The 56,692-nt window shown below is 67.8% G+C and carries 53 protein-coding genes and 1 pseudogene (1 of these 54 cut by a window edge); 32 read left to right on the forward strand and 22 right to left on the reverse strand.

The window, feature by feature from the left end; all coding sequences use genetic code 11:
- Positions 1–31: 31 nt before the first annotated feature.
- The 9 genes from AC5Y3P_RS14115 to AC5Y3P_RS14155 all read left to right on the forward strand — a co-directional run bounded on the left by AC5Y3P_RS14115 (position 32) and on the right by AC5Y3P_RS14155 (position 11,583).
- Positions 32–1,885, forward strand: a complete 1,854-nt coding sequence (locus AC5Y3P_RS14115) for a flavin-containing monooxygenase (protein WP_500046533.1) — start codon at positions 32–34, stop codon at positions 1,883–1,885.
- On the forward strand, positions 1,878–2,816 hold the full coding sequence (locus AC5Y3P_RS14120) for an SDR family NAD(P)-dependent oxidoreductase (protein ID WP_500046534.1): 939 nt from the start codon (positions 1,878–1,880) through the stop codon (positions 2,814–2,816). The genes AC5Y3P_RS14115 and AC5Y3P_RS14120 overlap by 8 nt, the downstream gene beginning before the upstream one ends.
- Positions 2,809–3,999, forward strand: coding sequence for a CaiB/BaiF CoA transferase family protein (locus AC5Y3P_RS14125; RefSeq protein WP_500046535.1), 1,191 nt, complete (start codon positions 2,809–2,811; stop codon positions 3,997–3,999). Before AC5Y3P_RS14120 ends, AC5Y3P_RS14125 begins: the two co-directional genes overlap by 8 nt.
- An 8-nt stretch (positions 4,000–4,007) precedes the next feature.
- Positions 4,008–5,186 carry an acyl-CoA dehydrogenase family protein gene (locus tag AC5Y3P_RS14130; RefSeq protein ID WP_500046536.1) on the forward strand — a complete coding sequence of 393 codons (1,179 nt, stop codon included), beginning with the start codon at positions 4,008–4,010 and terminating at the stop codon, positions 5,184–5,186.
- Between the two features lie 5 nt (positions 5,187–5,191).
- A complete protein-coding gene (locus AC5Y3P_RS14135) occupies positions 5,192–6,124 on the forward strand; it encodes an acyl-CoA dehydrogenase family protein (protein ID WP_500046649.1) in 933 nt (310 codons plus the stop codon).
- Positions 6,121–7,299: an acyl-CoA dehydrogenase family protein gene (locus AC5Y3P_RS14140; protein ID WP_500046537.1), complete on the forward strand. Its 1,179-nt coding sequence runs from the start codon at positions 6,121–6,123 to the stop codon at positions 7,297–7,299. Before AC5Y3P_RS14135 ends, AC5Y3P_RS14140 begins: the two co-directional genes overlap by 4 nt.
- Positions 7,296–8,330 (forward strand): acyl-CoA dehydrogenase family protein, encoded by a 1,035-nt coding sequence (locus AC5Y3P_RS14145; RefSeq protein WP_500046538.1) that lies wholly within the window; start codon positions 7,296–7,298, stop codon positions 8,328–8,330. Before AC5Y3P_RS14140 ends, AC5Y3P_RS14145 begins: the two co-directional genes overlap by 4 nt.
- Before the next feature lie 74 nt (positions 8,331–8,404).
- A complete protein-coding gene (locus tag AC5Y3P_RS14150; RefSeq protein ID WP_500046539.1) occupies positions 8,405–10,120 on the forward strand; it encodes a thiamine pyrophosphate-binding protein in 1,716 nt (571 codons plus the stop codon).
- Between the two features lie 38 nt (positions 10,121–10,158).
- Entirely contained in the window at positions 10,159–11,583 is a 1,425-nt protein-coding gene (locus AC5Y3P_RS14155; RefSeq protein WP_500046540.1) for an aldehyde dehydrogenase family protein, read from the forward strand.
- Between the two features lie 100 nt (positions 11,584–11,683).
- Here the strand turns inward: AC5Y3P_RS14155 and AC5Y3P_RS14160 are convergent, their stop codons facing one another.
- Positions 11,684–12,430 (reverse strand): glucose 1-dehydrogenase, encoded by a 747-nt coding sequence (locus AC5Y3P_RS14160; protein WP_500046541.1) that lies wholly within the window; start codon positions 12,428–12,430, stop codon positions 11,684–11,686.
- Between the two features lie 103 nt (positions 12,431–12,533).
- Between AC5Y3P_RS14160 and AC5Y3P_RS14165 the strand changes: the two genes are divergently transcribed.
- The 3 genes from AC5Y3P_RS14165 to AC5Y3P_RS14175 all read left to right on the forward strand — a co-directional run bounded on the left by AC5Y3P_RS14165 (position 12,534) and on the right by AC5Y3P_RS14175 (position 15,377).
- Positions 12,534–13,652: an NAD(P)H-dependent amine dehydrogenase family protein gene (locus AC5Y3P_RS14165; protein ID WP_500046542.1), complete on the forward strand. Its 1,119-nt coding sequence runs from the start codon at positions 12,534–12,536 to the stop codon at positions 13,650–13,652.
- An 11-nt stretch (positions 13,653–13,663) separates the two neighbouring features.
- Positions 13,664–14,977 carry an MFS transporter gene (locus AC5Y3P_RS14170; RefSeq protein ID WP_500046543.1) on the forward strand — a complete coding sequence of 438 codons (1,314 nt, stop codon included), beginning with the start codon at positions 13,664–13,666 and terminating at the stop codon, positions 14,975–14,977.
- Positions 14,978–15,080: 103 nt separating this feature from the next.
- Positions 15,081–15,377 (forward strand): DUF1330 domain-containing protein, encoded by a 297-nt coding sequence (locus tag AC5Y3P_RS14175; RefSeq protein ID WP_500046544.1) that lies wholly within the window; start codon positions 15,081–15,083, stop codon positions 15,375–15,377.
- Between the two features lie 67 nt (positions 15,378–15,444).
- Here AC5Y3P_RS14175 and AC5Y3P_RS14180 read toward each other — a convergent pair whose 3' ends face one another.
- Positions 15,445–16,038: a TetR/AcrR family transcriptional regulator gene (locus AC5Y3P_RS14180; protein ID WP_500046545.1), complete on the reverse strand. Its 594-nt coding sequence runs from the start codon at positions 16,036–16,038 to the stop codon at positions 15,445–15,447.
- Between the two features lie 152 nt (positions 16,039–16,190).
- Here AC5Y3P_RS14180 and AC5Y3P_RS14185 point away from each other — a divergent pair, with 152 nt between their 5' ends.
- Together AC5Y3P_RS14185 and AC5Y3P_RS14190 are read left to right on the forward strand one after the other, a co-directional pair.
- Positions 16,191–17,474: a cytochrome P450 gene (locus AC5Y3P_RS14185; protein ID WP_500046546.1), complete on the forward strand. Its 1,284-nt coding sequence runs from the start codon at positions 16,191–16,193 to the stop codon at positions 17,472–17,474.
- A complete protein-coding gene (locus tag AC5Y3P_RS14190; RefSeq protein WP_500046547.1) occupies positions 17,471–17,659 on the forward strand; it encodes a ferredoxin in 189 nt (62 codons plus the stop codon). Before AC5Y3P_RS14185 ends, AC5Y3P_RS14190 begins: the two co-directional genes overlap by 4 nt.
- Positions 17,660–17,665: 6 nt before the next feature.
- On the opposite strand, the gene AC5Y3P_RS14195 is transcribed toward AC5Y3P_RS14190, so the two are convergent.
- From AC5Y3P_RS14195 to AC5Y3P_RS14215, 5 genes are all read right to left on the reverse strand, one after another.
- Complete coding sequence (locus AC5Y3P_RS14195) at positions 17,666–19,861, reverse strand: elongation factor G-like protein EF-G2 (RefSeq protein ID WP_500046548.1); 2,196 nt, start codon at positions 19,859–19,861, stop codon at positions 17,666–17,668.
- Between the two features lie 93 nt (positions 19,862–19,954).
- The gene (locus AC5Y3P_RS14200; RefSeq protein ID WP_500046549.1) at positions 19,955–20,284 is read right to left on the reverse strand and encodes a hypothetical protein; all 330 of its coding nucleotides are present in this window, start codon (positions 20,282–20,284) and stop codon (positions 19,955–19,957) included.
- 47 nt (positions 20,285–20,331) lie between these two features.
- Complete coding sequence (locus AC5Y3P_RS14205) at positions 20,332–21,036, reverse strand: LpqN/LpqT family lipoprotein (protein WP_500046550.1); 705 nt, start codon at positions 21,034–21,036, stop codon at positions 20,332–20,334.
- Positions 21,037–21,178: 142 nt separating this feature from the next.
- Positions 21,179–21,931 carry a L,D-transpeptidase gene (locus AC5Y3P_RS14210; protein WP_500046551.1) on the reverse strand — a complete coding sequence of 251 codons (753 nt, stop codon included), beginning with the start codon at positions 21,929–21,931 and terminating at the stop codon, positions 21,179–21,181.
- A 200-nt stretch (positions 21,932–22,131) separates the two neighbouring features.
- Positions 22,132–23,163, reverse strand: a complete 1,032-nt coding sequence (locus AC5Y3P_RS14215) for a magnesium transporter CorA family protein (RefSeq protein ID WP_500046552.1) — start codon at positions 23,161–23,163, stop codon at positions 22,132–22,134.
- Positions 23,164–23,504: 341 nt separating this feature from the next.
- On the opposite strand from AC5Y3P_RS14215, the gene AC5Y3P_RS14220 reads away from it, so the two are divergent.
- The 7 genes from AC5Y3P_RS14220 to AC5Y3P_RS14250 all read left to right on the forward strand — a co-directional run bounded on the left by AC5Y3P_RS14220 (position 23,505) and on the right by AC5Y3P_RS14250 (position 30,234).
- Positions 23,505–24,482, forward strand: coding sequence for an esterase family protein (locus AC5Y3P_RS14220; RefSeq protein ID WP_500046553.1), 978 nt, complete (start codon positions 23,505–23,507; stop codon positions 24,480–24,482).
- A 118-nt stretch (positions 24,483–24,600) separates the two neighbouring features.
- Positions 24,601–25,716, forward strand: a complete 1,116-nt coding sequence (locus AC5Y3P_RS14225) for an ABC transporter substrate-binding protein (protein WP_500046554.1) — start codon at positions 24,601–24,603, stop codon at positions 25,714–25,716.
- 32 nt (positions 25,717–25,748) lie between these two features.
- Entirely contained in the window at positions 25,749–26,582 is an 834-nt protein-coding gene (locus AC5Y3P_RS14230; protein WP_500046555.1) for an ABC transporter permease, read from the forward strand.
- Entirely contained in the window at positions 26,579–27,367 is a 789-nt protein-coding gene (locus tag AC5Y3P_RS14235) for an ABC transporter permease (RefSeq protein ID WP_500046556.1), read from the forward strand. Before AC5Y3P_RS14230 ends, AC5Y3P_RS14235 begins: the two co-directional genes overlap by 4 nt.
- A complete protein-coding gene (locus AC5Y3P_RS14240) occupies positions 27,364–28,410 on the forward strand; it encodes an ABC transporter ATP-binding protein (protein WP_500046557.1) in 1,047 nt (348 codons plus the stop codon). The genes AC5Y3P_RS14235 and AC5Y3P_RS14240 overlap by 4 nt, the downstream gene beginning before the upstream one ends.
- Before the next feature lie 92 nt (positions 28,411–28,502).
- Positions 28,503–29,768 carry a maltokinase N-terminal cap-like domain-containing protein gene (locus AC5Y3P_RS14245; protein WP_500046558.1) on the forward strand — a complete coding sequence of 422 codons (1,266 nt, stop codon included), beginning with the start codon at positions 28,503–28,505 and terminating at the stop codon, positions 29,766–29,768.
- Between the two features lie 13 nt (positions 29,769–29,781).
- Positions 29,782–30,234, forward strand: a complete 453-nt coding sequence (locus tag AC5Y3P_RS14250; protein WP_500046559.1) for an SRPBCC family protein — start codon at positions 29,782–29,784, stop codon at positions 30,232–30,234.
- A 38-nt stretch (positions 30,235–30,272) separates the two neighbouring features.
- Here AC5Y3P_RS14250 and AC5Y3P_RS14255 read toward each other — a convergent pair whose 3' ends face one another.
- Positions 30,273–30,845 carry a hypothetical protein gene (locus tag AC5Y3P_RS14255; protein WP_500046560.1) on the reverse strand — a complete coding sequence of 191 codons (573 nt, stop codon included), beginning with the start codon at positions 30,843–30,845 and terminating at the stop codon, positions 30,273–30,275.
- A 108-nt stretch (positions 30,846–30,953) separates the two neighbouring features.
- Positions 30,954–32,414 carry an aldehyde dehydrogenase family protein gene (locus AC5Y3P_RS14260; protein ID WP_500046561.1) on the reverse strand — a complete coding sequence of 487 codons (1,461 nt, stop codon included), beginning with the start codon at positions 32,412–32,414 and terminating at the stop codon, positions 30,954–30,956.
- Positions 32,415–32,622: 208 nt separating this feature from the next.
- Here AC5Y3P_RS14260 and AC5Y3P_RS14265 point away from each other — a divergent pair, with 208 nt between their 5' ends.
- Complete coding sequence (locus AC5Y3P_RS14265) at positions 32,623–33,030, forward strand: TOBE domain-containing protein (protein ID WP_500046562.1); 408 nt, start codon at positions 32,623–32,625, stop codon at positions 33,028–33,030.
- Positions 33,027–33,785: a molybdate ABC transporter substrate-binding protein gene (gene modA, locus AC5Y3P_RS14270; protein ID WP_500046563.1), complete on the forward strand. Its 759-nt coding sequence runs from the start codon at positions 33,027–33,029 to the stop codon at positions 33,783–33,785. Before AC5Y3P_RS14265 ends, modA begins: the two co-directional genes overlap by 4 nt.
- A gap of 17 nt (positions 33,786–33,802) precedes the next feature.
- Here modA and AC5Y3P_RS14275 read toward each other — a convergent pair whose 3' ends face one another.
- Positions 33,803–34,954 carry an amidohydrolase family protein gene (locus AC5Y3P_RS14275; RefSeq protein WP_500046564.1) on the reverse strand — a complete coding sequence of 384 codons (1,152 nt, stop codon included), beginning with the start codon at positions 34,952–34,954 and terminating at the stop codon, positions 33,803–33,805.
- Positions 34,955–35,043: 89 nt separating this feature from the next.
- Here AC5Y3P_RS14275 and recC point away from each other — a divergent pair, with 89 nt between their 5' ends.
- From recC to recD, 3 genes are read left to right on the forward strand one after another with little or no spacing between them, the layout of a single operon-like run.
- A complete protein-coding gene (gene recC, locus AC5Y3P_RS14280; RefSeq protein WP_500046565.1) occupies positions 35,044–38,337 on the forward strand; it encodes an exodeoxyribonuclease V subunit gamma in 3,294 nt (1,097 codons plus the stop codon).
- Positions 38,330–41,719 (forward strand): UvrD-helicase domain-containing protein, encoded by a 3,390-nt coding sequence (locus AC5Y3P_RS14285; RefSeq protein ID WP_500046566.1) that lies wholly within the window; start codon positions 38,330–38,332, stop codon positions 41,717–41,719. Before recC ends, AC5Y3P_RS14285 begins: the two co-directional genes overlap by 8 nt.
- Positions 41,716–43,503 (forward strand): exodeoxyribonuclease V subunit alpha, encoded by a 1,788-nt coding sequence (gene recD, locus AC5Y3P_RS14290; protein WP_500046567.1) that lies wholly within the window; start codon positions 41,716–41,718, stop codon positions 43,501–43,503. The genes AC5Y3P_RS14285 and recD overlap by 4 nt, the downstream gene beginning before the upstream one ends.
- A 112-nt stretch (positions 43,504–43,615) precedes the next feature.
- Here the strand turns inward: recD and AC5Y3P_RS14295 are convergent, their stop codons facing one another.
- From AC5Y3P_RS14295 to AC5Y3P_RS14335, 9 genes and pseudogenes are all read right to left on the reverse strand, one after another.
- A complete protein-coding gene (locus AC5Y3P_RS14295; RefSeq protein WP_500046568.1) occupies positions 43,616–44,623 on the reverse strand; it encodes an esterase family protein in 1,008 nt (335 codons plus the stop codon).
- Positions 44,624–44,900: 277 nt separating this feature from the next.
- The gene (locus AC5Y3P_RS14300; protein ID WP_500046569.1) at positions 44,901–45,128 is read right to left on the reverse strand and encodes a hypothetical protein; all 228 of its coding nucleotides are present in this window, start codon (positions 45,126–45,128) and stop codon (positions 44,901–44,903) included.
- Between the two features lie 54 nt (positions 45,129–45,182).
- Positions 45,183–46,397, reverse strand: coding sequence for a low temperature requirement protein A (locus tag AC5Y3P_RS14305; RefSeq protein ID WP_500046650.1), 1,215 nt, complete (start codon positions 46,395–46,397; stop codon positions 45,183–45,185).
- A gap of 118 nt (positions 46,398–46,515) precedes the next feature.
- On the reverse strand, positions 46,516–47,334 hold the full coding sequence (locus AC5Y3P_RS14310) for an ABC transporter permease (RefSeq protein ID WP_500046570.1): 819 nt from the start codon (positions 47,332–47,334) through the stop codon (positions 46,516–46,518).
- Positions 47,324–48,079: pseudogene (locus AC5Y3P_RS14315) on the reverse strand (ATP-binding cassette domain-containing protein); the annotation flags it as partial. The gene AC5Y3P_RS14310 and the pseudogene AC5Y3P_RS14315, both read right to left, overlap by 11 nt.
- 68 nt (positions 48,080–48,147) lie before the next feature.
- Positions 48,148–48,600, reverse strand: a complete 453-nt coding sequence (locus AC5Y3P_RS14320) for a MarR family winged helix-turn-helix transcriptional regulator (RefSeq protein ID WP_500046571.1) — start codon at positions 48,598–48,600, stop codon at positions 48,148–48,150.
- A 288-nt stretch (positions 48,601–48,888) separates the two neighbouring features.
- Positions 48,889–49,380, reverse strand: coding sequence for a metallophosphoesterase family protein (locus AC5Y3P_RS14325; protein WP_500046572.1), 492 nt, complete (start codon positions 49,378–49,380; stop codon positions 48,889–48,891).
- Between the two features lie 4 nt (positions 49,381–49,384).
- Positions 49,385–50,194, reverse strand: a complete 810-nt coding sequence (locus AC5Y3P_RS14330; protein ID WP_500046573.1) for an SDR family NAD(P)-dependent oxidoreductase — start codon at positions 50,192–50,194, stop codon at positions 49,385–49,387.
- Entirely contained in the window at positions 50,194–50,796 is a 603-nt protein-coding gene (locus tag AC5Y3P_RS14335) for a TetR/AcrR family transcriptional regulator (protein WP_500046574.1), read from the reverse strand. Before AC5Y3P_RS14335 ends, AC5Y3P_RS14330 begins: the two co-directional genes overlap by 1 nt.
- Positions 50,797–50,900: 104 nt before the next feature.
- On the opposite strand from AC5Y3P_RS14335, the gene AC5Y3P_RS14340 reads away from it, so the two are divergent.
- From AC5Y3P_RS14340 to AC5Y3P_RS14365, 6 genes are all read left to right on the forward strand, one after another.
- The gene (locus AC5Y3P_RS14340) at positions 50,901–52,142 is read left to right on the forward strand and encodes a CoA transferase (protein WP_500046575.1); all 1,242 of its coding nucleotides are present in this window, start codon (positions 50,901–50,903) and stop codon (positions 52,140–52,142) included.
- Positions 52,139–52,939, forward strand: a complete 801-nt coding sequence (locus tag AC5Y3P_RS14345; RefSeq protein WP_500046576.1) for an acyl-CoA thioesterase — start codon at positions 52,139–52,141, stop codon at positions 52,937–52,939. The genes AC5Y3P_RS14340 and AC5Y3P_RS14345 overlap by 4 nt, the downstream gene beginning before the upstream one ends.
- 54 nt (positions 52,940–52,993) lie before the next feature.
- Entirely contained in the window at positions 52,994–53,449 is a 456-nt protein-coding gene (locus tag AC5Y3P_RS14350) for a MaoC family dehydratase (RefSeq protein WP_500046577.1), read from the forward strand.
- A 49-nt stretch (positions 53,450–53,498) separates the two neighbouring features.
- Positions 53,499–53,765 carry a DivIVA domain-containing protein gene (locus tag AC5Y3P_RS14355; RefSeq protein ID WP_500046578.1) on the forward strand — a complete coding sequence of 89 codons (267 nt, stop codon included), beginning with the start codon at positions 53,499–53,501 and terminating at the stop codon, positions 53,763–53,765.
- A gap of 91 nt (positions 53,766–53,856) precedes the next feature.
- Positions 53,857–54,003 (forward strand): DUF1059 domain-containing protein, encoded by a 147-nt coding sequence (locus AC5Y3P_RS14360; RefSeq protein WP_500046579.1) that lies wholly within the window; start codon positions 53,857–53,859, stop codon positions 54,001–54,003.
- Positions 54,004–54,079: 76 nt separating this feature from the next.
- Positions 54,080–54,373, forward strand: coding sequence for a hypothetical protein (locus tag AC5Y3P_RS14365; protein WP_500046580.1), 294 nt, complete (start codon positions 54,080–54,082; stop codon positions 54,371–54,373).
- A gap of 6 nt (positions 54,374–54,379) precedes the next feature.
- On the opposite strand, the gene AC5Y3P_RS14370 is transcribed toward AC5Y3P_RS14365, so the two are convergent.
- The 3 genes from AC5Y3P_RS14370 to glgX form a co-directional block, all read right to left on the reverse strand.
- Positions 54,380–55,459: a glycoside hydrolase family 183 protein gene (locus tag AC5Y3P_RS14370; RefSeq protein ID WP_500046651.1), complete on the reverse strand. Its 1,080-nt coding sequence runs from the start codon at positions 55,457–55,459 to the stop codon at positions 54,380–54,382.
- Positions 55,460–55,523: 64 nt separating this feature from the next.
- Positions 55,524–55,952 carry a DUF2834 domain-containing protein gene (locus AC5Y3P_RS14375; RefSeq protein WP_500046581.1) on the reverse strand — a complete coding sequence of 143 codons (429 nt, stop codon included), beginning with the start codon at positions 55,950–55,952 and terminating at the stop codon, positions 55,524–55,526.
- A protein-coding gene (gene glgX / locus AC5Y3P_RS14380) for a glycogen debranching protein GlgX (protein WP_500046582.1) crosses the window boundary here: on the reverse strand, positions 55,952–56,692 show its end. It continues 1,425 nt past the right edge of the window; the window shows 741 of its 2,166 coding nt (coding positions 1,426–2,166); the start codon falls outside the window, past its right edge; the stop codon is at positions 55,952–55,954. Before glgX ends, AC5Y3P_RS14375 begins: the two co-directional genes overlap by 1 nt.

Here is a 56,692-nt window from a genome sequence, read left to right on the forward strand (position 1 = left end):
AACGCACCGAAATCACCGAAGAAGGAGACGCATGACCGCCGAGACCACCGCCTGCGGGCCCACCGAGGTACCGCAGGACATCGACATCGCCGCGCTGCGCGAGAAGTACGCCCACGAGCGGACCAAGCGCCTGCGCGTGGAGGGCTCCAAGCAGTACATCGAAACCTCGAACCAGTTCGCCGGTTTCGCCGAGGAGGATCCGCACACGCCGTTCGTCGAACGCGATGTCATCGACATAGACACCGACGTGGCGGTGCTCGGCGGTGGGTTCGCCGGCCTGCTGGCCGGCGCGCATCTCAAGCGCGCAGGTGTCGACGACGTCCGGATCATCGAGCAGGGCGGCGACTTCGGCGGCGTATGGTACTGGAACCGCTACCCGGGCATCCAGTGCGACAACGAGTCCTACTGCTACATCCCGCTGTTGGAAGAGCTGGACTTCATGCCCAGCAAGAAGTTCGCCGACGGCGCCGAGATCTACCAGCACTGCCGCAACATCGGCAAGCACTACGGGCTGTACGACGGCGCCATCTTCTCCACCCAGGTCCGCGACCTGAAGTGGGACGAGTCCATCAAGCGGTGGCGGGTCAGCACCAATCGCGGCGACGACATCCGGGCCCGGTTCGTGGTCCTGGGCTCCGGTCCGTTCAACCGGCCCAAGCTGCCGGGCATCCCGGGCATCGGCGACTTCAAGGGACACATGTTCCATTCGTCGCGCTGGGACTACGACTACACCGGCGGTGACTCGACCGGCGGCATGGACAAGCTGGCCGACAAGAAGGTCGCGCTGATCGGGACCGGGGCCACCGGGGTGCAGTTGGTGCCGCACCTGGGCCGAGACGCCGGGCACCTGTTCGTCGTCCAGCGCACGCCGTCGACCGTCGACGAGCGCAACAACCAGCCCACCGACCCGGAATGGGTCAAGTCGCTGCAGCCCGGCTGGCAAAAGGAGCGGCAGCGCAACTTCCACGCCTGGACCTTCGAAGGCATGGCGCTGGGCCAACCGGACCTGGTGTGCGACTTCTGGACCGAGCTGGGACGCAACACCGCCGCGCGGGTGTTGGCCCTGCCGGACCCGGCCTCGATGACCCCCGAGCAGTTCGTCGGGATCCGCGAGGAAGAGGACTACAAGATCATGGAGCGGCTGCGCCGCCGCATCGAAGAGCTGGTCGACGATCCCGAGACCGCCGAGAAGCTCAAGCCGTACTACCGATTCCTGTGCAAGCGGCCGTGTTCCAACGACGACTACCTGGACACCTTCAACCGGGACAACGTCACGCTGGTCGACGTATCGGAGTCCAAGGGTGTAGAGCGGATCACCGAGAAGGGCTTCGTCGCCGGCGGCAAGGAATACCAGGTCGACTGCATCATCTTCGCCAGCGGCTTCGAGATCACCACCGAGATCAGCCGCCGCTACGCCATCGAGGCGATCACCGGCCGCGACGGGGTGTCGCTCTATGACCACTGGGCCGACGGCTACAAGACGTTGCACGGTATGACCAGCGTGGGCTTCCCGAACCAGTTCTTCACCGGCTTCACCCAGGTGGGTATCTCGGCGAACATCTCGAGCAACTACGACCTGCAGGGTGAGCACATCGCCTACATCATCGCCGAGGCCCTCAACCGGGGTGCCACCACCGTCGAGCCCACCGAAGAGGCTCAGGCACAGTGGATTCAGACGATCAAGGACAACATGATCGACAACTCGGCGTTCGACGCCGAGTGCACCCCGGGCTACTACAACAACGAAGGCGGCGGCGGGGGCGAGGGCATCCGCTCGCACCTCGGCGAACCTTACGGCCCGGGCTTCTACGCGTTCGGGGATCTGCTCGCGGCCTGGCGGGCGGCCGGCGACCTGGACGGTTTGGTGTTGAGCACAGATGACTGAGCTTCGGTTCGACGGCCGGGTGGCCGTCGTCACCGGGGCCGGACGCGGCCTGGGCCGTGAGTACGCGCTGCTGCTGGCCGCCCGCGGCGCGCGCGTCGTCGTCAACGACGTCGGCGGCGCGCTGAGCGGGGACGGCGCCGACGGCGGCCCGGCCGCCGACGTGGTCGCCGAAATCACCGCCGCCGGTGGACAAGCGGTGGTCAGCACCGACAGCGTGGCCACCGCGGCCGGCGGCCGCGCGATCATCGACACCGCGGTCGAGCACTTCGGCCGGATCGACGTGCTGGTGCACAACGCCGGCAACGTGCGGCGCGCACCGTTGGCCCAGATGAGCGCGGCGGACTTCGACGCCGTGCTCGACGTGCACCTGCGCGGCGGATTCCACGTGCTGCAGCCGGCGTTCGCGCGGATGGTCGAGGCCGGTTACGGCCGGATCGTGCTGACCTCCTCGATCGGCGGGCTCTACGGCAACCACGAGGTGGCCAACTACGCCGCGGCCAAGTCCGGCATCCTGGGGTTGTCCAACGTCGCAGCGCTGGAGGGCGCGGCGGCAAACGTCCGCTCCAACGTGATCGTGCCGGCCGCGGTGACCCGGATGGCCGAGGGCATCGACACCTCGGCCTACCCGCCGATGGGTGCCGAACTGGTGGCACCCGCAGTCGGCTGGCTGTGCCATGAAAGCTGTTCGGTCACCGGCGAAGTCCTGATCGCGCTGGCCGGCCGGGTGGCGCGGGCCTACCTCGCCGAAACCGCCGGGGTGTACCAGCCGGCGTGGACCATCGACGACGTCGGCGCGCGGATCGAGCAGATACGCGCGGCCGAACCGCCGGTGGTGTTCCCGGTGGTCCCGGACGGGCATGCCGAGCACATCAAGTACAGCTTCGGTATGGCCGCGCGCGCCCGGAGCGAACAAGGAGCGACCCATGGGTAAGGAAGGGCCACTGCACGATATCCGGGTCGTCGACCTGACCGCGATGGTGATGGGCCCGTACTGCACGCAGATCATGGCGGACATGGGCGCCGACGTGATCAAGATCGAACCGCCCGCCGGTGACAACACTCGCTTCATCTCGGTCGGCCCGGCCCCCGGGATGAGCGGGGTGTTCGTCAACGTCAACCGCGGAAAGCGCAGCGCGGTACTGGATCTGCGCTCAGACGAAGGCAAGTCCGCGCTGCGGTCGCTGATCGAGAGCGCCGACGTATTCATCCACTCGATGCGTTCCAAGGCGATCGCCAAACTCGGTTTCGGCTACGACGACGTCGCCGCCGTCAAACCCGACATCGTCTACACCAACTGCTACGGCTACAGCCGCCGCGGCCCGGAAGCCGACCGGCCGGCCTACGACGACACCATCCAGGCCGAGTGCGGATTACCGGCGGTGCAGCAGCAACTCACCGGTGAGAGCAGCTACGTCGGCACCATCATGGCCGACAAGGTGGCCGGTCTGACCGCGCTGTACGCCACCATGATGGCGCTGTTCCACCGGGCCAGAACCGGTGAGGGACAAGAGGTCGAGGTGTCGATGTTCGAGACCATGGCCTCGTTCATGTTGGTCGAACACGCCAACGGCGCGATGTTCGATCCGCCGCTGGGACCCGCGGTGTATCCGCGCACGGTCGCCCCGAACCGGCGGCCGTACGCCACCAAGGACGGTCAGATCGCGGCGCTGATCTACAACGACAAGCACTGGAACGCCTTCGTCGACGCGGTCAAACCGGCGTGGAACAGTGAGCTGTACGCCACGCTGGAACGGCGCGCCCGCCAGATCGACACCGTGTACGGATTGCTGGCCGAGACGCTGCGCGAGCGCACCACCGACGAATGGCTGACCCTGTTCCGGGAACTCGAGATCCCGGCGGCACCGATCCACACCCCGGACGCATTGTTCGACGACCCACACCTGAACGCCGTCGGGTTGTTCGAGACCGTGCAGTCCCCGCACGGCCCGGTGCGCTTTCCCGGTGTGCCGACCTGGTTCTCCCGGACACCAGGCCAGGTGCGCGGCTACGCGCCCGAGCTCGGCGCCGACACCGCCGACGTGTTGGCCGAGGTCGGCCTGACCGAGCCGGGACGAGACCAAACCGGAGCCGAACCCGCACTGGGATCGGGATAGGGGAGAGCGTGCAATTCGAGATGGGCCAGCGCGCCGACGAGCTGCGCAACGACTTGCGGACACTGGTGAAAGAGCAAGTGCCCGAGCATTATCTGGGCGCTTTCACCGACGATCCGGCTGACCTGGAGATCGCCCAGAGCTTCTGCCGGACGCTGGCCGAGCGCAACCTGCTGTGCCTGGCCTGGCCCGCCGAGTTCGGTGGTGGCGACGCGTCGGTGTGGGAGCAGACCGTGGTCCGCGAGGAAATGTGGGCGCACCACGAACCGCGCGGCGCCCAGTACATGGGCGTGAACTGGGTCGGGCCGATCATCATGCGGCACGGCACCGAAGCCCAACAGCGCGAGCACCTGCCGCCGATCGCGAACGGTGAAGTCATCTGGTGCCAAGGTTTTTCCGAACCGGAGGCCGGTTCGGACCTGGCGTCGCTGCGCACCTTCGCGCGTCCGGACGGTGACGGCTGGCTGGTCAGTGGACAGAAGATCTGGACCTCCTACGCCACCATGGCGCAGTGGTGTTTCCTGCTGGCTCGCACCACCAAGGTGGGCGAAGGCGGGGTGGCCAAGAAGCAGCAGGGTCTGACCATCTTTCTGGTTCCGATGGACGATCCGGCGATCACCGTGCGGCCGATCCGCACCATGATGGGTCCGCACCACCTCAATGAGGTGTTCTTCGACAACCTGCGGGTGACCCGCGCCGACGTGCTGGGCAATGTCGACGACGGTTGGTCGATCGTGCAGGACGTGATGTCCTTCGAGCGGGTCGGCATCGCCCGATACGCCCGCTGCGAACGGCTTTTGGCGGCCGCACCCGAAGTCCTCGGAGACCGCTGGGAGCAACTGCCCGACGAGTTGCGTGCCCGTTGGATCCGGATGCTCACGCACTGCCGGCGGGCCCGACTGTTGGCCTACCGGGTGGTGGAACTGCAAAACAGCGGACAGATCAAACCTGGAGACGCCGCCGCATACCGGATCGCGGTGACCAAGCTGGACCAGGACAGCGCCGAAGTGCTGACCGACATCGCGGCCGAGGTGCGCCCGGATGATCCGCGCGCGGCCTGGTTCCTCGGTGAGGTCGAGGACCACTGGCGCTACTCGCAGGCCTCCACCGTCTCGTCGGGCAGTGTCGAGATGCAGCGCATCCTGCTGTCCCGTGCCCTGTTGGCCCAAGCTGGATCGGGGACCAAGTGAGCGACATGATTCTCGACCTCGGTGCGGACGCCAAAGAGTATGGCCGCCAGGCACTTCGCGCGTTCGAATCGGCCGGCGGTGACCAGCTGGTGCAGCAGGCTGAGGCCAAACCGGAACTGCGCGAGACGCTGGCCGGACCGGTGCTGGCCGAACTGGGCGCCTGGGAGCTCGATCCGCGCAACGACGCCGACGGACTGGAAGCCGCGGCGGCGCTGAGCCGCAGCGCCGGCTATTGGGCGCTGCCCTACCCGGTGGCCGAACGGTTGGCCGCACCGACCGACCTGGACGTCGACGGTCTGGTGGTGGTCGCCGACAACCGGCCGACAGCGGCCCTGGCCGGGCTGGAAACCCGCTGGGCTGCAGTCACACTGGACGGCAACCGCAGTACGGTGACCGGCCGCGGTGCGACCGGTACCGCGTTCGCCACCGAACTGGAGTTGAGCGCCCTCGACGCCGACGGACAGGGCGACCTGGCGCTGGCGCTGGTGCTGCCGATCTGGACGCTGCTCGGCATGCTGGACCGCGCCCTCGAGCTCACCATTGCGCACGTCAGCCTGCGCAAGCAGTTCGGGCAGACGCTGTCCTCATTCCAGGGCGTGCAGTTCCAGCTCACCGACGCCGAGGTGGAACGCAGCGGGGTGGACATCCTGGCCAAGTACGCGCTGTGGAGCATCGCCACCAACCGCCCAGAGGTCATCGACGACGCGCTTTCGTTGCGGCTGGCCGCACTGGAAGCCGCCGAGGTGGTATTCCGGGTCTGCCACCAGTTGCACGGCGCGGTCGGGTTCTGCGACGAGACGACCTTGTCCTGGCTGTCGCGGTTCAGCCTGCCGTTGCGCCGACTGCCGTTCGGGCTGTCCGCCACCCGGGATCGGTTGACCCGCACCGTCGGTCGGCGCGGCCTGACCGGACCGTTCAGTCAGGCCGATACCGCATGACCGACAACCTCGAGGAGTTCCGCGCCGAGGTGCGCGGCTGGTGTCGTGAACACATCCCGTCGGATTGGCGTGCCCGCCAAACCGGGGTCAGTGAAGCCGATTTCGTGGCATTCCAGAAATGGTGGTTCGCCGAGCTGCACAGCGCGGGTTACGCGGTTCCGCACTGGCCGGCCGAGTGGGGTGGCGGGATGTCGGTCCCCGAGCAGGTGGTGCTCTATCAAGAGCTGGCCGCGCACGACGCGCCCCGACTGGTGTTGGCCTTCGTCGGGATCCACCACGCCGCGTCCACCCTGCTGGTGGCCGGCACCGAGGAACAGCGGCGCCGCCACCTGCCGGCCATCCTGGACGGCGAGATCTGGGTGCAGGGCTTCTCCGAACCGGAAGCCGGCTCCGATCTGGCCGGTCTGCGCACCACGGCCCGCAAGGTCGGCGACGGTGATCAGGCGCACTTCGTGGTCAACGGGCAGAAGCTCTGGGCCAGCGGCGGTGCGCACGCCGACTGGTGCCTGCTGTTGGCCCGCACCGACCCGGATGCGCCCAAACGCAAGGGCATTTCCTATTTCCTGCTGGACATGACGACGCCGGGGATCGACGTGCGACCGATCCGCAACGCGATCGGTGACTCGCACTTCTGCGAGATCTTCCTCAACGACGTGCAGATCCCGGCGGCAAACCTGGTGGGTGCCCAGAACGCCGGTTGGCAGGTGGCGCAAGCCACGCTGGGCGCCGAACGCGGTATGACCATGCTGGAGCTGGCCGAACGGTTGGGTAATGCCGGCTTCTCCTGGCTGGTGCAGTCGGCCCCGTTGCAGGACTCGATCGTCGCAGATCGGCTGGCGGGTTTCGAGATCGAACTCACCGCGCTGCGCGGGATGTGCCGAGATCTGGTGCAAGCCAATGAAGTCGGCACGGCGGGCCCGGCTGATGCGTCGATCGTCAAGCTGTACTACAGCGAACTGCTGCAGCGGATGACCGACTTCGCCACCGAGATCGGTGGTCTGGCCGTGCACACCGAACTGGCCAAACCGATGTCCAGCGGCTGGGAGTCCGGTGCCTGGATGCTGGACTTCATCGGCTCCTGGGAGTGGACCATTCCCGGTGGCGCGAGCGAGATTCAGCGCACCATCATCGGCGAACGCGGCCTGGGGCTGCCCCGAGAACCGAGCAACGCATGACCGGCAAGAGCTCGGAATTCGCCGAGTTTCACGAAGAGCTGCGTTCGGTGGCCGGCGACGTGCTGGCCAAGGACGGCGCGGTGGAGTGGTCGGTGCTCGCCGACGCCGGCTGGACCGGCTTGGAGATCGGCGAGGAACACGGCGGTGCCGGTGCCACCTTCGCCGAGACCGCGATCGTGTGCCAGGAGATCGGCAAGGCCGCCGCCAGTACCGGCTACCTGGGCGCGGTGCTGGCCACCGGCGCGCTCGAAGCGTTGGCGCCCAACCCGATTCGGGATCAGCTGCTCAGTGCGCTGGCCGCCGGAGAGCAGCGTGCGGCGCTGGTGCTGGATGGCTTCCGGATCGAAGACGGCCACCTGACCGGTAGCGCCCAGTTCGTGCCCGACGCGGTAGGCGCCGACCGGTTGTTGATCGTCGCCGAGGGCGTCGAGCACACCCCGGTGCTGGTCGACACTGCCGGTCTGAGTGTCACGACCCAACCGGTACTCGACGAGTCCCGGCAGGTGGCCACCGTGCTGGCAGATGCTGTGCCGGTACCGGATTCGGCGATCCTGGCGTTCCTCGGCGATCCGCGGGCAGCCGCGGCCACCCTGGCCGACCGAGCTGCGGTGGCGATCGCCTGCGACAGCCTCGGTGTGGCCGAGGCGATGTTGGCCGCGACGGTGTCGTATGTGAAAGTCCGCGAACAGTTCGGCCGCCCGATCGGTTCCTTCCAGGCGGTCAAACACGCCTGCGCCGACATGTCGGTGGCGATCGCGGTGTCGCGCCAACTGGTCGACACCGCGGTGGCGGCGCTCGTCGAGCCGGCGCCCGCCGAGCAGATCAGCGTCGCGGCGTCGATGGCCAAGGCGCACGTCACCGCCGCGGCTGTCGAGATCGCTGGCAAGGCAATGCAATTGCACGGCGGTATCGGCTACACCTGGGAAAGCGGAATCCACGTCTACCTGAAACGCGCGGCGTTCAACCGTTCCTGGTTCGGTTCGCCGACCGCACACCGACAACGCCTCGCGGCCCGCTACCGAACCACCTGACCCGACCACCACGCCAGACCAACCAACAACTCGAGCCGACCAACGACCAGCCAGAAATCAAGGAGTCATCAGACATGGGCGTACCCGTATACAAGCGCATCCTCGACCTGTTCGAGGCCGAGGGCATCAACACGCTGTTCGGCATCCCGGACCCGAACTTCGTGCACATGTTCCAGGAGGCCGAGGCCCGCGGCTGGTCGGTGGTCGCGCCGCACCACGAGCTGTCCGCCGGGTTCATGGCCGAAGCCGCCTCCCGGATGACCGGCAAGCCCGGGCTGTGCATCGGCACGCTGGGCCCGGGCGTGGCCAACATCGCCGGCGCGATGATGTGCGCGCTGGTGGAGAACTCACCGGTGATCTTCCTGGGTGGTCAGCGCGCGCGGATCACCGAGCGCCGGGTGCGGCGCGGCCGGATCCAGTTCGTGCAGCAGGAGGGTCTGTTCGCGCCGTCGGTGAAGTACAGCTCGTCGATCGAGTACGCCGACCAGACCGACGAGATCGTGCACGAGGCGCTGCGCAAGGCGATGTCGGGCACGCCGGGCCCGGCCTACATCGAGTTCCCGTCGCACGTGATCCTCGAAGAGCTCGACGTCGACGCCGCGCCGCCGCCGTCGGCCTACCGGCTGGTGAACCAGGGCGCCGGCGGCCGTGAGGTGACCGAGGCCGTCGAGCTGATCCGCAACGCCAAGAGCCCGATCCTGCTGGTCGGTCACGGCGTGCACACCTCCCGGACCCAGCAGCAGGTCAAGGAGCTGGCCGAGCTGATGGCCTGCCCGGTGATCCAGACCTCCGGCGGCACGTCGTACATCCCGGGCCTTCAGGACCGCACCTTCCCGTACCTGTTCTCGCCGGCCGCCAACGAGGCCGTCGAGGGCTCCGATCTGTGCGTGGCGTTGGGCACCGAGCTCGGTGAGCCCATGCACTACGGCCGCACCCAGCACTGGGCTGACGGTAACGCCACCCGCAAGTGGATCTACGTCGAGCAGGATCCGACCGCGATCGGGGTGAACCGGCCGATGGACGTGGCTCTGGTCGGTGATCTGCGCGGGGTGGTGCCCCAGCTGGTCGACGCGCTGCGTGACACCCCGCGCCAGCCCGCCCCGAACCTGGATGCCCTGATCAAGGCCGACGCGGCCGAGCTGGCCCGGGTCGCCGAGGAGGCCCCGAGCGGACGCACGCCGGTGCACCCGGCCCGCTACGTGGTGGAGTCCACCAAGGCGTTCAACGAGTACGCCAAGGACGGCATCCTGGTGCGCGACGGCGGCGCCACCGTGATCTTCCAGTGGACCTACTCGCAGGCCAAGCCGCGCGACGTGATCTGGAACCAGAACTTCGGACACCTGGGCACCGGCCTGCCGTACGCGGTGGGCGCCTCGGTGGCCGAGGGCCGTAAGCGTCCGGTGATGCTACTGACCAGTGACTCGGCGTTCCTGTTCCACATCGCCGAGCTCGAGACCGCGGCGCGCGAGGGACTGCCGCTGGTGTGCGTGGTGGGCGTGGACCACCAGTGGGGTCTGGAAGTGGGCGTGTACAAGCGCACGTTCGAGCAGCCCTCGCCGCAGCCCGGCGTGCACTGGAGCAAGGACGTCCGGATGGACAAGATCGCCGAGGGCTTCGGCTGCCACGGCGAATACGTCGAGAAGGAAGACGAGATCGGGCCGGCGATCGGGCGGGCCTTCGCCAGCGGAAAGACCGCGGTCGTGCACGTCTGCATCGACCCGACGGCCAACTCCGAGGAGATGCCCAAGTACGACCGGTTCCGCACCTGGTATGCAGAAGGTACCCAGTAGGACAGGTCACCGGATCGGTCAACAGAAAAGGCAAGCGCATGCGTGAATATTTGAAGTTCTACATCGACGGCCAGTGGGTCGACCCGGTCGAGCTGAAGACCCTGGACGTCGACAACCCGACCACCGAGCAGGTCGCCGGCCGGATCGCGCTGGGGTCGGCCGCCGACGTCGACAAGGCCGTGCAGGCTGCCCGCAAGGCGTTCGCCACCTGGTCGCAGACCAGCCGCGAGGAACGCCTGGACGTGCTGCAGGCCATCCTCGCCGAGTACCAGAAGCGCTCGGCCGATCTCGGTGACGCGGTGCACGAAGAGATGGGTGCCCCGCCGGCGCTGGCCGGCGGCACCCAGGTGTTCCTCGGGCTGGGCCACCTGAACACCGCGATCGACACGCTGAAGAACTTCTCCTTCGAGGAGCAGCACGGCGAGACCCGGGTGGTCAAGGAGCCGATCGGGGTGTGCGGTCTGATCACGCCGTGGAACTGGCCGATCAACCAGATCGCCTGCAAGGTGTTCCCGGCGCTGGCCACCGGTTGCACCATGGTTCTCAAGCCCTCGGAGGTGGCGCCGTATTCGGGACAGGTGTTCACCGAAATCATCGACGCCGCAGGGGTTCCGCACGGCGTGTACAACATGGTGTTCGGTGACGGGCCGGGAGTGGGCAGCGCGCTGTCCGGCCATCCCGACATCGACATGGTGTCGTTCACCGGTTCCACCCGGGCCGGCATCGAGGTGGCCCGCACCGCCGCACCGACGGTCAAGCGGGTTACCCAGGAACTCGGCGGCAAGAGCCCGAACATCGTGCTCGACGACGACAAGTTCGCCGAGAGCGTGACCGCGGGGGTGGCGGTGATGATGTCCAACAGCGGGCAGAGCTGCAACGCGCCGTCGCGCATGCTGGTGCCCAGCTCACGGATGGCTGAAGCCGCCGCGGTGGCCAAGGCGGTGATCGACGGCGTGACGGTCGGCGACCTGGAAGACAAGAAGGCCATCGGTCCGGTGGCCTCGGGGGTGCAGTTCGAGAAGATCCAGGGTCTGATCCAGTCCGGCATCGACGAGGGCGCAACCGTCGTCGCCGGTGGCACTGGGCGTCCGGACGGTCTGGACACCGGCTACTACGTCAAGCCCACGGTGTTCGCCGATGTCCGCAACGAGATGAAGATCGCCCGCGAGGAGATCTTCGGGCCGGTGCTGTGCATCCTCGGTTACGACGACCTGGATCAGGCCATCGAGATCGCCAACGACACCGAATATGGTCTGGCCGGCTATGTTTCAGGTGCCGATCAGGAACAGGCGCGTGCGCTGGCCCGCCGGATCCGGGCCGGTTCGGTGGCGATCAACCACGGCTTCGACCTGAACGCACCGTTCGGCGGCTACAAGCGCAGCGGTAACGGCCGGGAGTGGGGCTTCCTCGGGTTCGAGGACTTCCTGGAGACCAAGGCCGTGCTGGGACACGGCGCCGCCTAGGGTTCCCAGCCGCTCGTTCAGTCCCATCATCGAGATAGCGCCCAGGTAGCGGTTGTGCGAGTGCAGCCCTACCTCGGCTCTATCTGAATGCCGGGGTGGGCTAAAAGATGTTGTCCTTGTGGTTGACGTCGGTGACCAGGCCGCCGTCCACCACGAACTCCGCGCCGGTGCTGAACGACGACTCGTCGCTGATCAGGAACACCACGAACGACGCCACCTCCTCGGGCTGGCCGGGCCGGCCCAGCGGTGCGGTCACCATGTCGTCCGGAAAGTGCTCGGTCATCGGTGTCTTGATGAACCCGGGATGTATTGAGTTCACCCGAATGTTGTGGTGTCCCAACTCGAGTGCCGCGGACTTGGCCAGCCCGCGGACCGCCCACTTCGAGGCCACGTACGGGTGCACCATGGGCGCGCCGCGCAGGCCTTCGATGGACGAGATGTTGATGATCGACCCGCTCTTGGCGGCCTTCATCTGACCCACCACGGCCTGCATGCCCAGGAAGGTGCCGGTCAGGTTGACGTCGATCACCTGCTGCCACTGGGTCATGTCGAAGCTACCGATCTTGCCCAGCGCCACGATTCCGGCGTTGTTCACCAGACCGGTCAAGCCGCCGAAGGATTCGACTGCGGTGGCCACTGCGGCCTCCCACTGATCGGGTTGGGTGACATCGAGGTGCACATAGCGGGCCGCCTCACCGAGCTCGGTGGCCAGCGCGTGGCCGGCGTCGTCGAGGATGTCGCCGATCACCACCTGGGCGCCCTCGGCCACCAGTGCGCGGGCAAAGCCGGCGCCCATACCCCGTGCGCCGCCGCTGATCACAACCACCTTGCCGGTCACTCGTCCCATGGGGCGTGACGCTAACCGGATCGGAACGAAAGAACAAGAACCTGTTCCCATTTCGTCCTGCACCGCGCATACTTCTGCAGACCACGACGCCAGGGAGGCAAGTATGACCATTCGTGTCGCGCTCTTCGGGACCGGCAACTGCGGCAGTTTGGCGCTGGTTCAACTGATCGAAGATCCGCGGTTCGAGTTGGTCGCCGTCGGCACCTCGACCGACGAAAAGGTCGGTACCGACGCGGCGGTGTTCGCCGGGTTGGCCGCCGAAACCGGCGTCACCGCCACCAAGGGCCTGGACGCGATCCTGGCCGCCAAACCCGACTGCCTGGTGTACTGCGCGATGGGCGACACCCGGCCGGTGCAGGCCACCGCAGACGTCAGCGCTGCGCTGGCGGCCGGCATCAACGTGGTCGGGTCCGCGCCCGGTGGTCTGCAGTTCCCCTGGGGTGTGCTGCCGGACAAGGCCATCCAGCGCGTCGAAGACGCTGCTCGGCAGGGTAATTCGAGCGTCTTCATCACCGGGGTGGACCCGGGGTTCAGCACTGATCTGGTGCCGTTCGCACTCGCCGGCACCTGTCAGCGCATCGAGCAGATCCGCACCATGGAGATCGCCGACTACGCCAGTTACGACGGCACCGAGGTGATGTCGGTGGTGATGGGTTTCGGCAACCCGGTGGACCAACCCGGTCTGTTGTTCCTGCCCGGCGTGCTCACCGCGGCCTGGGGCACCGCGATCCGCATGCTCGCCGCGGGGTTGGGCATCGAGATCGACGAGATCACCGAGCACTACGAACTGGAACCGGCACCGGAAGACATCGAGGTCGCCACCGGTGTGATCGCCAAGGGCACGGTGGCGGCCATGCGGTTCCAGATCACCGGCGTGGTGGACGGCAGAGCGGCCGTGGTGGTCGAGCATGTCACCCGGGTGCGCCCGGATCTGCGGCCGGACTGGGCTCAGCCCGCGCAGCCGGGTGGGTCCTACCGCGTCGAGATCACCGGAGAGCCTTCCTATGCCGTCGACATCTGCCCCACCAGCAGTCGCGGTGACCACAACTACGCCGCGATCCTGATCGGGGCCGGCCGCATCGTGAACGCCATCCCCGATGTCGTCGCCGCGCCGCCGGGGATTCGCACCCCCTTGGACCTGCCGTTGGTCACCGGCAACGGTGTCTACCGGCCCAGCGCCGGGCAACTTCTCGACAGTTCGGGGTCACCAGCCGCGTTGTAAACTGCGTTCTCATGACGCGAGAAGGTCACTTCCTGGAGGCTGTGCCGGAACCGGCCGCGCCGCCGTTGCGTCGGGTGATCACCGGTGCGTCGATCGGCAATGCGGTCGAGTGGTTCGACTTCGCGATCTACGGCTTCCTGGCCACCTACATCGCGTCGGCGTTCTTCCCGGCCGGCAACGACACTGCCGCGCTGCTGAACACCTTCGCGATCTTCGCGGCGGCCTTCTTCACCCGACCATTGGGCGGCTTCTTCTTCGGCCCACTCGGTGACCGGATCGGCCGGCACCGGGTGTTGGCCCTGGTGATCCTGGTGATGTCGGCGGCCACCTTCGGGATCGGTCTGCTGCCCAGCTATGACGCCATCGGGCTGGCGGCGCCGATCGCGCTGCTGGTGCTGCGCTGTCTGCAGGGCTTCTCGGCCGGCGGCGAATATGGCGGCGGCGCAGTCTATCTCGCCGAGTATGCCGAGGACCGGACCCGCGGTCGGACCATCTCGTTCATGGTGTGGTCGGGCATCGTGGGATTCCTGCTGGGCTCGTTCACGGTGATGGCGCTGCAGACCGGGTTGCCGGACGGGGCCATGGAGAGTTACGGCTGGCGCATCCCGTTCCTGATCGCCGGCCCGCTGGGCCTGGTCGGCCTGTACATCCGGCTGCGCCTGGACGACACCCCGGAGTTCAAGGAACTCAGCGCGACCGACAATGTCGCCGAGTCCCCGCTACGGGAGGCGGTGGTGGGATCCTGGCGTCAAATCCTCACGGTCATCGGGCTATTCGTGGTGTTCAACGTCGGCTACTACGTGGTGTTTGCCTACCTGCCGACCTACTTCATCAAGACGCTGAACTTCGGGGCCGATGCTGCGTTCCAGTCCAGCACCATCGCGTGTCTGGTGGCGATCATCGTGGTGCTGCCGCTGGCCGCGCTGTCCGACCGGGTGGGTCGGCGCCCGTTGCTGATCGCCGGCTCGGTGGGTTTCGTGATCTTCGGTTATCCGCTGTTCCTACTGCTCAATTCGGGATCGTTGACCGCGGCGATCATCGCGCATGTCGGCCTGGCGCTGATCGAATGCGTCTACATCTCGGTGGCGGTGTCGGCCGGCGTCGAGTTGTTCGCCACCCGGGTGCGCTACAGCGGATTCGCGGTGGGCTACAACCTGTGCGTCGCGGTGTTCGGCGGCACCACGCCGTACATGGTGACCTGGCTGACCGCGACTACCGGTGACCCGATTTCGCCCGCCTATTACTTGGTTGTGGCGGCGATCATTTCGTTCGTCACCGTGCTGACGGTCCGGGAGACGGCGAGGCGGCCGCTGGTGACCAGCTGACCGCCCCGTGCGCCCTGGCTTGCGCGAATGAGCCGTCGTCTGCGAATGTCTATCTCTGAAACGGAGAGCGGGGTTCTCACCCCGCGGATCGAGGAGAACGAGCATGGCCGAGCCCAAGGGCTACGTGATCATCACCGAGCACATCAACGACCCGGAAGGCATGAAGGCCTACGCCCAAGAGGCCGGCAAGGCGATGAGCAGCGCCAAGATCCTGGCCGTGGACACCAAGGCCGAGGTGGTCGAGGGCACCTGGCACGGCCACCAGACCGTGGTGCTCGAGTTCGAGACCGTGCAGGCCGCGCGCGACTGGTACAACTCCGAGCAGTACCAGAAGGCCGCCAAGCTGCGCCAGGCTGCCGCCGACTGCAACGGCGTGATCCTCACCGGCTTCCCGCAGTAGCGGCCGGACGCATTCAGTTGGACAACAGGTAGCCGCTCACTCGCAGTTCGGCTACCTGATGTCCAACTCAACGTGGGGTGCGTAATCCCAGTGTCCGTCGCGCAGTTTCGACCAGCTGGCGGTGTAACTCGGCGCGGTCCGCTGCCGGGTAGCTAGCGCCGGACGCACCGGCCAGCCCGGCCAGCACGAACGCGGCCTTGACCTGTCCGCCCGGTCCGGGCGAGACATCGGCCAGCAGCGCCAACTGACGCTCGACCAGCGCGCCCCACTCGCTACGTGAGCGCACCATTTCGCCGACGGCCGGGTCGCTGGCAAGCACGGCAACCACCCGGTTGTCCACCGCCAGTGTGGTGAAACCGTTGAGCATGTGATCGGCGCGGGCATGCGCACCGCGCAGCGCCTCGGCCTCCGTGATCACGGCGCCGAGTTGCTCGAGAAACGGTGCGACGACGGCGTCGAGCAACTGCTCGCGGGTCCGGAAGTGGTGGTAGATCGCGGCTTTGGTGAAGCCGAGTTCATCGGCGATCATCTGCAGCGAGGTGCCCGCGAAGCTGTACCGGGTGAACAGCTTGATCGCCACGTCGATCAGTCGCTGCCGGGTGTCCGGGCGGGCGGCGTTGAGTCCGGCCGATGCCCCGATCGCGTCGGTGCCGGTGCTCATCTGCCCGCCTCTCGCCGAATCCGGGTTTCCTGCAGGCGTGTATTGCCCCAGTCCCTTTACGATCGTATAGTAGCGACCTAGTCGATCGTAAAGGAAACGATGCGTTCGACGACCCGGACCAGCCCCCCGGACGAAACGGATTTCGATAACCCATGACCGAGCTCGACAAACTCGACTTCTTCACCGATCAAACCCTGGTCGCCGACCCGTACCCGTACATGCACGCCATGCGCGAAGGCTGCCCGGTGCGCCGCGAACCGCACCAGAACGTGCTGGTGGTCACCGGCTACGACGAAGCCGTGGCGGTGTTCTCCGACTCCGACACGTTCTCGTCGTGCACCGCGGTCACCGGGCCGTTCCCGGGTTTCCCGGTGCCGATCGAAGGGCAGGCCGACGACGTCAGCGACCTGATCGAGCAGTACCGCGAGGACCTGCCGTTCAGCGACCAGGTGACCGTGATGGATCCGCCCAAGCACACCGAACACCGCGCCTTGCTGATGGGCCTGATCACCCCGAAGCGGCTCAAGGAGAACGAAGAGTTCATGTGGCGGCACGCCGACGCCTACCTGGAGCCGCTGCTTTCGGCCGGCGGCGGTGACTACATCCAGGAGTTTGCGGTCCCGTTCACGCTGGCGATCATCGCCGATCTGCTCGGTGTGCCCGAGGCCGACCGTCCCGAGTTCTCCCGGCACATGAACCACCGGGCCGGCGGCATCGGCGGCACCGACAACTCCACCATGTCGCACAGCCCGCTGGAGTACCTGTACGAGAAGTTCTCCGAATACATCAGCGACCGCCGGGCTAACCCGCAGGACGACGCCCTGACCGAGATGGCCGCCGCGAAGTTCCCGGACGGGTCCACTCCTGAGGTGATGGACGTGGTGCGGATCGCGGCCAATCTCTACACCGCCGGCCAGGAGACCACGGTCCGGTTGATCAGCACCGCACTCAAGCTGATCGCCGAGGATCCGGAGCTGCAGCAACGACTGCGCACCGAACCCGACCGTGTCCCGAACTTCATCGAGGAATGTCTGCGTTTCGAAAGCCCGGTCAAGGGTGACTTCCGACTTGCCAAGCGGGCCACCGAGGTCGGCGGCGTCGAGGTGCCGGCCGGGGCCACCGTGATGGTGATGAACGGGGCCGCCAACCGCGATCCCAAGCAGTTCGAGGATCCCGACGTGCTCGACATCGCGCGGGCCAACGCGCGCCGGCACATCGCCTTCGGCCGCGGTGTGCACAGCTGCCCGGGCGCACCCTTGGCCCGCGCCGAGGCCAGGGTCAGTATCGAGCGGATCCTGGAGCGCACCAAGGACATTCGACTCTCGGAACAGCACCACGGCCCCGAAGGCGCGCGCCGGTTCAACTACGTGCCGACCTTCATCCTGCGCGGCCTGACCGAGCTGCAGCTCGAGGTCACTCCGGCGGAGTCGCGATGAAGGTCAGCGTCAACGACGGTCTGTGTCGCGGTCACGGTGTGTGCGTGGCCGTGTGCCCCGAGGTGTTCACCCTGACCGACTGGGGCTACGCCGAGGCAATCGAGGACGACGTGCCCGCGGAGTTCGAACCGGCTGTGGCAGAAGCCATCGAGTCCTGTCCGGAGCACGCCATCACCGAGGTGTAGGCGCGTTCACTCCCGCCGCAGCCGGGCTGCCGCGGTTTCGGGCATTGCCTCGTAGCGCGCAAAATTGCGGCTGAACGTGGCCGCGCCGTGCGACAGGGACCGCAGGTCGATCGCGTACCGGATGAGTTCGACCTGCGGCACCTCGGCGCGCACCTCGGTGTAGCCGTCCTCGCCGGTATCGGTGCCGAGCACCCGGCCCCGCCGACTGGACAGATCGCTCATCACCGGGCCCACCAACTCGTCGGGGATCTGGATCTGGACGCTGTCGACGGGTTCGAGCAAGCTGACCTGACTGGTCGCGGCGGCATCCCGCAGTGCCAGTGCGCCGGCCATCTGGAACGCGAAATCCGACGAATCCACGCTGTGCGCCTTGCCGTCGAGCAACGTCACCTTGATGTCGACCACGGGATAGCCGGCCAGCACGCCCTTGTCCATTTGCGCCCGGACCCCCTTGGCGACGCTCGGAATGAACTGGCGCGGCACCGCGCCACCGACCACCTTGTCGACGAACTCGAATCCGGCACCCTCGGGTAGCGGTTCCACCTCGATGTCACAGACCGCGTACTGGCCGTGTCCGCCGGATTGTTTGACGTGCCGGCCGTGTCCCTTGGCTGCCCGGGCATACGTTTCGCGCAGCGGAACCTTCAGCTCCACCGTGTCGACGCTGACCCCGTACCGGTTGGTCAGCGCGCCGAGTGCGACGCCGGCATGCGCCTCACCCATGCACCACAGCACGATCTGATGGGTTTCCGGGTTCTGTTCGATCCGCAGGGTGGGATCTTCGGCGGCCAACCGGGCCAGCGCGGTCCCCAGCTTGTCCTCGTCGGTCTTTGCGTGTGCTGCGATCGCTATGGGCAGCAACGGATCCGGCAGTTTCCACGGCCGCAACACCAGCGGATCGTCCTTGTCCGACAAGGTGTCCCCGGTCTCGGCGCGGCTGAGCCGGCCGATCGCGCACAGATCACCGGCCGGCACACTCGAGGCCGGCCGGTGCTGCTTGCCCAGCGGGAAGGACAGCGATCCGATGCGTTCGTCCTCGTCGTGGTCCGGGTGCGCGGTGTGCGGGTGCGCGGGATCGGCGGGGGTGTGGGTGAACGCCGAAAAATGGCCCGACACGTGCACTGTCGTGTCGGGCCTGATGGTGCCGGCGAACACCCGCACCAAACTCAACCGGCCGACGTAGGGATCCGAGGTGGTCTTGACCACCTCGGCCAGCAAGGGGGCGTCGGGACCGCGGGAAAGGCCTTGTCTGGCAACGCCGTCGGGGGTGAACACGTCGGGCAGCGGATGTTCGTCGGGGCCGGGGAACCCCCGGGCGATGCCGTCGAGCAACTCATCGCTGCCCACCCCGGTCTGCGCACAGACCGGCAGCACCGGAAAGAACGACCCGCGCGCGACTGCTTTCTCCAGGTCGGCGATCAGCACGGCCTCATCGAGCTGCTCCCCGCCGAGGTAGCGTTCCATCAAGGTCTCGTCCTCGGATTCCTCGATGATGCCCTCGAGCAGCGGGCCGCGCAGCTCATCGCAGCGTTCGGCCTCGGCCGGTGTTGGCTCCGAACTGGTCCTGGTGCCGTCGTCGGCGTAGTGCCACTTGGTCGCGGTGAGCAGGCCGATCAGGCTGTTCGGGCCTCGGACCGGCTCCGCATCGGTCGGCAGGTACAGCGGTAATACCTTGTCCCCGAATGCTTGTTGTGCGGCCGACAGGGTGGATTGGTAGTCGGCGCGGGGGTGATCGAGCTTGCTGATCAGCACGGCGCGCGGCATCCCGACCTCGGCGCATTCGCGCCACAGTGCGCGGGTCGGTGCGTCGATGTCCTCATTGGCCGCGATCACGAACAACGCGCAGTCCGCGGCGCGCAGCCCGGCCCGCAGTTCGCCGACGAAGTCGGCATAGCCCGGGGTGTCGATCAAGTTGATCTTGACCTCGGCGCCGGTGGCCGAATTCCGGTAGGGCAGCGACACCAACGCCAGGTTCACCGAACGCTGTTGCGCGATCTCGACGTCGTCGTAATCGGACACCGTGTTGCCGTCGGCCACCGAACCCGGACGGGTCAGCACACCGGCGGCCACCAACAGCGACTCGGTCAGCGTGGTCTTACCGGCACCGGACGGGCCCACCAGCACGACATTGCGAATGGCGCCGGGGCCGCCGCGCTTTCGCGCACCGACGGATTCTGCGGATGTGGTCGCCTTGTCAGCCATCAGCGTGTCCTCCTGGCACCGATTGTGCTCGGGCGCAGGACGGCACGCGGCGCTTTGGCCGCAGTCAGGCGACGCCTACCACCAGGACGTCGACTACCGGCCGGTGCTGGGCCAGGTGTTGCGCGGTGCGGGACCGGCCGGCGGGTAGGTCCGCAGGTTGGCGCCTGGCGTTTGAGCGTTCTGCGCGGCGCCGAGGCACTGACCGAGCCGGCCCGGGCTGCACATCACGGTGCCGCCCTGGCCCTGCGAGGTGCCGCGGTTGTTCATGTCGTCACGGTTCCAGCAGATTCCGGTGACCGGGTCGGGGTATTCGTTCGACTTGCACGGGATGGCGCCCGCCGGCACCGACATGGTGGCCGGTGCCGCGACGAACAGCCCCGCGGCGATCGCCGCGGCGGTAAGACAAGCGCGAAACCGGATCATGGTCGCTGGTTCTCCGTAACTGCCAGGCCGGGGACGGCTCGAGGTGGTCATGGCACGCTGATCTCGGCGTTGTTGTCGAGCCAATCGACCGCGTCGACGACCACCTGGCGTTCGCTTTCCAGCGCGGTGGCCTGCAACTGGAACACGAACACCGCGTCGTCCGCACCGGGCACCACGATGGTCTGCTCGCCGACCACCATGTCCTTGCCGTCGTGCTTGTAAGTGCCCTTGGCGATGATGTACTCGAAGCCCGAGACCGTGCCGCGTTCGGGCTCGGCCAGCGGCTCGAACTCGTTCAGGTCCCACAGCAGGCCCGGGGCGTACCGGAAGATCTGCTCGACGTCGACGTCGCCGACCAGCTTGCTGGCAATCGCCAACACGGTGGGCGGGTTGGCCGGATCGCTGGGCTTGTCGTAGACGATGCCGCCGTAGGCCCAATCCGGTACGTCTTCTGCCACGATCTCGCTCCAGCCCGGCGGCAGACCGAAATCGACGTCCGGGGCGGCCGGGTCATCGGGTTCGATCGGGAACTCGGCGATCTCGTTCTCGATGATGTAGTCGTGCAGCGTGGCCGCGGTGCCGTCCGGCCCCATCGGACGCTGGGTCGTCGTGGTCTCCGAGGTCGTCTCCGAAGTGGTCACCGCCGACTCGGTGGTCGCCTCGTTGCTCGCATCCTGCCCACAGCCGACCAGGGCGAAGCCCAGGGCCAGCGCCGTCACACCGGCCGCGGCCGGCACCAACACGTTCCTCATGGAATTGCGTTCTCCTCGCCATTCGGCCGGCAGGTTCGTCCCCGAGCATTCCACATCGCAGTGAACAGACCGCGGCTTCGGTGCGAAACTTCCGCACGCGTCAACGCCGCCGGTCGATCAGGCGGCTTCAGGTTTGACGACCTCAGGCCTTGACGACGACGGGGTCACCGATGCCGACCTGGTTGTAGTACCAGGCCGCGTTGTCCGGTGAGAGGTTGATGCAGCCGTGGCTGACGTTGGCGTAGCCCTGTGAGCCCACCGACCACGGCGCGGAGTGGATGTAGACGCCACCCCAGGTGATCCGCACCGCGTAGTTCACGGTCAGCTTGTAACCCTCGGGGTCACTGAGCGGAATGCCGATGGTGCGGGAATCCATCACCACCGGGTTCTCCTTACCCAGCACCGTGAAACTGCCCTGCGGGGTGGGGAACCTGGCCTTGCCCATCGATGCCGGCATGGTGCGTTGCACCACGCCGTCGATGCTCACCGTGAAGGTGTAGGACGAGATGCTGGCGACGCCGACGACGGCGGCACCGGTGTTGAAGTTCAACGGGGTGTTGCCCACCTTGTACTCGATCTGGCTGTGCGCCGGCCAGAACTCATCCGGGACGAACTGCACGGTGTCGTCGGCCAGCCACTCGTACTGCCCGGTGACTTCGGCCGGTGCGGTGATTCGGATGGACCGCTGGGCAGCCACCCGATCGGTGACCGCGCTGTCGAAGGTGACGATGACCGGATGTCCGACCCCGACGGTGCTGCCAGGTTTGGGCGCCACCTCGGCGATGGCCGGGGCGGTCGGCTGCGGGCCGGCCGCCTGGCTGACCGCTGCCGGGGTCAACAAGCTGACCGCTGCAATGCTCACGGTGACGAAGAAGTTCCGAACCACTCGCCGCACGCTGTGACCGCCCTTCTGGAAGGTGTTTGACGCCGATCGTAACGATCGGCTGACGTCATGCGGAAAGTCGCTGCTCACCGCATGTTTGTTACACGCAGGTCGGTTTTCGAGAGGTTTGCCATGCAGGGACGATAGCGCCGGGTGCCGACTCCGGCGCGCCGAATTGCGCCAGTGAGACCCGAACGTGTCCGGGTCGTCGCTCAGAGCCAGTCGCGGCGCTTGAAGACGACGTAGAGCAGCAGCGCCCCGACCACCATCAGGACGCTGCTGAACAGGAATCCGGACCACTGGCCTTCGCCCGGGTACGGCACGTTCTGCCCGTAGAAACCGGTGATCGCGGTCGGGACCGCGATGATGGCGGCCCAGCCGGTGAGCTTCTTCATGATCGTGTTGAGTCGTGCGTCCTGCAGCGACAGGTTGGTTTCGAAGATCGTGGTGATCATGTCGCGCAGTGATTCGGTCCACTCCGATACCCGCAGCACGTGGTCGGACAGGTCGATGAACAGCGGGTCGAGTTCGTGCGCGTGCGGTGCGTACTCGCTGTGATGGTGCTGGATGGCGTTGACCACTTCACGCATCGGCAGCACCACGCGGCGTAACCGCACCAGGTCTTTGCGCAGCTGGTAGGTGCGGCGCTGGATCGGCGCCATTCGCGCCGGCGGATCGAACAGGATGTCCTCGACGTCCTCGATGCAGTCGTCGAGAACCTGGACGGCCTCGAAGTGCCCGTCCACGACGACGTCGAGCAGGCCGTGCACCAGCGCGGCCACGCCGTACTCCTGCCCACCCAGCTCGTCCCAGCGCCGGGTGACCTCGCCGATGTCGAACGGCGGCGCCAGCCGAATCGTCACCAGGGCATTGGGCAGTACGAACGCCGAGATCCGATGCCTGGTCAGGATCGCCGACGCGACATCGGACTGGGTTTCGCGGACATCATCGGGTGTGGCGGCCTCTACGGCGTAGACGGTGAAGAAGGTGTGCGTGCGGTAGACGGTGGCCTTGACCCGCTCCGACGGAGCCACCGCATCCTCGACCGCCCATAGGTTGAGGCCGAGTTCGTGGGCCAATTCCTGCAGTGCCTCGTGGTCGGGGTCGTACATGTCGACCCACACCAAACAATCCGGTTCTGCGATGTACTGCGAAACCGACTCGAAATCGAAATCATCCTGCAGCACTCCGGAACGCCACGCGCGGCCGATGATCGCGCACTCGGAGCCGGTCATGAGGTCCATGAGAGCACTGAAACAGCCGGTCATCGGGCACCGACACCCTTCTCAGCGCACAATCAGCGACAGCGTGAATGTAGGTAAATGGCAAATGGCGCGGCGTGAAATTGTCGATGTGGACAACCCCACATTGACCTGCGGTACTGCGTGTCGTGCACGCCCTGGACTAGTGGATTCGGGTAATGGCCATGTAGGGTCACCCGGCGAGGGGTAACAACCGTGTCATGCGATGGCGTAATGAATGCGTTGTGCTCCGCGATGAACATGTCGTCCACGGTGGCGCGACGCCACTGCGGGTGAAACACGGCGACTTCTGCGTCGTACACACAGATGGGCTGGATATAGGTATGAAATTCGTTGACAAGCTGCGTGGGAAGTGGGCCCGCCGCCTCGGTGTCGCTGCCATGGCGACCGCCTTGCTGCCGGGCCTGATCGGCGTCGCAGGACAGACCGCGACCGCTTCGGCGTTCTCCCGTCCGGGTCTGCCCGTCGAGTACCTCGACGTGCCGTCGGCCTCGATGGGCCGTGACATCCGGATCCAGTTCCAGAGTGGTGGCGAGGGCTCGCCGGCTCTGTACCTGCTGGACGGTCTGCGTGCCCAGGACGACTACAACGGCTGGGACATCAACACCGCGGCCTTCGAGTGGTACCTGGACTCCGGTATCTCGGTGGTCATGCCGGTCGGTGGCCAGTCCAGCTTCTACTCCGACTGGTACGCCCCGGCCTGCGGCAACAACGGTTGCCAGACCTACAAGTGGGAAACCTTCCTGACCTCGGAGCTGCCGTCCTGGCTGTCGGCCAACCGTGGCGTGAGTGCGACCAACAATGCCGCGGTGGGTCTGTCGATGGCCGGCTCGGCCGCGCTGATCCTGTCGGTGTACCACCCGAACCAGTTCACCTACGCCGGGTCGATGTCGGGCTTCCTGAACCCCTCCGAGGGCTGGTGGCCGTTCCTGATCAACATCTCGATGGGTGACGCCGGCGGCTACGACGCCAACGACATGTGGGGCCGCACCGAGGACCCGAACAGCGCCTGGAAGCGCAACGACCCGATGGTTCAGATCCCCACCCTGGTGGCCAACAACACCCGGCTGTGGATCTACTGCGGCAACGGACAGCCCAACGAACTGGGCGGCGGCGACCTGCCGGCCACCTTCCTGGAGGGCCTGACCATCCGCACCAACCAGACGTTCCAGGAGAACTACCAGGCTGCGGGTGGCACCAACGGTGTCTTCAACTTCCCGAACAATGGCACGCACAACTGGGCCTACTGGGGCCGGGAGCTGCAGGCCATGCTGCCGGACCTGCAGGCTCACCTGCTCTGATCACGAGCTAGCTGCGCGGAATCCCCCAACGCTCGCGTTGGGGGATTCCGTGTTTTCACGGTTCAGTAGGGTCGTGCCCGGAACGGGCGTGCACCCACGTCACCGGAAAGGCTTGAGGATGATCACCACTCGGATGCTGACGTTGGCTGCGGCCACGTTGGCGGCGTCGCTCGGGTTGACGACGGCGTGCGCGCCGCCGGAGCGCGCCGCGGATCAGGGCGGCTGGGCCACCGCGACCGCGGCGGCCGATCTCGGTGGCATGGAGGCCCTGATCGAGGCAGCCCAAGCCGAAGGTGAGCTCAACGTCATTGCGCTGCCCCCGGATTGGGCCAACTACGGCGAGATCATCGAGACCTTCGCCGACAAGTACGGCATCGAGGTCAACTCGGCGCAACCCGATGCGGCCTCGCAGGACGAGATCAACGCCGCCGTGCAGCAGAAGGGCAACAGCACCGCGCCGGACGTGTTCGACCTCGGTCAGTCGGTGGCGCTGGCCAACACCTCGATGTTCGCGCCCTACCGGGTGAGCACCTTCGACGACATCCCGCACGTGCTCAAGGACCCCGAGGGCCGGTGGGTCAACGACTACGGCGGCCACATGTCGGTGGGCTACGACTCCACCAAGGTGCCCGAGATCAGCTCGCTCGACGACCTGCTCAAACCGGAGTTCAAGGGCATGGTCGCGCTCAACGGCGACCCGACCCAGGCCGGCGCGGGATTCTTCGGCGTCGTGATGGCGTCGTTGTCGCAGGGCGGCTCGGCCGACGACATCGCGCCGGGCGTGGAGTTCTTCGCCCGACTGAAGCAGGCCGGAAACTTCCTGCCGGTCGATCCGACCCCGGCGACCATCGCCTCCGGCCAGACCCCGGTGGTCATCGACTGGAACTACCTCAACGGCGCCCAGAGTATGAAGATGCCGACGTGGCGCATCTTCGTGCCCAACGACGCCTCGGTGGCCGGCTACTACGTGCAAGCCATCAACAAGGACGCGCCGCATCCGGCCGCCGCGCGGCTCTGGCAGGAGTTCCTGTTCAGCGATGAGGGCCAGAACTTGTTCGCGATGGCCGGTGTGCGACCGGTGCGCGCCGACGCCATGATCCATTCCGGCACCATCGACCCGGTGGCCTTCGGGCAGATCCCGGCGATCGACGGTCCGGTCACGGTGCTCAGCCCCGCGCAGACCGACAAGGCCGCGGCCTACCTGGCGGACAACTGGGCCAAGGCAATCGGCTGACGGTGCCGAACTTCGCAGCTGTCAAGCGAGGGGTGCGAGAAGGGTTGCCGCTGCTGCCCTTCCTGACCTTCATCGCGGTCTTCCTGATCGTCCCGACGCTGACCGTCGTGGTCAATGCGTTCTTTTCCGACGGTGGGTTCACCCTGCAGCGGATCGAAGCCTTGTTCTCCGACACCGCGTTGGCGGCGCTGTGGCGCAGTCTGCTGCTGTCGGCGAGCACCGCGGTGCTGGGCGCGGTCTTCGGAGCGCTGCTGTCCTGGGTGATCGCCAACCGGCCGGCCGGCTCGCCGCTTCGCCGAGCCGTGTTGGCGCTCAGCAGTGTGTTGGCCCAATTCGGTGGTGTGGCACTGGCGTTCGCGTTCCTGGCCACCCTGGGTATCAACGGCGTGCTGACCTTGTGGGTGGCTGATTGGTTCGGCTGGAACCTGGCTGCCGGCGGCTGGCTGTACAGCCTGCCCGGACTCATCTTGGTGTACACCTACTTTCAGATCCCACTGATGGTGATCGTGTTCCTGCCGGCGCTGGAAGGACTGCGCGTGCAGTGGCGCGAAGCCGCCGTCGGGCTGGGTGCCTCGAGTTGGCAGTACTGGCGCGAGGTCGGCTTCCCGCTGCTGGCGCCGGCCTTCCTGGCGTCGGCATTGTTGCTGTTCGCCAACGCATTTGCCGCCTACGCCACCGCGGCGGCACTGGTCAGTCAGGGCTCCCCGATCGTGCCGCTGTTGATTCGCACAGCGCTGACCAGTGAGGTGGTCCTCGGCCAGGCCGGTTTCGCCTACGCGCTGGCGCTGGAGATGATCGTGGTGGTCGGCGTCGTCATGGTGGGGTACACGATGCTGATGCGGCGGACCGCGAGGTGGCTGCGATGATCCGGCAGAAGCGCAGCGCGCTGCGAATCGGCCTGCTGATCGGGTTCGGGCTGTTCTTCTTGTTCCCGCTCTACGCCATGGCCGATTTCTCCACCCGGGATGTGCGCGCAGGTGGGCGCAGCTGGCAGGCCTGGCAGAACCTGGTCGCCGACCAGGCGCTGTATTCGGCCATCGTGGTTTCGCTGCTGCTGGCCGCGTTGACGGTGGCGGCGATGCTTCTGGTGCTGCTGCCCACCATGGTGTGGGTGCGGCTGCGCGCCCCGTGGGCCCGCGGGCCGCTGGAATTCCTGTGTTTGTTGCCGCTGACCATTCCGGCGCTGGTAATCGTGGTCGGCATGCGCAACGTCTACCTGTGGGTGACCTACCTGCTGGGGGAATCGGCGCTGACCCTGACCTTCATCTACGTGGTGGTGGTGTTGCCGTTCGCCTACCGCGCCCTGGATGCGGCGCTGTCGTCGATCGACCTGCACACGCTGGTCGAAGCCGCCCGCTCGCTGGGGGCGGGCTGGGGCACCACCGTCACGCGCGTGGTGGTGCCCAACATCTGGTCGGGCATCCTGTCGGCGTCGTTCATCTCGGTGGCCGTGGTGCTCGGGGAGTACACCATCGCGTCGCTGTCCGGGTTCGACACGCTGCAGGTGCAGATCGTGGCGATCGGCAAGACCGACGGGCCCACGTCGGTGGCGGCGTCGCTGGCCGTGCTGATGTTCGGGTTCGTGCTGTTGCTGGCGTTGTCGTTGCTGAGCCGGCGCCGGCGCGGCGCCGCGGTGGGAGGACCAGCGTGACCGCGCGGGCCGGAGTGGCCGTCGAGCTGACCGACCTGACCCGGGTGTACGGCACGGTCACGGCGTTGGACGGATTGACGCTGCGGCTGGACCCGGGCGAACTGGTGGCGCTGCTCGGACCGTCCGGTTGCGGCAAGACCACCGCGTTGCGGATCCTGGCGGGTCTGGACGAACCCACGTCCGGGCGCGTAGCGGTGGGCGGCACCGACATCACCGGTGTGCCGCCCAACAAACGCGACATGGGCATGGTCTTCCAGGCCTACAGCCTGTTCCCGCACCTGACCGCGGTGCAGAACGTGGCGTTCGGGCTCAAACTGCGCGGCCTCGACGCCGGCAAGCGCACGGTCCGCGCCGAGCAGATGCTCGAATTGGTGGGCCTGGCCGAGCACCGCAACAAGTACGCCGATCAGCTTTCCGGTGGGGAACAGCAACGGGTGGCGTTGGCGCGGGCCTTGGCGATCGAGCCGCAGGTGCTGCTGCTGGACGAGCCGCTGTCGGCGCTGGACGCCCAGGTGCGGGTGCAGTTGCGCGACGAGATCCACCGGGTGCACCGCGAGGTCGGCACCACCACGGTGTTCGTCACCCACGACCAGGAGGAGGCGCTGGTGCTGGCCGACCGGGTCGGCGTGATGAACGCGGGCCGGCTCGAGCAGATCGCCACGCCGGATCGGTTGTACGCCCAGCCGGCCACCCGGTTCGTGGCTGAATTCGTCGGCCTCAACAACCGGTTGCCGGCCAATACCGCGGACGGCTGGGCCCGGGTGCTGGGCGCCCGGGTGCCGGCCCTGCCGGGTTCGGTGCAGGGGCGTGGCGTCGCGTTGGTGCGCCCGGAGTCGTTGATCGTGCTGCCCGACGACGACGGCACCGCGATCGTCGTCGACGTGAGTTTCCTGGGTCCGGTGTCCCGAGTGGAGCTGGCCGGGGCCGGCGGGCTGCGGCTGGTGGCTCAGCTGTCCGGGGCGCAGGCGCAGCGGTTGCGGATCGGGGCTCGGGTCGCGGTGCGGCTGCAACCCGATCCGGTGCTGGTGGTCCCCGACGACTGAGCTACCGGCGATCGAGCGGTTAGCGTGGAAGCGGCTCGGGTACTCGCCGACCCAGACTCGATCCTCGATTGCGTGGAGGTCCGTTCGCGGATATGACGAATTTGGCTGTGGCCGACTGGTTGACCCGACAGCGGTGGTACGCCGGCCGGAACCGAACGTTGATCTGCGCGGAGCCGGCCGTGACCATCGAGTTGGGTGCCGACCTGGATTTGGTGTTGGTCGACGCTCGCTACGCCGACGGCGGCACCGATCGCTACCAACTGCAGATCCGCTGGGCCGGCACGCCGCAGCCGGACCTGCCGGCCGCTGCGCTGATCGGTGAGAGGGACGGCCGCTGGGCCTACGACGGCATGGCCGACCCGGTGGCCGCCCGGCATCTGTTGGCACTGTGTGCGGGGTCGCAGCCGGTGCCGAACCTGACCTTCAGCGCCGAACCCGGCGCCCGGCTGCCACTCGACGCGCCGGCCCGGGTGTCCGGCGCCGAGCAGAGCAACACCAGCGTCATCTTCGGAAAACAGGCCATTCTCAAGGTCTTTCGCCGACTGAGCCCGGGTGTCAACCCCGACGTCGAACTCAACCGGGTGTTGGCCCGCGCCGACAACCCGCACGTGGCGCGGCTACTGGCCGCCTTCGAGACCAGCTGGGACAACCAACCCTGTCCGCTGGGCATGGTCACCGAGTTCGCCGCGGGTTCCGCGGAGGGCTGGGCACTGGCCACCGGCCCCGACAAGTCTGAATTCACCGCGGAGTCCCACCGGTTGGGTGCCGCGGTGGCCTCGGCGCACCGCACCTTGGCCGACGAATTGGGCACCCAGACCGCAGCATTCGATGCCGACCTGATGTTGGCCCGGCTGCGCGAGACGGCCGCCGCGGTGCCGGAGTTGACGGCGCTGCAGCCCGGTCTGGAACGCCGGTTCGCGGCTGTGGCGGGTCATCCGGTGCGGCTGCAGCGGGTGCACGGGGACCTGCACCTCGGCCAGGTGTTGCGCACACCCCAGAGGTGGTTGGTGATCGACTTCGAAGGTGAGCCGGGAACCCCGGTGGCGCAGCGCCGTCGACCTGATTCGCCGCTGCGTGACGTGGCCGGGATGCTGCGGTCCTACGCCTATGCCGCCTACCAACCGCAGATGACGGCCGGCACCCGCGACGTCGAGGGTGCGCAGCACTGGATATCGGCGAACCGCGACGCGTTCTGTTCCGGATATGCGACCGTCGCAGGAACCGATCCGCGTGAGCACGCCGACGTGCTGGCCGCCTATGAACTGGACAAGGCAATCTACGAAGCCGGCTACGAGGCCCGCTTCCGTCCGGAATGGTTACCAATTCCGTTGCGCGCCATAGCTGAATTCACCGACTGACCCGAGGAGAGACATGCACGCCGAAGTGACCGTCCACATGAAGGCTCCGGCCGAGCGGATCTGGGATCTGGTGTCCGATGTGCGCCGCATCGGTGAGTTCTCGCCCGAGACCTTCGAAGCTGAATGGCTCGGCGGCGCCACCGGTCCGGCGGTCGGGGCCAAGTTCCGTGGCCATGTCCGGCGCAACGAGATCGGCCCGGTGTACTGGACCACGTGCCGGGTCACCTCGTGCGAGCCGGGCCGCGACTTCGGTTTCGAGGTGCTGATCGGTGATCGCCCGGTGAACAACTGGCGCTACCAACTGCAGCCGGCCGGCGACGGCACCGACGTCACCGAGTCGTTCCGGATGGCCGATGGAGCGTTCACCAAACTCTTCGGTCTGCTCGGCGGGCAGTTGCGGCGTCGTCGCAACATTCGGGACATGACCACGACGCTGCGCCGTGTGCAGGCCGTGGTGGAGGCGTGAGCCGGGCCGCGACGGCCGTGACGGCCGAGTAGCGGGCGTCAGCCGGTGAACAGCGTCGCGGTGCAGTAGGTGCGTGCCGGCGCGGGATAGGGCCAGGCGAACCGTCCGCGGGAGGACGGGCAGGCCTGCTGATCCCGTACGTCGATGCGGCTGATGACTTGCACCAGCAGCCCGGTTTCGGTGCCGTTCTCGGCCTGGCCGTCCCGGCCGGTGCATTCGGCGCGTTGCATCACGCCGATCGGCACCGTCAATCGGTAGCAGTGGTCGGCGACCAGGTTGGGTACCAGGCACAGGCGCGCGGTGCCCCGGTCGGCGACCGGGCCGGGGAAGTGCTGGTACTCGTCGCTCGGGCACTGGCCGGTGTCGGTGGCCAGAGCGCCCACGGTGTAGCTCGGGTCCGCGCTGCACGAGGACTCCACGGCCCGCACCTCGTGCGGGCTGGGGGCCTCCACGACGACGCATTCGCCGACCGCGAGCGCACGCGGCGATTCGGTCACCGGCGCGCTGGTGCTCGATTCGAGCGCGAGCACGGTGGCAGCGGTCACCGCCACGGCGGCGAACGTCAACGCCAGCGGGACGACCAGCCGACGGCGGGCAGCAGCAGATCTCACGGGTACGAGAGTGGCAGAAGTTGGCTCGTGTGTCTGCTCTTTCTCGCGCTTATACCGCAGGTGCGCCGCTGTGGATGGCAGCGACACACCTGCGGTAGCGGAGATTTCTCAGAGCTGGGCCCAGATCGACTTGGTCTTCAGGTAGGCGTCGATGCCCTCGTAGCCGAACTCCTTGCCCAGGCCGGACTGCTTGTAGCCGCCGAACGGCACGTTGTGGTCGAAGGTCAGCTGGCAGTTCAGCCCGACCATGCCGGCCTGCAGCCGCTTGCCCAGGTTGTGCGCGCGGGCCAGGTTGCTGGTCCAGGCCGTGGCGGCCAGGCCGTAGCTGGTGTCGTTGGCCATCGCGATGGCTTCGTCGTCGTCGTCGAACGGCAGGATGGTGACGACGGGGCCGAAGATCTCTTCCTTGTACAACCGGCTGGTGGCCGGGTCGACGCCGGTGACCACGGTCGGTTTGACGAAGTAGCCCTTGCGATCCAGCCGGTAGCCGCCGCTGACGATCTCGGCGCCGTCACTCTTGCCCTGATCGATGTAGCCGAGCACCCGGTCGAGCTGCTTCTGGCTGACCAGCGGGCTGATCATGGCGCCCTCGTCCTTGGGGCCGCCCAGCACCAGGTTGTCGCCGATCATCGCAATGCCTTGGACCACTCGCTCGTAGACGCTGCGCTGCACAAAGATCCGGGAACCGCACACGCAGCCCTGGCCGGAGTGCACGAAGATGCCCATCGAGGCCATCATGATCGCCATGTCCAGGTCGGCGTCCTCGTAGATCAGCACCGGGGACTTGCCGCCGAGTTCGAGCGTCACCTTCTTCAGGTTGTCCGCCGAGTTGCGCATGATCTGCTTGCCCACCTCGGTCGAACCGGTGAAGGCGACCTTCTCGACGTCGGGATGGGCGGTGATCGCGGCACCGGCGGTCGCGCCGTAGCCGATCACAAAGTTGGCCACGCCGTCGGGCACCCCGGCCTCGCCGATCAGGCGCTCCAGCAGCACCGCCGACAACGGGGTCTCCTCAGCCGGCTTGACCACGCTCGAGCAGCCCGCGGCCAGCGCCGGCGCGACCTTGGCGCACGCGTTGAACAGCGGGCCGTTCCACGGGTAGATCAGCCCGACGACGCCGTAGGGCTCCTTTTGGGTGTAGGCGTGCAGGTTGGAGTAGTTGCTGTTGACGCCGCCCTCCATCTGCACCTGGTAGCTGCTGCCGTTGATCTTGGTGCACCAACCGGCGTAGTAGCGGAAGAACTCGGCGCAGGTGGAGACGATCATCTCGGCCTGCATCGGCGGCATGCCCGCGTCCAGCGACTCCAGCTCGGCGAACTCCGCGGCGTGCTCGTCGATCAGGTCGCCCAGCTTCCACAGCACCTTGGCGCGCTGACGGGCGGCCAGATCGGTCCACACCCCGGATTCGTAGGCGGCCTTGGCCTTGGCGACGGCCTCGTCGACGGCCTCCGGGCCGGCGTCGCGGAACTCGGTGATCTGCTCCTCGGTGGCCGGATCGATGACCGCGATGGTCTCCCCGGTGCCGGGCCGGTTGGCCAGATCGTCCAGAACCGTCTGCAGCGTCGTCATCGGGGCCCCTTCGTGGCGATGAGCTGAGCGTGCGCTCAGCGATTGAATGCTGAGCACTTGCTTAGCATCGGCGAGACGGGCCGTCAAGGTCCGGTTGTTTCCCCGCGTCCGGCACTGACCGGCAAGATAACCGCGAACGCGGAACAAAATCTGAGTTTCATCCGCAATTGCGGTTGAAGGTCGTCGGGGTGACAACTACTCTTGCTGCGTGCCGCAGATCCGCGTTCGTGATGCCGCCGAACTGCTCGGGGTCAGTGACGACACCGTGCGGCGCTGGATCGGCGCCGGACTGGTGCCGGCTGACAGCGACGCGGCCGGCCGCAAGGTGATCGACGGGGCCGCGCTGGCTTCCTTCGTCGCCGAGCAATCCGGCAGCGCGCCCAAGGACCCGCTGGGGATCGGCAGTTCGGCCCGCAACCGGTTGCCCGGCCTGGTCACCAAAGTCATCGCCGACGAAGTCATGGCCCAGGTGGAGATGCAGTGCGGACCGTTCCGGGTGGTCTCGTTGATGAGCAGCCAATCAGTGCGTGAACTCGGGCTGGAACCCGGCAGCGTGGCCGTCGCCGTGGTCAAGGCGACCACCGTCATCGTGGAAACGCCGAAGGGACAGTCATGAGCCTTAGGATCGGCATTGGTGCCGTACTCGCGGCCTTGGGCCTGCTCACCGGATGCGGACAAGCGACCGACTCGCAGTCCGAGGACACCCTGGTGGTGTTCGCGGCCGCGTCATTGCAGTCGGCCTTCACCGAGATCGGGTCGCAGTTCGAGACCGAGCACCCGCAGACTCAGGTGGAGTTCTCGTTCGCCGGTTCGTCCGATCTGGTCACCCAGCTGACCCACGGCGCGCCGGCCGATGTGTTCGCCTCGGCCGACACCCGCAACATGGACAAGGCGGTGACTGCGGACCTGGTGGCCGGCGACCCGGTGGACTTCGCCGGCAACACCCTGACTATCGTCGTCGCACCCGGAAACCCGAAGGGCGTCAAGACCTTCCAAGACCTGGCCAACCCCGAACTGTCAGTGGTGGTGTGCGCACCGCCGGTGCCGTGCGGCGGCGCCACCGAGCGGGTCGAGCACGCCGCCGGCGTCACGCTCGTCCCGGTCAGCGAGGAATCCTCGGTCACCGACGTGCTCGGCAAAGTCACCAGCGGTCAGGCCGACGCCGGCCTGGTGTACGTCACCGATGCGGCCGGCGCCGGGGACCGGGTCACCGAGGTGCCGTTCGCCGAATCCGGCCAGGCCGTGAACACCTATCCGATCGCGGCGCTGGCCCAATCCGAGCAGCCCGAGTTGGCGCGCAGTTTCCTGGAACTGGTCACCGGGGAGTTCGGACAGAAGGTGCTGGCCCGGCACGGCTTCGTGCAACCCTGACCGACGGTGCAGCGCGGTTAGAAGACCCGGACCTGGCCCTCGAGCGCCGGCACGGTCTCGGGCAGGTGATAGGTCTCGATGCCGTTGCGGAACATCACCGCTTCGCGGGCATGCTCGGGCAGATGCTTGACCAGCCAGCGCGGGTCATCGAAGGTCCAGTGCGGGTAGTCGCTGGAGAACAGCAGGATCTTCTCGCACTCCATCCAGTTCAGCGCGCGGGTCAACTCGGTCTTGTCCTCCGGATAGTCCAGCGGTTGGGTGGTGAACTTGATGTGCTCCTTGACGTACTCGCTGGGTTTGCGCTTGATGTCCAGCCAGGACTTGCGCGCCTGGTAGATGGCGTCCATCCGCCACATCAGCGGCAGGATCCAGGTGAAGGCGTGCTCCACGAACACGATTCGCAGCGTCGGGAAGCGGTCGAAAACACCGTCGAAGATCAGGCTCATGATCTGATTAGCGGCCAGCAGCGAGTAGGTGACCATGAAGTCGTGGTTGTAGCTGGGGTAGCCGACCGGCGGCATCGGCAACTCTTCGAAATGACTGCGGGACAGATGGCAGGACACCGTGATGTCGTGCTTGGTGGCCGCGGCCCACACCGGGTCATAGCACGGATCACCCCAGGCCGGCCGGCGTTCGGCCTTGATCAGGATCTGCGCCATGTAGGGGTGCCCGGCCCACTTCTCGATCTCGGCGGCGGCCAACTGCGGTGCTTCGATCGACACGCAGATCGAACCGCGCCAGCGTTGATGCCAGTTGTTGTGCGAGTCCAGCCAGTGCGCATCCTGCCAGGAGTTCAGCGCCTGGCTCATGGCGTGGTCGGCCTCGGGTAGCCGGGCTGGATAGGCGCCGGGTTCCAGGATCGCGATGTCGGCGCCGGCCTCCATGATCAACTGACGAAACGCGAGGTCCGGGTCGCTGCAGGCGAATTCACCGTCCGGTGGGAAGGTGTCCACCCGCATGGCGTAAGAGTGTGCGTAATCCGGCGCGTCGTAGTAGATCAGGTCGCCGTAGCGGTGCGTGCCGAAGAACTTGGTGCGCCACGGTTCGGGGATGAACGGCCCCAGCTCCCCGGTGCGCGGCATCGGGTGGACATCGGAGTCGACGCAGCGCACCGCCGTGCGTTCGGTCGCCGGCTTCCGGTCGAAGGTCGGGGTCGGCTTGGCAGTCATGTGTGGAGTCGTCGTCTGAGTCATCGCAGCACCCTTCCTGCTTCCGACGCTACCAACTCATGTCGGCGACAGGCTCTAGATTGAGCGCGATGGCCCTTCACGTGCACCGCGCCGAACGCACCGATCTGCTCGCCGACGGACTGGCCGCGCTGCTGGACACCCCGCAGCCGGACCCGTTCGCCGCCGAGCTGGTCCTGGTGCCGGCCCGCGGTGTCGAACGGTGGCTGTCCCAGCGGCTGTCGCATGTGCTGGGCCGCGGCCGCGGCGCCGACGGGGTGTGCGCAGGAGTGGTGTTCCGCACGCCGCGTTCACTGATCGCCGAAATCACCGGGACCGCTGACACCGATCCATGGGCGCCGCAGGCCCTGGTGTGGCCGTTGCTCGAGGTGATCGACGGTGCGCTCGACGAACCGTGGTGTCACACCCTGGCCACCCACTTGGGCCATTTCGACGACGGCGACGAAGCCGAATTGCGGCAGGGCCGGCGCTACGCGGTGGCCCGCCGGATAGCCGGCTTGTTCGCCGGCTACGCCGCACAACGCCCGCAGTTGCTCGATGACTGGCAAGCCGGTCGACACACCGACGGCGCCGGTGACGCGCTGGATGCCGACTTGGACTGGCAACCTCAGCTGTGGCGGGCGCTGCTGGGGCGGGTCGGCGCCGAGTCACCCACCGACCGGCATCGCCGAGTGCTGGCGCAGCTGGCTGCCGGACCGCAGCCGCTGCCGGCCCGGATCTCTTCATTCGGCTACACCCGACTGTCCAGGACCGACATCGAACTGCTGGGCGCGCTGGCCACCCACCACGAACTGCATCTGTGGTTGCCGCATCCCAGCGCTGCGTTGTGGCAGGCCCTGAGCACCAGCGCCCAGGCAGCGGTGCCGCGTCGTGACGACGTCAGCCACCGCCGGGTGGGCCACCCGCTGCTGGCCACCCTGGGCCGCGACGTCCGCGAGCTGCAAGCAATGCTGGCGCACTGCGTGCCCGATATCGACTCGGACAGCGCAGCCGAGCCGACCCGACCCGAAAACCTGCTGGGCTGGCTGCAATCCGACATCGCCGCCAACCAGGTGCGTGCGGCCGGCCGCACCTTGGCCGAGCAGGACCGCTCGGTGCAGGTGCACAGCTGCCACGGTCCGGCCCGGCAGGTCGACGTGCTGCGCGAGGTGGTCCTCGGCCTGCTGGCCGACGACCCGACCCTGGAACCCCGCGACATCGTGGTGATGTGCCCCGACATCGAGTCCTACGCGCCGTTGATCGCAGCCGGCTTCGGCCTCGGCGACGTCGCCCCCAATGGCCATCCGGCGCATCGGATCCCGGTCCGGTTGGCCGACCGGGCGCCCAGCCAGACCAATGCGCTGCTCGGCGTGGCGACTCAGTTGCTCGACCTGGCCGGCGGACGTGCCACCGCCAGCGAGGTGCTCAACTTCGCGACCGCTGAACCGGTGCGCGCCAGGTTCGGGTTCACCGACGACGACCTGGACACCATCACCGACTGGGTGCGCGAATCGGGGATCCGCTGGGGATTCGATGCCGCACACCGGCGCAGTTACGGGCTGGACAGCTTCGTGCAGAACACCTGGCGGTTTGGCCTGGACCGGGTGCTCGCCGGCGTGGCGATGTCCGAGGACGCGCAAGCTTGGTTGGACACCACCCTGCCGCTCGACGACGTCGGCAGCAATCATGTCGAATTGGCCGGCCGGTTTGCCGAATTCGTCGATCGGCTGGTGGCCGGCGCCGAATCGATGTCCGGGGTGCGCACCCTGAACCAGTGGTTGACCGCGCTGCGCGACACTGTGGCCACCCTGACCGCCGTCGGCCCCGACGATGGCTGGCAGATCGGGCAACTGCACCGCGAATTCGCCCGGGTGCTGGCCGATGCCGCCAACCACGCCGAAACCGAACTGCGGTTGGCCGATGTGCGGGCACTGCTCGGTGATCACCTCGCCGGTCGACCGACTCGTGCGAACTTCCGCACCGGTGCGCTGACCGTGTGCACCATGGTGCCCATGCGCTCGGTGCCGCACCGGGTGGTCTGCCTGGTGGGTCTGGACGACGGTGTCTTCCCGCGGATCGGCCAGGTCGACGGCGACGACGTGCTGGCGCGTCGACCGCTGACCGGGGAACGCGACGTGCGGGCCGAGGATCGGCAACTGCTGCTCGACGCGGTGTGCGCGGCCACCGAGAAGCTGGTGATCACCTACACCGGCTGCAACGAACACTCCGGCGTCGTTCGCCCGCCGGCCGTACCGCTGATAGAACTGCTCGACGTACTGGAACGCACCACCAGCAGCGCCCCGGCCGCGGTGCGCCACCAGGTGGTGATCGATCAACCCTTGCAGCCCTTCGATATTCGCAACGTCACGCCGGGGGAGCTGGCGGCTGCGGGCCAGCCGTTCACGTTCGATGCCACGGTGCTGAACGCGGTCCGCGCCGCCCGTTCCGAGGGCCGGCCCGCGCCGGCCCCGTTCTATTCCGGTCCGCTGCCGGCGCTGCCGCCGTCGGACGTATCGGTAGCCGACCTGCTCGCGTTCTTCCGGGATCCGGTGCGCGGCTTCTTCCGCGCCCTCGACTACGCGCTGCCGTGGGATGTCGACGAAGTACAGGACAGCATGCCGGTCGAATTGAATGCGTTGCAGGAGTGGTCCGTCGGTGACCGGATGCTCCATGACATGCTGCGCGGGCTGCCGCCTGATGCTGCGCGGCAAGCCGAGTGGCGGCGCGGAGTGCTGCCACCCGGACGGCTGGGGTGGCGGAAAGCCAAGACGATTCGGGATCAGGCCGCCGAACTGGCTCGGGAGGCCCACCGCTACCGGCGGGGCCCGGCCACCGCCTGCGACATCGACATCGAGTTGGCCGGCGGACGGCGGCTGACCGGGACGGTGTCGGGATGCTACGCCGAATCCGTGGTGTCGGTGACATATTCGAAGCTGGGACCCAAACAACTGATCGACGGCTGGATCAGGCTCTTGGCGCTGACTGCCGCCCGGCCCGGCGATCAGTGCGGCGCGGTGTGCATCGGACGCGCCGGGCGCGGCGGTACGGTGCAGACCCGTCACCTCGGACCACCCGAGGCGCCGGCCACCGAAGTTCTGGCCGACTTGGTCGATCTCTACGACGAGGGTCGGCGGGCGCCACTGCCGTTGCCGGTCAAGACCAGCTATGCCTGGGCGGCAGCACGATTCGAACACCGCGACCCGGACCGGGCGGCGGGCTACAGCTGGAATTCCGGACAATACCCGGGGGAGTGCGAAGACCCCGCCTACGTACGGGCCTGGGGGCAGAACACCGCGCTGTCCGCGCTGCAACCCGACCTGGGTCGACTGGCCACCCGGCTGTGGGTGCCGGTGTTGCAGGCCGAAAGGGACGGTGCTGATGGATAGCTTCGATCTGACCGGACCGCTGCCGGCCGCCAACAGCACGACCGTGCTGGAAGCCAGCGCCGGCACCGGAAAGACCTTTGCGCTGGCCGGTCTGGTGACGCGCTACCTGGCCGACGGGGTCGTCGGCCTGGATCAGATGCTGCTGATCACCTTCAGCCGCGCGGCCAGCCAGGAACTCCGCGAGCGGGTACGGAGCCAAATCCGGGACACTGCAGAGGCTTTGGACCGACCCGCGGATCCAACGGACAACCAGATCATCCAACTGTTGCGGTCCGGCCCCGAGCAGCAGGTGCAGCAGCGCCGCACCCGGTTGCGCGACGCGCTGGCCGGCTTCGACGCCGCCACCATCGCCACCACGCACCAGTTCTGCCAGCTGGTGCTGAAATCGCTGGGCATCGCCGGTGATGGCGACACCGGGGTGCGTCTGGTGGAAAGCCTCGACGAGTTGGTCGACGAGGTGGTCGACGACCTGTATCTGGCCCGCTTCGGTCACCTCGACCAGGACCCGTCGCTGACCCACGCGGACGCGACCGCGCTGGCCCGCGCGGTGGTGGCCAACCCGAGCACCCAGTTGCGTCCGCTCGACCCCGAACCGGGCTCCGAACCCGCCGTGCGGCTCGAATTCGCCGAGGCTGTGCGCGCCGAGCTGGAGCGACGCAAGCGGCTGCTGGGCATCCTCGGCTTCGACGATCTGCTCACCCGGCTGGCCGCTGCGCTGCAGCCCGGGCCCGACGACGCGCCGAGTGCGGCCGCACAGCGGATGACCAACCGCTGGAACGTGGTGATGGTCGACGAGTTCCAGGACACCGACCCGGTGCAGTGGAAGGTGATCGACCGGGCCTTCTCCGGCCGGGCCACGCTGGTCTTGATCGGGGATCCCAAACAGGCCATCTACGCCTTCCGCGGCGGCGACATCGTGACCTATCTGAACGCTGCGCAGACTGCCGGCAACCGTCTGACACTGGGCGAAAACTGGCGTAGCGACGCCGCTTTGGTGAACAGCTTGCACACCGTGCTGGGCGGGGCCGCGCTGGGCCACGAGGACATCGTGGTGCATGAGGTGGTGGCACGCCAAGATCGCCGGCGCCTGGCCGGCGCACCCGTGGACGCGCCGTTCCGACTGCGGCTGGTCGGCCGGGACACCTTCGGTGTCAAGCCGGACAAGACCATTCCGATGCACGACCTACGTCGGCATATCGTCGCCGACCTGGCCGCCGACATCAGCCGGTTGCTGACCAGCGGGGCCACCTTCGATGGTCGCGCGGTGCAGGCCGCCGATCTCGCGGTCATCGTGGAAAGCCACCGCGATGCCCGCGCCTGTCATACCGCCTTGACCGAAGCCGGGATCCCGGCGGTCTACACCGGCGACACCGACGTCTTCGCCTCACCGGCTGCCGGCGCGTGGCTGGCCCTGCTGAAGGCGTTCGACCAACCGCACCGCAGCGCGGTGGTCCGGGCCGCGGCGGCCACCCTGTTCTTCGGGGAGACCGCGTACAGCCTGGCCGTCGGCGGCGATGCGCTGACCGACCGGGTGGCCGCCACCGTCCGGGAGTGGGCCGACCACGCCCGCGAGCGGGGCATCGCCGCGGTGTTCGAGGCCGCACAGTTGGCCGGGATGACCGAGCGGGTGCTGGCCTGCAACGGCGGCGAACGCGATATGACCGATCTGGCGCACCTGACCCAGTTGCTCGCCGAAACCGCGCACCGGGAACGGTACGGCCTTCCGGCACTTCGGGATTGGTTGCGCACCCAGTGTGCGGGGGGTGGCGGTATCGGTCCGGAAGGGGAACGCAATCGGCGGCTGGACAGTGATGCCGCGGCAGTGCAGATCATGACGGTGTGGGTGAGCAAGGGCCTGCAGTATCCGGTCGTGTACCTGCCGTTCGCCTTCAACCGGCACGTGCGTAAGCAGGATCTGGTGGTGTTCCACGATGGTCCGCAGCGCTGCCTGCACATCGGTGGCCCGGACAGTCGGGACTACCGGACCGTCGAAGCGGCGGGCAAGACCGAAGCCGCCAACGACGACATCCGGCTGACCTACGTGGCGCTCACCCGTGCGCAATCGCAGGTGGTCGCTTGGTGGGCGCCCAGCTGGGACGAACCCAATGGCGGACTATCCCGGCTGCTGCGCGGCCGCAGCCTGGGTGCGACCGAGGTGCCGGAGCGGTGTCCCCGGATGATCTCCGATGACGAAGCACGGCAGCTGTTCTCGGACTGGGAACAGGCCGGCGGGCCGGTGTGTGAAGCATCGGTCATCGGGCCGGCGGCACCGGTGCCCACCGAAGGGCTGCCAGATGACCTGGCGGCCCGACATTTTCATCGTCGTATCGACACCGGCTGGCGGCGCACTTCCTATTCGGCGTTGCTGCGCGGAGCCGCCGAAGTCAGCCCGGTCGGGGTGGGCAGCGAACCGGAGATCCTCGGCAAGGACGATGAGGCACCCGATCCGGCGGAGGAGGCGCCGGTGCCCAGGTCCGGGCCGGAGTCCGGAGCCGAGCCGGCCGCCGCCACCGCACCGCAGGCCGCGCCGTCCCCGATGGCCGAGCTGCCGGGCGGGGCCGGGTTCGGCTCGTTGGTGCACGCAGTGCTCGAACACGCCGACCCGCAGGCGCCGGACCTGGTGGCCGAACTGACCGCACGGGTGCGCGAGAGCCGGCAGTGGTGGCCGGTCGACACGGCGCCCGAGGACTTGGCTGCCGCGCTGCTGCCCATGCACCACACACCGCTGGGCGCGCTGGCCGCCGACCTGACGTTGGCCGCCATTCCACTATCGGACCGGTTGTGCGAGTTGGACTTCGAGATACCGCTGGCCTACGGCGACCTGCGTCCGGCCCCGGCCGCCGACCTGCGCCTGGCCGACCTGGGTGCGCTCGTGCGGACCCACCTGCCCGCCGATGACCCGCTGGCGGTCTACGCCGACCGGTTGAGCGGTCCGGAGCTGGGCGGCCAGCCGCTGCGCGGCTACCTGTCCGGATCCATCGACGCGGTGCTGCGGGTCCCGACCGGCCCCGGCGGCGCACCGCGGTACCTGATCGTGGACTACAAGACCAATCGACTGGGCAGCGCCGAGCGGCCGCTGACCGCCGAGGACTTCCACCGGCCGCAGCTGATCGAGGCCATGCTGCATTCCGACTATCCACTGCAGGCGCTGCTGTATTCGGTGGTGCTGCACAGGTTCCTGCGCTGGCGGCAGCCGGATTACCAGCCTGGCGAACATCTGGCCGGGGTGCTCTACCTGTTCGTGCGCGGTATGTGCGGGCCGGACACGCCGGTGCAGGACGGTCACCGGGCCGGGGTCTTCGACTGGGCGCCGCCGGCCGAGTTGGTGGTGGCGCTGTCGGATCTGCTGGCCGCAGCCGAACCCGGTCGGGATGCGGCATGAGCACCCCGATCAGCGTCGGCGACCACATCCTCGACCCGGCAGACCGCAGGTTGGCATTGCGCACCGGCGGACTGCTGCGCGCCTTCAACGACGCCGGCGTGCTCGACGCCGCCGACGTGCACGTCGCGACCCGGTTGACGGCGCTCGGTGCGGGCGCCGACGCCGGTGCCGAACCCGGCGCCGTCGCCTTGGCCGTCGCGCTGGCGGTGCGTGCGGTACGCGCCGGCTCGGTGTGCGTGGACCTCCGGCAGGTCGGCGCCGACGCTGCCGGCACCGGTCTGCCCTGGCCCGATCCCGACGACTGGCTGGCTGCGTTGCGGGCCAGTCCGCTGCTCGGTACGCCGCAGGGCGCGCCGCCGGTGCTGCATCTGGAACAAGGCCAGCTGCTGTATCTGGATCGGTACTGGCGGGAGGAGGAGCAGGTCTGCACCGATCTGTTGGCGCGGTTGGGCCCGGCTGCCGCAGTCGACACCGCCGCGCTGGAAGCCGGGCTGGACCGGGTGTTCGACCGGCCGAACTCCGAGGAACAACGAGATGCGGTGCGGGTTGCGGCAACCCAGCTGACCACGGTGCTCACCGGTGGACCGGGCACCGGCAAGACCACCACGGTGGCCGGTCTGCTCGCGCTGCTCACCGAGCAGGCCGAACTCGCCGGGCGCCCGCGGCTGCGGATAGCGCTGGCCGCGCCCACCGGTAAGGCCTCGGCGCGGTTGCAGGAGGCCGTGCTGCTCGAGATCGGCAACCTCGGCGACGTCGACCGGGCCCGGCTGACCGGATTGCAGGCGGTCACGCTGCACCGGCTGCTTGGGCCCCGCCCGGACACCTCGGCGCGGTTCCGGCACCACCGCGGTAATCGGTTGCCGCACGACGTGATCGTGGTCGACGAAACCTCGATGGTGTCGCTGACGCTGATGGCCCGGTTGCTCGAAGCGGTGCGCCCGGAAACCCGGCTGATCCTGGTGGGTGATCCCGATCAGCTCAGCTCGGTGGAAGCCGGTGCGGTGCTGGCGGATCTGGTCGAAGGGCTGGCCGGGCGCGGCTCGATCGCGCAGCTACAGACCTCGCATCGGTTCGGCAAGACGATCGGGGCGCTCGCCGAGGCGATCCGCCGCGGTGATGCCGACACCGCACTCGAGGTACTGGCGCGCGGTGGCGACGAAGTCGAGTTCATCGACACCGCCGATCCCGCCGCAGCGCTGCGCGAGGTGCTGGTACCGCACGCGCTGCGGGTGCGGGAAGCCGCCGCCGGGGTGACGCCGGAGTCCGCGGTGGAGGTGCTCGCCGAGCATCGGCTGCTGTGCGCGCATCGGGACGGACCCTACGGGGTGCGGCACTGGAACCGCCGGGTCGAGCACTGGCTGACCGAGGAGACCGGAGATTCGCACTGGTCGGATTGGTACCTGGGCCGCCCAATCCTGTTGACCGCCAACGACTACGGACTGGGCCTGTACAACGGTGACACCGGTGTCACCGTGCTGGTCGACGGCGAGTTGCGCGCCATGATCGACGGATCGACCGAGGTGCGCAGCTTCGCGACCAGCCGACTCGCCGACGTCGACACCATGCACGCCATGACCATCCACAAGAGCCAGGGCAGCCAGGCCGAAGAGATCACGGTGCTGCTGCCGGACGCCGATTCGCGCCTGCTGTCGCGGGAATTGCTCTACACCGCGGTGACCCGAGCCAAGTCCAAGGTGCGGCTGGTCGGCACCGAGGCGCGGGTGCGCGCCGCGCTGGAGCGTCGGGTGGTGCGGGCCACCGGGTTGCGCGCACGGCTGCAATAACCGGCCGACAAGCCATCTATCGACGCAGCGTTTCAGCAAGGGAGAACTGGCTTTTCGGCGGCACCAACGACCGTGGCCCCCGCCGAAGCGGGGGCACGAGTCGGGGGAGTGCTCAGACCGCGGGTGCGGCGCCGTTGAGCGTGCGCTGCAGATCGGGGACCATCTGCTGCAACTGCTGGCCCCAGTAGCTCCAGGTGTGCGTCCCGTTGGCGGGGAAGTTGAACACACCGTTGGTGCCGCCGTTGGCAATGTAGTTGTCCCGGAAGGTGATGTTGGTGCGCAGGGTCAGGCCCTCCAGGAACTGTGCGGCGAGCAGGTTGCCGCCATTGGCGCCGGCATCCAGCTCCGACGGGGTGCCGGTGCCGCAGTAGATCCAGATCCGGGTGTTGTTGGCCACCAGACGGTTGATGTTGACCATCGGGTCGTTGCGCTTCCAGGCCGGGTCACTCGACGGGCCCCACATGCTGGTGGCGTTGAAACCGCCCGCGTCCTGCATCGCCAGCCCGATCAGCGTCGGCCACCAGCCCTCGGACGGGTTCAGGAAGCCGGACAGCGAAGCGGCGTAAGTGAATTGCTGCGGATGCCAGATCGCATAGGTCAGCGAGGCGCTACCGGCCATCGACAGACCGACCGCGGCGTTGCCGACCGTCGAGACGCCCCGGTTGGCGGCCAGCCAGGTCGGCAGCTCGTTGGTCATGAACGTTTCCCACTTGTAGGTGTAGTCCTGACCGTTGCCCTGCGAGGGCTGGTACCAGTCGGTGTAGAAGCTGGACTGACCGCCCACCGGCATGACCACCGACAGACCCGAGCCGTGGAACCACTCGAAGGCCGGCGTGTTGATGTCCCACCCATTGAAGTCGTCCTGGGCGCGCAACCCGTCGAGCAGGTAGACCGCGTGCGGTCCGCCGCCCTGGAACTGGATGCGGATGTCACGTCCCATCGAGGCGGAGGGAACGTCGAGGTACTCGACGGGCAGCCCCGGACGTGAGAACGCCTCGGCGGGTGCCGTCTCACCGACGGTGCCGGCCAGGCCGGGTAGCACGGCGGCCGCCGCGGCGACGACCGTCAGCCGGCGCAGGGTCACCTTCGCCGAACCGCGCAACTTCTCTACGAACTTCACGACTGCACTCCTCCATCGTCGTAATTACAACCGTGTGTTACTCAAGTGACGTAAGTGAATCATGTGATTCCCCGGTCTCAGGCGTCGAAACCGCAGGTGGGAATCGCGGTTGGCTAACGATTGGGTGACGCGACAGCACCCGATTCGTCACCGCGTCGTGACCGACGGCGGGCGTGTCACGAACGCCCGGGCTGGGTTCGCGGGGCCGTGGACGCAGGTCAGATCGGTCCTAGCAGGATCGCGCGGGGCAAGCGTCACGATTGCACGCAGCGCCGGGTCAGGCCGGGGCCGCCGTGGGCCGCCAGTTGCGGCCGAACCACGGTGGGAAGTGCCAGACCTCGGCGAACGCGTCCATCAGATCAAGCGATCTGGTGGTGCGGGCTCCGGCCACCGTGCGGACCTCGACACCGGTAGGCGAGGGGAGGTGGTGCTCCTGCGTCACGATCCCGACGCACGGGCCGCCCGCGAGCGCCGCCGAGAGGAACTCTTCCACTGGATCTGCCACCGTCGCTTCACCTGATTCGTTCGAAGGTGTTGTAGGACCGGCGCGGCGCACCGATCATGCTTCGTCGGACAGTACGGCGTCGATGACCTCGGTGGCGCGACGATGGCCCACCAGTTCGTAACCGACCACCACGACGGCCGGCGCAGCGGTCAGCACCAACAGGCAGACCGGCATCGAGACCCCGGCGTGCGCCAATGCGATCGCGGCCGCGATCACCGCGGCGCTGCCGGTGAGCAGCAGCGCGTGGAAGACGTCGAACCCGCCCACCAGGTAGGCGTACATCGCAAAGACGGTCAGCAGGTAGATGCCGACCGGCACCGCGACGGTCATCAATGTGTCCGCGGCATTCAACTGCGAGTGATGTTCGAGGTGGTAGGCCGCGACGTGGAGCCCCGCGCCGGTGGCCACGATGGAGCCGAAGATCACGATGCTGCCGTAGCCGAACCCGAACGCGCGGTTGCGTTTCGCGTGCAACATCGGCGCGGCCGGAACCATGAAGTACACCCACCACAGGCCGAACGTCAGCGCGATGCCGGCGAGGGCAACCAACCCGGCGTCCAAGCTCCAGCCCTGTTCCTCCAGCACCGCCGATAACGAGGCCACCGTACCCACCACGCCTTCGCCCAGCGCGATGATCACCAGCAGGCTGTAGCGTTCGGCGAGGTGGTGGGCATGCCAGGGCGTGCGCCCGATCCGGGTCTCGGCGATCCACGGCCCCAGGAACTCGACTCCGACCAGGACCGCATAGATGGCCATCGTGGTGGGCACCGAGGTCGGCAGGAAGATCGACGCGATCCAGCCGATCTGGGCGACCGTGGTGGCGGCCGCGTAGGTCAGGCAGGTGGCGCGTCGTCGCGGATCCTGGTGCGCGGCGCGTAACCACTGCAGCACCATGGCGATTCGCATCAGCACGTAGCCGCCGACGGTCACCCGATTGTCGACGTGCTCGCCGGCCGCGATCGAGTCGTAGAGCGGTGCGATACCCAGCGCCAGCACGACGACGCCGCCCATCTGCAGCATCGTGGTCAGCCGGTAGCCCCAGTCGTCGGTGTCGTAGGCCGAGGCGAACCAGGTGAAGTTGATCCAGGCCCAGCACACTCCGAACGTCGAGAAGATGAATCCGGCGACCCCGGCGCCGACGTGGTTGTCGGCAAGCAGGTGCGCCAGCTGCGCCGCCGAGACGCCGAACGCCACCACGAAGGTCAGGTCGAACAGCAACTCCAGCGGCGTTGCCACCCGGTGTTCCTCATGTGGATCCCGGCCGGACATCCGCCGGGTCCGGTGCGTCGCGTCGGCGCGGTGTCGGGCGTCGGACGAAGGATCGGTCACTGCGACATCATCGCACCTGGGCGCGGTCTGTCAGGTCGAACAGATCGAGGGCGGAGTTTCACCGCACCAGTCGTTTGAGCAGCGCGGAGGCCGCGAAGACCCCGATGACCGCCGCCAGCACCAAGACACCGACGTCGACGAGGTAGTTCGCCGGGGTGCCCAAGAGCAGTCCGCGCAGCGCATTGACTTCATAGCTGAGCGGATTGACCGCGGACAGCCAGCGCACCCAGGTCGGCATGATGTCCACCGGGTAGAGCGCATTGGAGGCAAAGAACAGCGGCATGGTGATCGCCTGCCCGATGCCCATCAGCCGGTCCCGGTTGCGCACCAGCCCGGCCAGTGTCATCGACAGGCACGCGAAGAACGCCGCACCGAGCAGCACCACGATCAACGCGGCCAGGATCCGCAGCGGGTTCATGTTCAGCTGCACCCCGAGCAGCAGGGCGATCACCAGCACACCGATCACCTGCGCCATCGAGCGGATGCCGGCGGCAAATGCCTTGCCCGCCACCAGTGCCGACGCCGGGCTCGGTGTCACCATGAGTTTGGCCAGGATGCCCGCGTCGCGGTCCCAGACGATCTGGATGCCGTAGAAGATCGAGATGAACAGCGCGGACTGCGCGATGATGCCCGGGGCCAGGAAGGCCAGATACGACACCTCGCCGGTGTCGATGATGCGCAGATGCGCGAAGGTCTGCCCGAAGATCAGCAGCCACAACGCCGGCTGCACCATCCGGGTGAGCAGTTCGGTGCGGTCGTGCCGCAGCTTCTGAATCTCGACCAGCGCGAAAGTGCCGGTGCGACTGAGCAGTCCGGTTATCCGGCGCCAGCCGCGCGGGGCACGGGCCAACTTCGGTGTGCTGGTCTCAACTGACACGGCGAGCAACCCTTCGGGTGGAACGGATCTCCTGCAAGCGGCGTACCGAGGTGTCCTCGGTCAGATCCGAGCCTGCGTAGTGCCGGAACACGTCTTCCAAGCTGGCACCTTGACCCACCGCGGATTTGAGTTCATCGGGAGGACCGACGGTCTGCAGTCGGCCGCGGTGCAGCAGCGCCACCCGGTCGCACAGCGCGTCTGCTTCCTCCATGTAGTGCGTGGTCAGCAGCACCGACATGCCGAAGTCGTCCTGCATCTGCTGCACCTGCGACCAGACGCTGTCGCGGGCGATCGGATCCAGGCCCACGGTGGGTTCGTCCAGGATGAGCAGTGCGGGCTGGTTGACCAGTGCTTGCGCCAACTCCAGGCGGCGGACCATGCCGCCGGAGTAGGTGCGGGCCAATTCATCGGCGACGTCGAGCAGGTTCATCGCGGCCAGCGCATCGTCGACGCGGGACCGCCGTTCCCGGCGCGGGACGTCGTAGAGTCGAGCGAACCATTCCACGTTCTGCCGGCCGGTCAGTGCCGGTTCGATCGAAAGCTGTTGTGGGACATACCCGATGTTGTAGCGGACGTCCATGGTCTGGCCAGAGGCGTCCAGGCCGAAGATGAAGACCTGACCGTGCTGCACCGGCGTCAGCGTGGTCAGCACCCGCACCGCGGTGGTCTTGCCGGCGCCGTTGGGGCCCAGCAGGCCCAGGGTTTCGCCGCGGTGCACGGTCAGGCTCAGGTCGTCGACGGCGACGAAGTCGCCGTAGCGGTGGGTCAGGTTCCGGCAGTCGATCGCCAGATCCTGGCTCGTGTCGGGGGTAGTCATGTTGGCCTTTCGGAAAGGATCCGGGTCAGCTTTCGCAGCACGTGTAACCCGGCGGTGAGATCGGCAATCTCGTCGGGTTCGAGCTCACCGAGCACCTCGGCGAGTGCGGTGCGCCGGGCCGCGCGGGATGCGTCGGCGATCTGCTGAGCCGGCTCGGACAATCGCAACCGGCCCACCCGGCGGTCGGCCGGATCGGCCTCGCGCAGGATCAGGCCCTCGCCGCCGAGTTTGGTCACCAGGGTGGATGCGGTGTTGGCGGCCAACCCCAGTTCGGTGGCGGCCGCGCTGACCGAGATGCCGGGGTTGCGCCCGATCAGCCGGACCAACTCGACCTGCGACTCCGACAGCCCGGTGCCGTCGAAACTGCGTCCGGCGGTGCGGCGCAATTGCCGCCGGAACCGCCGAACCGAGTCGAAGACTTCGCCGCTCAGGTCGATGAGGGTGCCCACCGGCCAGATATTACCTCTGTTGCAGAGGTATCGCGTCGGGACTACTGTCGCTGTCGCTGTCGCTGCCGGTCTCGGGGCGACTGCCGCTGCCGCTGCCGCTGCCGGTCTCGGGACGACTGCCGCTGCCGCTGCCGCCGCTGGTCTCGGGACGACTGCGGTTTCATCCGCGACACGCCGTGGCAACCGTATGAAAACGCAGGCGCGACAGCCTGGGGCGGCGGGGGAGCGGCGCGACAGCCTGGGGCGGCGGGGGAGCGGCCCAACAGCCCGGGCCGCGGCGCGGAGTCGTCAGAGTCGGTGCAACACCACGTCCGACAACACCCCGTCGGCCAGCTGCGAGGTCATGTAGGTGCAGTGCGGTTGCCGCCGCCGGTCGGTCGGCGAACCGGGGTTCAGCAGCCGTAGCCCACTCGCAGTCGTGGTGTCCCACGGGATGTGGCTGTGGCCGAAGACCAGCACGTCGGTGTCCGGGTAGCGCCGCGACATCCGGAGGTCGCGCCCAGAGCTGGCCCCAGTCTCGTGCGTCACGGTGAACCGCACCCCGGCCAAGGTGGCGTCGGCACGCTCGGGCAGTCGCGCCCGCAGGTCGGGACCGTCGTTGTTGCCCCAGCAGGCCAGCAGTCGCGCCGAGCGGGCCGCCAGTGCATCCAGCAGCGCCACGTCCACCCAGTCGCCGGCGTGGATCACCACGTCGGCGCGCTCCACCTCGTCCCACAGCACCGCCGGCAGATCCCGCGCCCGCTTGGGCACGTGGGTGTCCGACATCAACAGCAGACGCACCGGCTCACCTCGGTGGCCCGAGCACGTAGTCGCCGGAATCCGGATGGTGATACCAACCGGCGGCGGCTTCGGTGCCGCCGTCGACGTGCAGGGTTTGTCCGGTGATGTAGGCCGACAGGTCCGAAGCCAAGAAGACCGCCGCGCCGGCCAGGTCATCGACGTGACCGGGCCGACCCAGGGGTACCACCTGCGCCAGGCGCGGATTGTCCTCGGTCATGCCCAGTGCCATCAGTCCCTCGGTCAACGTGATGTCAGGTGCCAGCGCGTTGACCCGGATCCGGTGCGGAGCCAATTCCAGTGCGGCCGTTTGGGTGTAGTTGATCACCCCGGCCTTGGCCGCGGCGTAGGCGGCATACCCGGGGGCGGCGCGCCGGCCCTCGATCGAGGTCACGTTGATGATGCTGCCCGACAGTTCGGCCGCCACCAGCGCCCGTGCCACCCGCTGGGTGCACAACAGCACATGGCGAAGGTTGCTGCGGTACAAAGCATCCCAGCCGTTCTCGGTGGTCTCCAGCAGTGGTGAGGAGAAGACGCCGCCGGCATTGTTCACCAGGATCGACGGGGTGCCGAGCTCGGCGACGGTCTGGGTCAGCGCGGCGTCCACCGCATCGGCGTCGCGCACATCGGTGACGATGCCCAGCGCGTCCATCGAATCGGCAGCTGTCGCGCAGGTTTCGGCGTCGCGTTCCCAGATCGCCACCCTCGCACCGAAGGACCGCAACCCGGCGGCGATACCGCGGCCGATACCGGCACCGGCCCCGGTGACCACGGCCACCCGGTCTGACAGCGAGATCTGCTCCGGCGCGATCGCCATCAGGTCGCCTCTGCACCGATCGCGGTCAGACAGAACGCCACCAGATGTTCGACGGTCTGCGGGTCGGGTTGGGATGCCGCGGTGGTGCTGCGCCGCAGCAACCCGGCCACGGTGGTGAACAACGCGTCGGCGTCGCGCTCGGGATCGGCCGAACCCAGCTTGGTGATCGGCTCGATCAACAGATCCCGCATCGGAGCGGTCAACTGGCCACCGGTCGAGGAGACGTACTGGTTCAACACCGCGCGACTGCGGGCCGCGCGCCGGGGTTCACCGACTTGGGCCAGCGCACCGATGATCCAGGCGCGCAGCTGCTCGGACGGTTGGTCGTGCTGGCTCATCTGCCGGGCGAGGTACGCCGTGGTGATTGCCACTCCGCGTTCCATCACCGCCAACAACAGCTCGTCCTTACCGGCGAAATAGCGGTAGAACGCGGCGTTGGAGGTGCCGGCCGCGGCGACGATGTCGCTGACCTTCGGGGCGGCCGGCGCGGACTGCTCGATCACGGTCAGCGCCGCGGCGAGGATCTTCTCCACCTCGACGACGGCCTCACGCTGCCGCGCATCCAGCGCGCGTCCGACGGCCGCATCCACCCGAGATCCCACCAGGGCAGGATAGGCGGGATGGTGGCCGCTGCGTCACCTGTCCGGGTCCGGCTGGTTGACTTAGGGCCGACCACCACGCTGATTCGATCACCTGGGAGCAGTCGATGAGCGAAGCGCCGAACCCGTCCCGACCGCTGGCCGGGGTGCGGATCGTCGAGATCTCCAGCTTCGTCGCGGTGCCGTTGGCGGGCATGACGCTGGCCCAGTTGGGCGCCGACGTGATCCGGGTCGACCCGGTCGGCGGGGCCGCCGATTACCGGCGCTGGCCGCTGACCGACGACGGTGCCAGCATCTACTGGGCCGGTTTGAACAAGGGCAAGCGCTCGGTGGCCGCCGACCCGCGCTCACCGGAAGGTCAGCAGCTGGTGCAGCGCCTGATCACCGAAAGCGGTCCGAACGGCGGCGTGCTGATCACCAATATCGCTGGGCGGGACTGGCATTCGTTCGACACCCTGGTCGGCGCACGACCGGACCTGATCCACCTCGAGGTCTCCGGCCGCTCTGATGGTGGCACCGGGGTGGACTACACCGTCAACGCCGGCGTGGGTTTCCCGCTGGTGACCGGCCCGGCGACGACGGCCGGCCCGGTCAACCACGTGTTGCCGGCCTGGGATGTGGCCTGCGGTTTGTACGCCGCGCTCGGAATCACCGCGGCGCTCCGGCACCGCGACGCCACCGGCGCCGGCGCGCGGATCCGACTGCCGCTCGAAGACGTCGCGCTGGCCACCGCCGGCAACCTCGGATTCCTGTCCGAGCCGATGCTCACCGGCGGGCAGCGGGAACGGCTGGGCAACTCGCTGTACGGCCAGTACGGCCAGGACTTCGTCAGCGCCGACGGCGTCGCGTTCATGATCGTCGCGTTGACCGGTCGGCACTTCCGCGACCTGACCGAACTGACCGGCACCGCCAAGGCAGTGAGTGCATTGGCCGAAGCACTGGACGCCGACTTCACCGACGAGGGTCAGCGGTACCGGCACCGACAGGCGCTGAGCGGCCTGTTCAGCGTGTGGTTCGCCGAGCACACCGGCACCGAGATCGCCGCCGGGTTGGCCACCACGTCGATCCTGTGGGAGCGCTACCGCACCTTCACCGAGGTGGCCGGCGACCCGAAAGTCACCGACAATCCGCTGTTCTCGGCATTGCACCAACCCGGCATCGGTGACTATCTGGCGCCGGGCCTGCCGCTGTCGGTCGACGGCGCCCACACCGCGCCGGTCCCGGCGCCCACGCTGGGCGATCACACCGCCGAGGTACTGGCCGAGCGACTCGGACTCGACGCCGACGAGATCGACAAGCTGACCGAGGCCGGGGTGGTGGCCGGACCGGCGGAGCCGTCGTCGTCGTGAGCGCACTGGGCGACCTGCTGGACTTGCAGGCCGGCGGCGACGACGTCTGGACCGCAACCGGACACGGCCCCAGCGGCAAGCGTGCGTACGGCGGCCAGTTCCTGGCGCAGACGATGGCCGCGGCGGCGCGCACCGTGCCCGAGGCGGCGCTGCCGACCAGCCTGCACGTGCAGTTCCTGCGCGGCGGGGACCCGCAGCTGCCCACCGCCTACGCCGTGGAACGCAGCTACGACGGCCGCACCGCAATGACCCGACGGGTACTGGCCCACCAAGATGCGCGGCTGCTCAGCACGGCCACTGCGTCGTTCGCCGTGCCGCTGCCCGGTCCGGCGCACGGCCGTCGGGAACTGCCTTGTGACCCAGAACGATTGGCCCGCACCGGTCCGTCCGGCCCGGCGCCCGGCCTGCCGCTGGACGAACTCGACATCCGGATCGCCGACGACGGCGAAGGCACCGGTTTTGTGCGCCGGTTGTGGTGGCGGGCCACCGTGCAGCTGCCGGCACATCCGCTGGCGCATCTGTGCGTGGCGCTGTTCGTCAGTGACATCTATCTGCTCGATCCGGCGCTGCGGGTGCACGGGCACGCCATGGTCGATCGCACCCACCGCAGCGGCACCACCGACGCCGCGGCCTGGTTTCACCGCGACATCCGCGCCGACCGCTGGAACCTGCTGGAGTCCCGCTCACCGGCGGCCGCGCGGGGCCGGGGACTGGTCACCGCCACCCTGGTGGACGACGGCGGCGAGGTTTGCGCGACCATCGTGCAGGAGGGTCTGATCGCCAACCGGGACAGTTGAGCACGGCTGGCCAGCAGCACAACGAGTTCGAAACCGATCCAAGGAGGAGATGACATGCGCAAGTTCACGTCGGCCGCGGAACTGGTGGCAGCCAAGGGCGAGCAACTCGGCACCAGCGAGTGGCTCACCGTCACCCAGGAGGCGGTCAACCAGTTCGCCGACGCCACCGGTGACCACCAGTGGATCCATGTCGACCCGGAGCGCGCAGCCCAGGGCCCGTTCGGTGCCACCATCGCGCACGGCTTCCTGACGCTGTCGCTGCTGCCGGTGTTGATGCACCAGATGTACACCGTCGAGGGCATCAAGCTGGCGATCAACTACGGCCTGAACAAGGTGCGGTTCCCGGCGCCGGTGCCGGTGGGTTCCAAGGTGCGGGCCACCAGCACCCTGACCGATGTCGAGGACCTGGGCAACGGTGCGCTGCAGCTGACCGTGTCGACCACCATCGAGGTCGAAGGTGGCGGCAAGCCGGCCTGCGTGGCCGACAGCATCCTGCGCTACATGTTCTAGCCCGATTCGTGCGCGCGGCGGTCAGTGCCGGCACCTAAGCTCAATACCCATGGGAGTCATGCTGACCGCCGCCGACGTGCAGGCCGCGCGGTTCTCCAGACCGCCGATCGGCAAGCGCGGTTACCGGGAAGAGGACGTCGACGAGTTCCTCGAGTCGGTGGCCGACGCCCTGGAAGGGCGGGCGCAGATGACCGCCGAGGACGTCGACCAGGTGGCCTTCCGCAAGCCGAAGGCATTTCACCGCGGCTACGACGAGGACCAGGTGGACGGGCTGCTCGACGACATCGCCACGACCTTGCGGGCCCGGCGCCGCTGACCGTTCGCCGGACCCCTCGCCCGAGGGGCATGAGCAGACGGGGCGGCGCCCCCTCTACCGTCGGCGCGCGCGGTCGGGTAGACACATATCCATGAAGACGCATCTGAACTGTCCGTGTGGCGAGTCGATCGTCGGGACCGACGAGGACGACTTGGTGGAGAAGACGCAAAAGCACCTCGCCGAGAACCATCCCGGCCACGAGTACAGCCGCGACGAAATCCTGTTCATCGCCTTCTGAGCCGGCCAGGCGCCTGTTGAGGCGAGGCGGCCAAAGTTTTCGTCGGACACCGCCGACGGCTCCTACACTCGACGGCGTGAGTGATTACGACGATCCCGGGCCGGACCAGACGTTGAGTCCTAGTGAGTCCTTGGATTCCGATCAGGTCCGCAACGACGACGGCGACATCGTCGTCGATCCACCCGAGCGCTGGATCGACCCCAAAGAAGACGAGTCGCTGGACCAACGGCTGGCTGCCGAGGAACCCGACGTACCGCCACGCGGTGCGGCCGGTGACCGTCCGGCGCGCCGGACCCGCGGCCAGATCGACGGCACCCCGGAGGACGGCGAATCGTTCTTTCAGGTGGTCGACGACGACGAGCCGCGCTGACCGCTGCTACAGCTCGATCGGGCTCGCCGGGTCAGCGCCGCGGCGACCCGTGGTGTCGGCCAGCGTGCTACGGAACTGCATGACCTGATACGGCCAGCCGCGGTCGGTGTTCCACTGCGACACCAGCAGCCCGACGCCGCCCGCGGTGTCCAGCCGCGCGCCGGGCAACAGGTACCCGCCGTAGAGCTGGGCCACCCGGTTGTCGACATGACTTTCTTCGCCCCACCGGCATCCGGTCACCGGCAGCTGTAGCGGCGCATCCGCCAGCGGGCTGGTGGGACTGATCAACGCGCGGTAGCCCAGCGCGTACCGCGAGGCCAGGAAACCGCCGAGCACCCAGCTGCCGCGGCCCAACCGCCGAAACGACAGCTCGCCCCAGCGTTCCTCGGGCGGGCTGATCGGGCTGGGCTCGACACCCCAGCGGTACCCGCCGCGGCCCCGGCCCCAGCCCTGGTACCGCTGCGCGTCACCGATGTGTTCGGGACGCACCCGCCGCAAGATGATGCCCTTGTCGCGCTGGAAGCCGGTGGACACCACGTACACCCAGCCGTCGTCGGGCTCGTAGTCCCAGGACCACAGCTGCGCGTGCCCGCCGTGCAGATCCGCGGCGAACTTCGCGGTCTCGCCCATGTGCTGCCAGCTGATGCCGTTGTCGGCCGACGACCAGATCTCGGTCCAAATCACGTGCGGGAAACCACGATTGACGATTACGTGCAGGTACAGCATGTCTTCGACACGCAGCAGATCGGACGGCAACACGGTGCTGAACCCGCCATTGGCCCAGTGTGGCCCGTGATCGTGCAGGTAAAACCACAGTTGCTGCGCGTAATCCGGATCCGGGCCACCCGGACGTTCCCATCGGATCGGGGTGCGCGCATCACCGTGGCCGATCAGCACCACGGGGGACCGCCAATCCCCGCTGCCCACCCGGCGCCCGGCGAAGGTGTCTCCGAACACCGCGACCAGGGTGCCGTTCGGTGCCCGCACGCACGCACCGAGGTCGGTTGCGGTGACACCCCAGTGGTCGGTGATGCCGGGACCGGTCAGATCCGCGATCTTGCCGTCGCCGGTGGCACCCGGCGGCAGCGACTGTTGCAGATAGCGGCGGCCGGTCAGCCGCTGTAGTCCGGCACTGAGCCAGTTCACCGGATCAGCCCAGGTCGATCCAGATCACCGCGACCGCCACCGCCACGGTGGCCAACGCCAGCCCGACCCGGTCGAGGATCGGCAACGGCGGCAGCCCGGATGCTGGTTCGGTTTGGGCCAGCCGCAGTTCGCGGGCGATCAGGAACAGCGGGAAGGTGACGCTGATCGCGGTCAGCATGCTGCCCAGGATATAGACCCAGACGAACCGGATCCGATGCTTGCGGGCCTCGATAACCATGAAGACGAACAGCGCCAGACCCAGCACCAGGATGTCGGCGGTGATCGAGCGGGCCGCCGGGTTGACCCGCAGATCGGTGATGAAGCTGACCACGAAATCCGATTGGTACTGCAGATTTTGGCTCCAGGTCGCGACCAGGGCCGCGGCCGCGATCACCGCGTAGACGGTGCACAACAACTTGCGTGAGGTGGACATTAGTTCTCCCGCTTTTCCGGCGCCGGCTCGTCGATGACCTGTTGCAGCACCAGCAGCGCGCGGGCCGCCACCTGCCCGCTGCTGCCGGCCGCCAGCACGCTGTCATCCACCCCGTTGTCGGGGTGCGCGGTGTCGATCACCACCCGCCAGGATTCGCCGAAATCAGCGCTCGGCAACGTGAATTCGATCGGTTCGTAGAAGGCGTTGAAGCACACCAGGAAGGAGTCGTCGATGACACGTTGTCCGCGCGGGTCCAGGCCCGGGATACCGCGGCCGTTCAGGTACACCGCTATCGACTTGCCGAAACCGGAGTCCCAGTCGGCTTCGCTCATCTCGGTGCCGTCGGGCCGGAACCAGGAGATGTCCGGTAGGCCGGTGGTGTCGGGTTGCCGGATCGGGTGACCGGTGAAGAACCGCCGTCGGCGGAACACCGGGTGCTCGGCCCGCAATGCGGACACCTTGCGGGTGAAGTCCAACAGCGCGGTGTCAGCGGATTCCCAGTTCACCCAGGTGATCTCGTTGTCCTGGCAGTAGCCGTTGTTGTTGCCGCCCTGGGTGCGGCCCAACTCGTCGCCGTGGCTGATCATCGGGACACCCTGGGACAGCAGCAAGGTGGTCAGGAAGTTGCGCTGTTGACGCTGCCGCAGTCCGGTGATCGCCGGGTCGTCGGTAGGTCCTTCGACGCCGCAGTTCCAGGACCGGTTGTGGCTTTCGCCGTCGTTGTTGTCCTCACCGTTGTC

It is taken from the genome of Mycobacterium sp. NGS45 (genome assembly GCF_059812645.1).

What these genes read in the sequence shown, in the direction of transcription:
- AC5Y3P_RS14115 (WP_500046533.1), top strand. Translation starts at nt 32, where the DNA reads ATGACCGCCGAGACCACCGCCTGCGGGCCCACCGAGGTACCGCAGGAC.
- AC5Y3P_RS14120 (WP_500046534.1), top strand. Translation starts at nt 1,878, where the DNA reads ATGACTGAGCTTCGGTTCGACGGCCGGGTGGCCGTCGTCACCGGGGCC.
- AC5Y3P_RS14125 (WP_500046535.1), top strand. Translation starts at nt 2,809, where the DNA reads ATGGGTAAGGAAGGGCCACTGCACGATATCCGGGTCGTCGACCTGACC.
- AC5Y3P_RS14135 (WP_500046649.1), top strand. Translation starts at nt 5,192, where the DNA reads ATGATTCTCGACCTCGGTGCGGACGCCAAAGAGTATGGCCGCCAGGCA.
- AC5Y3P_RS14140 (WP_500046537.1), top strand. Translation starts at nt 6,121, where the DNA reads ATGACCGACAACCTCGAGGAGTTCCGCGCCGAGGTGCGCGGCTGGTGT.
- AC5Y3P_RS14145 (WP_500046538.1), top strand. Translation starts at nt 7,296, where the DNA reads ATGACCGGCAAGAGCTCGGAATTCGCCGAGTTTCACGAAGAGCTGCGT.
- AC5Y3P_RS14150 (WP_500046539.1), top strand. Translation starts at nt 8,405, where the DNA reads ATGGGCGTACCCGTATACAAGCGCATCCTCGACCTGTTCGAGGCCGAG.
- AC5Y3P_RS14155 (WP_500046540.1), top strand. Translation starts at nt 10,159, where the DNA reads ATGCGTGAATATTTGAAGTTCTACATCGACGGCCAGTGGGTCGACCCG.
- AC5Y3P_RS14160 (WP_500046541.1), bottom strand. Translation starts at nt 12,430, where the DNA reads ATGGGACGAGTGACCGGCAAGGTGGTTGTGATCAGCGGCGGCGCACGG.
- AC5Y3P_RS14165 (WP_500046542.1), top strand. Translation starts at nt 12,534, where the DNA reads ATGACCATTCGTGTCGCGCTCTTCGGGACCGGCAACTGCGGCAGTTTG.
- AC5Y3P_RS14170 (WP_500046543.1), top strand. Translation starts at nt 13,664, where the DNA reads ATGACGCGAGAAGGTCACTTCCTGGAGGCTGTGCCGGAACCGGCCGCG.
- AC5Y3P_RS14175 (WP_500046544.1), top strand. Translation starts at nt 15,081, where the DNA reads ATGGCCGAGCCCAAGGGCTACGTGATCATCACCGAGCACATCAACGAC.
- AC5Y3P_RS14180 (WP_500046545.1), bottom strand. Translation starts at nt 16,038, where the DNA reads ATGAGCACCGGCACCGACGCGATCGGGGCATCGGCCGGACTCAACGCC.
- AC5Y3P_RS14185 (WP_500046546.1), top strand. Translation starts at nt 16,191, where the DNA reads ATGACCGAGCTCGACAAACTCGACTTCTTCACCGATCAAACCCTGGTC.
- AC5Y3P_RS14190 (WP_500046547.1), top strand. Translation starts at nt 17,471, where the DNA reads ATGAAGGTCAGCGTCAACGACGGTCTGTGTCGCGGTCACGGTGTGTGC.
- AC5Y3P_RS14195 (WP_500046548.1), bottom strand. Translation starts at nt 19,861, where the DNA reads ATGGCTGACAAGGCGACCACATCCGCAGAATCCGTCGGTGCGCGAAAG.
- AC5Y3P_RS14200 (WP_500046549.1), bottom strand. Translation starts at nt 20,284, where the DNA reads ATGATCCGGTTTCGCGCTTGTCTTACCGCCGCGGCGATCGCCGCGGGG.
- AC5Y3P_RS14205 (WP_500046550.1), bottom strand. Translation starts at nt 21,036, where the DNA reads ATGAGGAACGTGTTGGTGCCGGCCGCGGCCGGTGTGACGGCGCTGGCC.
- AC5Y3P_RS14215 (WP_500046552.1), bottom strand. Translation starts at nt 23,163, where the DNA reads ATGGACCTCATGACCGGCTCCGAGTGCGCGATCATCGGCCGCGCGTGG.
- AC5Y3P_RS14220 (WP_500046553.1), top strand. Translation starts at nt 23,505, where the DNA reads ATGAAATTCGTTGACAAGCTGCGTGGGAAGTGGGCCCGCCGCCTCGGT.
- AC5Y3P_RS14225 (WP_500046554.1), top strand. Translation starts at nt 24,601, where the DNA reads ATGATCACCACTCGGATGCTGACGTTGGCTGCGGCCACGTTGGCGGCG.
- AC5Y3P_RS14235 (WP_500046556.1), top strand. Translation starts at nt 26,579, where the DNA reads ATGATCCGGCAGAAGCGCAGCGCGCTGCGAATCGGCCTGCTGATCGGG.
- AC5Y3P_RS14245 (WP_500046558.1), top strand. Translation starts at nt 28,503, where the DNA reads ATGACGAATTTGGCTGTGGCCGACTGGTTGACCCGACAGCGGTGGTAC.
- AC5Y3P_RS14250 (WP_500046559.1), top strand. Translation starts at nt 29,782, where the DNA reads ATGCACGCCGAAGTGACCGTCCACATGAAGGCTCCGGCCGAGCGGATC.
- AC5Y3P_RS14260 (WP_500046561.1), bottom strand. Translation starts at nt 32,414, where the DNA reads ATGACGACGCTGCAGACGGTTCTGGACGATCTGGCCAACCGGCCCGGC.
- modA (WP_500046563.1), top strand. Translation starts at nt 33,027, where the DNA reads ATGAGCCTTAGGATCGGCATTGGTGCCGTACTCGCGGCCTTGGGCCTG.
- AC5Y3P_RS14275 (WP_500046564.1), bottom strand. Translation starts at nt 34,954, where the DNA reads ATGACTGCCAAGCCGACCCCGACCTTCGACCGGAAGCCGGCGACCGAA.
- recC (WP_500046565.1), top strand. Translation starts at nt 35,044, where the DNA reads ATGGCCCTTCACGTGCACCGCGCCGAACGCACCGATCTGCTCGCCGAC.
- AC5Y3P_RS14285 (WP_500046566.1), top strand. Translation starts at nt 38,330, where the DNA reads ATGGATAGCTTCGATCTGACCGGACCGCTGCCGGCCGCCAACAGCACG.
- recD (WP_500046567.1), top strand. Translation starts at nt 41,716, where the DNA reads ATGAGCACCCCGATCAGCGTCGGCGACCACATCCTCGACCCGGCAGAC.
- AC5Y3P_RS14305 (WP_500046650.1), bottom strand. Translation starts at nt 46,397, where the DNA reads ATGTCCGGCCGGGATCCACATGAGGAACACCGGGTGGCAACGCCGCTG.
- AC5Y3P_RS14330 (WP_500046573.1), bottom strand. Translation starts at nt 50,194, where the DNA reads ATGGCGATCGCGCCGGAGCAGATCTCGCTGTCAGACCGGGTGGCCGTG.
- AC5Y3P_RS14340 (WP_500046575.1), top strand. Translation starts at nt 50,901, where the DNA reads ATGAGCGAAGCGCCGAACCCGTCCCGACCGCTGGCCGGGGTGCGGATC.
- AC5Y3P_RS14350 (WP_500046577.1), top strand. Translation starts at nt 52,994, where the DNA reads ATGCGCAAGTTCACGTCGGCCGCGGAACTGGTGGCAGCCAAGGGCGAG.
- AC5Y3P_RS14355 (WP_500046578.1), top strand. Translation starts at nt 53,499, where the DNA reads ATGGGAGTCATGCTGACCGCCGCCGACGTGCAGGCCGCGCGGTTCTCC.
- AC5Y3P_RS14360 (WP_500046579.1), top strand. Translation starts at nt 53,857, where the DNA reads ATGAAGACGCATCTGAACTGTCCGTGTGGCGAGTCGATCGTCGGGACC.
- AC5Y3P_RS14375 (WP_500046581.1), bottom strand. Translation starts at nt 55,952, where the DNA reads ATGTCCACCTCACGCAAGTTGTTGTGCACCGTCTACGCGGTGATCGCG.